Origin of the sequence: Mesorhizobium sp. B1-1-8, from assembly GCF_006442795.2 — a bacterium.
Lineage (GTDB): Bacteria > Pseudomonadota > Alphaproteobacteria > Rhizobiales > Rhizobiaceae > Mesorhizobium.
Genome location: NZ_CP083957.1, coordinates 230686 through 286422, shown reverse-complemented (window position 1 = coordinate 286422; position 55737 = coordinate 230686). Strand labels below are relative to the sequence as shown.

At 61.6% G+C, this 55737-nt stretch carries 57 protein-coding genes and 5 pseudogenes (2 of these 62 cut by a window edge); 46 read left to right on the top strand and 16 right to left on the bottom strand.

The window, feature by feature from the left end; genetic code table 11:
* The 7 genes in view from FJ974_RS29090 to atzF are tightly spaced (at most 14 nt apart) and all read left to right on the top strand, a layout consistent with a single transcriptional unit that may run on beyond the window.
* Window positions 1–746 carry the 3' portion of an ABC transporter permease gene (locus FJ974_RS29090; protein ID WP_140539264.1) on the top strand. Its footprint begins 379 nt before the window's first position, so the window shows 746 of its 1125 coding nt (coding positions 380–1125); its start codon lies off the left edge, out of view; the stop codon is at window positions 744–746.
* A complete protein-coding gene (locus FJ974_RS29085) occupies window positions 746–1672 on the top strand; it encodes an ABC transporter permease (protein WP_140539272.1) in 927 nt (308 codons plus the stop codon). The genes FJ974_RS29090 and FJ974_RS29085 overlap by 1 nt, the downstream gene beginning before the upstream one ends.
* A 14-nt stretch (window positions 1673–1686) precedes the next feature.
* Window positions 1687–2388, top strand: coding sequence for a cysteine hydrolase family protein (locus FJ974_RS29080; protein WP_140539263.1), 702 nt, complete (start codon window positions 1687–1689; stop codon window positions 2386–2388).
* A 10-nt stretch (window positions 2389–2398) separates the two neighbouring features.
* Window positions 2399–3931: an ABC transporter ATP-binding protein gene (locus FJ974_RS29075; protein ID WP_140539262.1), complete on the top strand. Its 1533-nt coding sequence runs from the start codon at window positions 2399–2401 to the stop codon at window positions 3929–3931.
* A complete protein-coding gene (locus FJ974_RS29070; protein ID WP_140539261.1) occupies window positions 3931–4599 on the top strand; it encodes a cysteine hydrolase family protein in 669 nt (222 codons plus the stop codon). The genes FJ974_RS29075 and FJ974_RS29070 overlap by 1 nt, the downstream gene beginning before the upstream one ends.
* Entirely contained in the window at window positions 4592–4945 is a 354-nt protein-coding gene (locus tag FJ974_RS29065; protein ID WP_140539260.1) for a cupin domain-containing protein, read from the top strand. Before FJ974_RS29070 ends, FJ974_RS29065 begins: the two co-directional genes overlap by 8 nt.
* The gene (gene atzF / locus FJ974_RS29060) at window positions 4938–6740 is read left to right on the top strand and encodes an allophanate hydrolase (RefSeq protein ID WP_140539259.1); all 1803 of its coding nucleotides are present in this window, start codon (window positions 4938–4940) and stop codon (window positions 6738–6740) included. The genes FJ974_RS29065 and atzF overlap by 8 nt, the downstream gene beginning before the upstream one ends.
* Window positions 6741–7049: 309 nt before the next feature.
* On the opposite strand, the gene FJ974_RS29055 is transcribed toward atzF, so the two are convergent.
* From FJ974_RS29055 to FJ974_RS29040, 4 genes are all read right to left on the bottom strand, one after another.
* On the bottom strand, window positions 7050–7868 hold the full coding sequence (locus tag FJ974_RS29055; RefSeq protein ID WP_140539258.1) for a transglutaminase-like domain-containing protein: 819 nt from the start codon (window positions 7866–7868) through the stop codon (window positions 7050–7052).
* 386 nt (window positions 7869–8254) lie between these two features.
* Complete coding sequence (locus tag FJ974_RS29050; RefSeq protein WP_140539271.1) at window positions 8255–8497, bottom strand: hypothetical protein; 243 nt, start codon at window positions 8495–8497, stop codon at window positions 8255–8257.
* Window positions 8498–8586: 89 nt separating this feature from the next.
* The gene (locus FJ974_RS29045; RefSeq protein ID WP_413468370.1) at window positions 8587–8955 is read right to left on the bottom strand and encodes a hypothetical protein; all 369 of its coding nucleotides are present in this window, start codon (window positions 8953–8955) and stop codon (window positions 8587–8589) included.
* Window positions 8952–9212, bottom strand: a complete 261-nt coding sequence (locus FJ974_RS29040; protein WP_095769137.1) for a hypothetical protein — start codon at window positions 9210–9212, stop codon at window positions 8952–8954. The genes FJ974_RS29045 and FJ974_RS29040 overlap by 4 nt, the downstream gene beginning before the upstream one ends.
* A 495-nt stretch (window positions 9213–9707) precedes the next feature.
* Here FJ974_RS29040 and FJ974_RS29035 point away from each other — a divergent pair, with 495 nt between their 5' ends.
* The 6 genes and pseudogenes from FJ974_RS29035 to FJ974_RS29005 all read left to right on the top strand — a co-directional run bounded on the left by FJ974_RS29035 (window position 9708) and on the right by FJ974_RS29005 (window position 14005).
* Complete coding sequence (locus tag FJ974_RS29035) at window positions 9708–10046, top strand: co-chaperone GroES (protein WP_140539257.1); 339 nt, start codon at window positions 9708–9710, stop codon at window positions 10044–10046.
* Window positions 10047–10088: 42 nt separating this feature from the next.
* Entirely contained in the window at window positions 10089–11723 is a 1635-nt protein-coding gene (gene groL / locus FJ974_RS29030; protein ID WP_140539256.1) for a chaperonin GroEL, read from the top strand.
* Between the two features lie 23 nt (window positions 11724–11746).
* A complete protein-coding gene (locus FJ974_RS29025; RefSeq protein ID WP_140539255.1) occupies window positions 11747–11962 on the top strand; it encodes a hypothetical protein in 216 nt (71 codons plus the stop codon).
* A 37-nt stretch (window positions 11963–11999) separates the two neighbouring features.
* Window positions 12000–12185 carry a hypothetical protein gene (locus FJ974_RS29020; RefSeq protein WP_140539254.1) on the top strand — a complete coding sequence of 62 codons (186 nt, stop codon included), beginning with the start codon at window positions 12000–12002 and terminating at the stop codon, window positions 12183–12185.
* 87 nt (window positions 12186–12272) lie between these two features.
* A pseudogene (locus tag FJ974_RS29015) lies at window positions 12273–13463 on the top strand (IS3 family transposase).
* Window positions 13464–13747: 284 nt separating this feature from the next.
* Window positions 13748–14005: a hypothetical protein gene (locus FJ974_RS29005; protein WP_140539253.1), complete on the top strand. Its 258-nt coding sequence runs from the start codon at window positions 13748–13750 to the stop codon at window positions 14003–14005.
* Between the two features lie 398 nt (window positions 14006–14403).
* Here FJ974_RS29005 and FJ974_RS29000 read toward each other — a convergent pair whose 3' ends face one another.
* Complete coding sequence (locus FJ974_RS29000) at window positions 14404–14619, bottom strand: helix-turn-helix domain-containing protein (protein ID WP_181177349.1); 216 nt, start codon at window positions 14617–14619, stop codon at window positions 14404–14406.
* Window positions 14620–14783: 164 nt separating this feature from the next.
* On the opposite strand from FJ974_RS29000, the gene FJ974_RS28995 reads away from it, so the two are divergent.
* Window positions 14784–15419, top strand: a complete 636-nt coding sequence (locus FJ974_RS28995) for a hypothetical protein (protein WP_140539329.1) — start codon at window positions 14784–14786, stop codon at window positions 15417–15419.
* A 929-nt stretch (window positions 15420–16348) separates the two neighbouring features.
* Here the strand turns inward: FJ974_RS28995 and FJ974_RS28990 are convergent.
* Window positions 16349–18118, bottom strand: a complete 1770-nt coding sequence (locus FJ974_RS28990) for an adenylate/guanylate cyclase domain-containing protein (RefSeq protein WP_140532386.1) — start codon at window positions 18116–18118, stop codon at window positions 16349–16351.
* 360 nt (window positions 18119–18478) lie between these two features.
* Between FJ974_RS28990 and FJ974_RS28985 the strand changes: the two genes are divergently transcribed.
* Together FJ974_RS28985 and FJ974_RS28975 are read left to right on the top strand one after the other, a co-directional pair.
* On the top strand, window positions 18479–18988 hold the full coding sequence (locus FJ974_RS28985; protein WP_140532384.1) for an EF-hand domain-containing protein: 510 nt from the start codon (window positions 18479–18481) through the stop codon (window positions 18986–18988).
* 618 nt (window positions 18989–19606) lie between these two features.
* Window positions 19607–20248 carry a hypothetical protein gene (locus FJ974_RS28975; protein ID WP_140532412.1) on the top strand — a complete coding sequence of 214 codons (642 nt, stop codon included), beginning with the start codon at window positions 19607–19609 and terminating at the stop codon, window positions 20246–20248.
* A 238-nt stretch (window positions 20249–20486) separates the two neighbouring features.
* Here FJ974_RS28975 and FJ974_RS30490 read toward each other — a convergent pair.
* Both FJ974_RS30490 and FJ974_RS30260 read right to left on the bottom strand, forming a co-directional pair.
* A pseudogene (locus FJ974_RS30490) lies at window positions 20487–20595 on the bottom strand (ectoine/hydroxyectoine ABC transporter ATP-binding protein EhuA); the annotation flags it as partial.
* A gap of 768 nt (window positions 20596–21363) precedes the next feature.
* Window positions 21364–21489, bottom strand: coding sequence for a hypothetical protein (locus FJ974_RS30260; RefSeq protein WP_264296832.1), 126 nt, complete (start codon window positions 21487–21489; stop codon window positions 21364–21366).
* A gap of 542 nt (window positions 21490–22031) precedes the next feature.
* Between FJ974_RS30260 and FJ974_RS30485 the strand changes: the two genes are divergently transcribed.
* The 17 genes from FJ974_RS30485 (at window position 22032) to FJ974_RS28890 (ending at window position 36069) form a co-directional block, all read left to right on the top strand.
* Complete coding sequence (locus tag FJ974_RS30485; RefSeq protein ID WP_413468369.1) at window positions 22032–22544, top strand: hypothetical protein; 513 nt, start codon at window positions 22032–22034, stop codon at window positions 22542–22544.
* 180 nt (window positions 22545–22724) lie between these two features.
* On the top strand, window positions 22725–23381 hold the full coding sequence (locus tag FJ974_RS30345; protein WP_319023063.1) for a hypothetical protein: 657 nt from the start codon (window positions 22725–22727) through the stop codon (window positions 23379–23381).
* A gap of 43 nt (window positions 23382–23424) precedes the next feature.
* Window positions 23425–23676: a DUF982 domain-containing protein gene (locus FJ974_RS28955; RefSeq protein ID WP_140532379.1), complete on the top strand. Its 252-nt coding sequence runs from the start codon at window positions 23425–23427 to the stop codon at window positions 23674–23676.
* Window positions 23677–23798: 122 nt separating this feature from the next.
* Window positions 23799–23933, top strand: coding sequence for a hypothetical protein (locus tag FJ974_RS30255; RefSeq protein ID WP_264296831.1), 135 nt, complete (start codon window positions 23799–23801; stop codon window positions 23931–23933).
* A 196-nt stretch (window positions 23934–24129) separates the two neighbouring features.
* Window positions 24130–24882, top strand: coding sequence for an NYN domain-containing protein (locus FJ974_RS28950; RefSeq protein WP_140532410.1), 753 nt, complete (start codon window positions 24130–24132; stop codon window positions 24880–24882).
* A 299-nt stretch (window positions 24883–25181) separates the two neighbouring features.
* Entirely contained in the window at window positions 25182–25514 is a 333-nt protein-coding gene (locus FJ974_RS28945) for a GYD domain-containing protein (protein ID WP_140532377.1), read from the top strand.
* Window positions 25515–25757 (top strand): RNA-binding protein, encoded by a 243-nt coding sequence (locus tag FJ974_RS28940; protein ID WP_226891672.1) that lies wholly within the window; start codon window positions 25515–25517, stop codon window positions 25755–25757. It begins immediately after the preceding gene.
* A 501-nt stretch (window positions 25758–26258) separates the two neighbouring features.
* Window positions 26259–27281, top strand: coding sequence for a LacI family DNA-binding transcriptional regulator (locus FJ974_RS28935; protein ID WP_140532375.1), 1023 nt, complete (start codon window positions 26259–26261; stop codon window positions 27279–27281).
* Window positions 27282–27471: 190 nt separating this feature from the next.
* On the top strand, window positions 27472–28485 hold the full coding sequence (locus tag FJ974_RS28930; RefSeq protein ID WP_140532373.1) for an SIS domain-containing protein: 1014 nt from the start codon (window positions 27472–27474) through the stop codon (window positions 28483–28485).
* A gap of 28 nt (window positions 28486–28513) precedes the next feature.
* The gene (locus FJ974_RS28925; protein WP_140532371.1) at window positions 28514–29836 is read left to right on the top strand and encodes an ABC transporter substrate-binding protein; all 1323 of its coding nucleotides are present in this window, start codon (window positions 28514–28516) and stop codon (window positions 29834–29836) included.
* Between the two features lie 62 nt (window positions 29837–29898).
* Complete coding sequence (locus FJ974_RS28920) at window positions 29899–30807, top strand: carbohydrate ABC transporter permease (protein ID WP_226891708.1); 909 nt, start codon at window positions 29899–29901, stop codon at window positions 30805–30807.
* Entirely contained in the window at window positions 30804–31664 is an 861-nt protein-coding gene (locus FJ974_RS28915) for a carbohydrate ABC transporter permease (RefSeq protein WP_140532367.1), read from the top strand. The genes FJ974_RS28920 and FJ974_RS28915 overlap by 4 nt, the downstream gene beginning before the upstream one ends.
* Before the next feature lie 22 nt (window positions 31665–31686).
* Window positions 31687–32541, top strand: coding sequence for a sugar phosphate isomerase/epimerase family protein (locus FJ974_RS28910; protein ID WP_140532365.1), 855 nt, complete (start codon window positions 31687–31689; stop codon window positions 32539–32541).
* Window positions 32538–33404, top strand: a complete 867-nt coding sequence (locus tag FJ974_RS28905) for a PfkB family carbohydrate kinase (protein WP_140532363.1) — start codon at window positions 32538–32540, stop codon at window positions 33402–33404. Before FJ974_RS28910 ends, FJ974_RS28905 begins: the two co-directional genes overlap by 4 nt.
* Window positions 33401–34819, top strand: a complete 1419-nt coding sequence (locus FJ974_RS28900; RefSeq protein ID WP_140532361.1) for an NAD(P)/FAD-dependent oxidoreductase — start codon at window positions 33401–33403, stop codon at window positions 34817–34819. Before FJ974_RS28905 ends, FJ974_RS28900 begins: the two co-directional genes overlap by 4 nt.
* Window positions 34820–35154: 335 nt before the next feature.
* The gene (locus tag FJ974_RS28895) at window positions 35155–35598 is read left to right on the top strand and encodes a hypothetical protein (protein ID WP_140532359.1); all 444 of its coding nucleotides are present in this window, start codon (window positions 35155–35157) and stop codon (window positions 35596–35598) included.
* Window positions 35599–35760: 162 nt separating this feature from the next.
* Complete coding sequence (locus FJ974_RS28890) at window positions 35761–36069, top strand: DUF2934 domain-containing protein (protein ID WP_140532357.1); 309 nt, start codon at window positions 35761–35763, stop codon at window positions 36067–36069.
* A 108-nt stretch (window positions 36070–36177) separates the two neighbouring features.
* Here the strand turns inward: FJ974_RS28890 and FJ974_RS28885 are convergent.
* A pseudogene (locus FJ974_RS28885) lies at window positions 36178–36683 on the bottom strand (efflux RND transporter permease subunit); the annotation flags it as partial.
* A gap of 250 nt (window positions 36684–36933) precedes the next feature.
* Here FJ974_RS28885 and FJ974_RS28880 point away from each other — a divergent pair.
* The 11 genes and pseudogenes from FJ974_RS28880 to FJ974_RS30480 form a co-directional block, all read left to right on the top strand.
* Window positions 36934–38040: a Fic family protein gene (locus FJ974_RS28880; protein ID WP_140532355.1), complete on the top strand. Its 1107-nt coding sequence runs from the start codon at window positions 36934–36936 to the stop codon at window positions 38038–38040.
* A 375-nt stretch (window positions 38041–38415) separates the two neighbouring features.
* Window positions 38416–39141: a GntR family transcriptional regulator gene (locus FJ974_RS28875; protein ID WP_140532353.1), complete on the top strand. Its 726-nt coding sequence runs from the start codon at window positions 38416–38418 to the stop codon at window positions 39139–39141.
* Window positions 39142–39144: 3 nt separating this feature from the next.
* Entirely contained in the window at window positions 39145–40185 is a 1041-nt protein-coding gene (locus FJ974_RS28870; RefSeq protein ID WP_140532351.1) for an ADP-ribosylglycohydrolase family protein, read from the top strand.
* Entirely contained in the window at window positions 40182–41165 is a 984-nt protein-coding gene (locus tag FJ974_RS28865; RefSeq protein ID WP_140532349.1) for a PfkB family carbohydrate kinase, read from the top strand. Before FJ974_RS28870 ends, FJ974_RS28865 begins: the two co-directional genes overlap by 4 nt.
* A gap of 40 nt (window positions 41166–41205) precedes the next feature.
* Window positions 41206–42267 (top strand): ABC transporter substrate-binding protein, encoded by a 1062-nt coding sequence (locus tag FJ974_RS28860; protein WP_140532347.1) that lies wholly within the window; start codon window positions 41206–41208, stop codon window positions 42265–42267.
* Window positions 42268–42332: 65 nt separating this feature from the next.
* On the top strand, window positions 42333–43202 hold the full coding sequence (locus tag FJ974_RS28855) for an ABC transporter permease (protein WP_140532345.1): 870 nt from the start codon (window positions 42333–42335) through the stop codon (window positions 43200–43202).
* Window positions 43202–43990, top strand: a complete 789-nt coding sequence (locus FJ974_RS28850; protein ID WP_140532343.1) for an ABC transporter permease — start codon at window positions 43202–43204, stop codon at window positions 43988–43990. The genes FJ974_RS28855 and FJ974_RS28850 overlap by 1 nt, the downstream gene beginning before the upstream one ends.
* Entirely contained in the window at window positions 43990–45054 is a 1065-nt protein-coding gene (locus FJ974_RS28845) for an ABC transporter ATP-binding protein (RefSeq protein ID WP_140532341.1), read from the top strand. Before FJ974_RS28850 ends, FJ974_RS28845 begins: the two co-directional genes overlap by 1 nt.
* 372 nt (window positions 45055–45426) lie before the next feature.
* On the top strand, window positions 45427–45657 hold the full coding sequence (locus tag FJ974_RS28840; protein WP_140532337.1) for an RNA-binding protein: 231 nt from the start codon (window positions 45427–45429) through the stop codon (window positions 45655–45657).
* A 510-nt stretch (window positions 45658–46167) separates the two neighbouring features.
* A pseudogene (locus FJ974_RS28835) lies at window positions 46168–48861 on the top strand (EAL domain-containing protein).
* A 597-nt stretch (window positions 48862–49458) separates the two neighbouring features.
* Window positions 49459–49593, top strand: a pseudogene (locus FJ974_RS30480) (ATP-dependent DNA ligase); the annotation flags it as partial.
* Between the two features lie 464 nt (window positions 49594–50057).
* Here FJ974_RS30480 and FJ974_RS28830 read toward each other — a convergent pair.
* From FJ974_RS28830 to FJ974_RS28815, 4 genes are all read right to left on the bottom strand, one after another.
* Window positions 50058–50363: a hypothetical protein gene (locus FJ974_RS28830; protein ID WP_140532335.1), complete on the bottom strand. Its 306-nt coding sequence runs from the start codon at window positions 50361–50363 to the stop codon at window positions 50058–50060.
* Window positions 50364–50688: 325 nt separating this feature from the next.
* Window positions 50689–50934, bottom strand: a complete 246-nt coding sequence (locus FJ974_RS28825; protein ID WP_140532333.1) for a hypothetical protein — start codon at window positions 50932–50934, stop codon at window positions 50689–50691.
* 166 nt (window positions 50935–51100) lie between these two features.
* Entirely contained in the window at window positions 51101–51793 is a 693-nt protein-coding gene (locus FJ974_RS28820) for an SOS response-associated peptidase (RefSeq protein ID WP_140532332.1), read from the bottom strand.
* An 8-nt stretch (window positions 51794–51801) separates the two neighbouring features.
* Window positions 51802–52392 carry a hypothetical protein gene (locus FJ974_RS28815; protein WP_140532330.1) on the bottom strand — a complete coding sequence of 197 codons (591 nt, stop codon included), beginning with the start codon at window positions 52390–52392 and terminating at the stop codon, window positions 51802–51804.
* Between the two features lie 451 nt (window positions 52393–52843).
* Here FJ974_RS28815 and FJ974_RS28810 point away from each other — a divergent pair, with 451 nt between their 5' ends.
* A complete protein-coding gene (locus FJ974_RS28810) occupies window positions 52844–53734 on the top strand; it encodes an adenylate/guanylate cyclase domain-containing protein (RefSeq protein ID WP_140532328.1) in 891 nt (296 codons plus the stop codon).
* Between the two features lie 261 nt (window positions 53735–53995).
* Here FJ974_RS28810 and FJ974_RS28800 read toward each other — a convergent pair whose 3' ends face one another.
* The 3 genes from FJ974_RS28800 to FJ974_RS28790 all read right to left on the bottom strand — a co-directional run bounded on the left by FJ974_RS28800 (window position 53996) and on the right by FJ974_RS28790 (window position 55260).
* Window positions 53996–54223 carry a hypothetical protein gene (locus FJ974_RS28800; RefSeq protein ID WP_140532326.1) on the bottom strand — a complete coding sequence of 76 codons (228 nt, stop codon included), beginning with the start codon at window positions 54221–54223 and terminating at the stop codon, window positions 53996–53998.
* 9 nt (window positions 54224–54232) lie between these two features.
* A complete protein-coding gene (locus tag FJ974_RS28795) occupies window positions 54233–54478 on the bottom strand; it encodes a hypothetical protein (protein WP_140532324.1) in 246 nt (81 codons plus the stop codon).
* An 83-nt stretch (window positions 54479–54561) separates the two neighbouring features.
* Window positions 54562–55260 (bottom strand): Crp/Fnr family transcriptional regulator, encoded by a 699-nt coding sequence (locus tag FJ974_RS28790; RefSeq protein ID WP_140532322.1) that lies wholly within the window; start codon window positions 55258–55260, stop codon window positions 54562–54564.
* A gap of 332 nt (window positions 55261–55592) precedes the next feature.
* On the opposite strand from FJ974_RS28790, the gene FJ974_RS28785 reads away from it, so the two are divergent.
* Window positions 55593–55737 carry the 5' portion of a hypothetical protein gene (locus tag FJ974_RS28785; protein ID WP_181177063.1) on the top strand. 26 nt of this gene lie beyond the right edge of the window, so the window shows 145 of its 171 coding nt (coding positions 1–145); its start codon is at window positions 55593–55595; its stop codon lies off the right edge, out of view.

Below are 55737 nucleotides of genomic sequence, written 5' to 3'. Positions count from 1 at the left end.
CGCCTTCCTTCATTGTCATTCTTGCCATGGGCGTGGCGGGCCTGGCCGCCGGCGGCATCTGGATCGGTGCCGTCGGCGCGCTCCGCCACTACCGGGCCGTCAACGAGACCATTTCCAGCCTGCTGATGGCCTACATCGCCATCGCCCTGATGAACCAGCTGGTGGAGGGGCCGCTGCGCGACCCGGCCTCGCTCAACAAGCCCTCGACCGAGCCGCTCGCCGACATCTACCGTATCGGCGACATTCCGGGCATGGAGGTGCATTGGGGGCTTGCCGTCGGCGTCGTCGCCTGCGTGCTCTCCTGGGTGCTGATCGAAAAAACCCGCTGGGGGTTTGCCGCCCGCATCGCCGGCGGCAATGTCAGGGCAGCGCAGGTGCAGGGGCTGGCCGTCGGACCGCTCATCGTCGGCTTTACCGCGCTCGCGGGCGGCCTTGCCGGTCTTGCCGGCATGCTGGAAGTCGCTGCCGTGCAAGGCAGCGCCAACGGCTCGCTCGCCGCCGGATATGGCTACACCGGCATCCTCGTCGCCTTCCTCGCCCGCCACAACCCGCTGGCCATCATCCCGGTCGCCATCCTGCTTGGCGGCATTGACGCGTCCGGCGGGCTGATCCAGCGCCGCATGGACCTGCCCGACGCCACCGTGCTGGTGCTGCAAGGCATGCTGTTCATCGTCATCCTGCTCAGCGAAACCTTGTACGGCCGCTTCAAGATCTTCAATCCCGATTTGTGGCAGAGGGCCTCGTGATGGATGCGACCGGGATCGGCCTCTGGGGTGTGCCGCTCGCCATCCTCGGCGGTGCCATCCGGGTGTCGACGCCCTTCATCTTCGTTTCGCTGGGCGAGGCTATCACCGAGCGCTCCGGCCGCATCAATCTGGGGCTGGAAGGCACGCTCGTCTTCAGCGCCATGACCGCATATGCAGTCGCGGTCATGACCAACTCGCCATGGCTCGGCCTGCTGGCCGCCGGGGCCGCTGGCCTTTGCTTCGGCCTGTTCCATGGCTGGATCTGCAAATTCCCGAAAGTCAACGACATCGCCATCGGCATTGCGCTGATGCTGTTCGGCTCGGGGCTCGCCTTCTTCTTCGGCAAGCCGTTCATCAAGCCGAAAGCGCCGAACCTTCCGGCCATTCCCTTCGGCGCCTGGTCCGACATTCCGCAGGTGCAGGCGGCACTCGACGTCAACGTCCTGTTCCTGATCGGGGCGGCACTTTCGCTGGTCCTGTGGTGGGCCTTCCGCAACACCCGTATCGGCCTCATCGTGCGCGTCGTCGGCGACAGTTCCGAGGCCGCGCGCGCCATGGGCCTCAACCCGAACACAGTGCGCCTCATCGCCACCGGCGTCGGCGGCGCTCTGGCCGGCATCGGCGGCGCCTATCTGTCGCTCTACTATCCCGGCAGCTGGACCGAGCGCATCTCGTCCGGTCAGGGGCTGATGGCGGTGGCGCTGGTCATCTTCGCGCGCTGGAATCCGCTCGGCTGCTTTGCGTCAGCGCTTCTGTTCGGCGGCGCCGGAGCGCTCGGACCGGCGCTGCAGTCGGTCGGCGTCACGCAAGGCTACTATTTATTCTACGCCGCCCCCTACATCCTCACCCTCATCATCATGATCGCCACCTCGTCGCCGACACGCTCGCTAGCGGGTGCGCCGGGCGAATTGTCGATCACCAAATAGCTGGAGTTTTTGCCATGGACGCCAGAGCCGAAATCACCCGGCGCTACATCGACGCCGACCCGTATCCATGGCCCTACAATGGCGAACTTCGCCCCGACAACACGGCGTTGATCGTCATCGATATGCAGAGCGATTTCTGCGGACCGGGCGGCTACGTCGATCATATGGGATACGACCTGTCGCTGGTGCGCGCGCCGATAGAGCCGATCAAGTCCGTGCTGTCGGCCATGCGCGCGAAAGGCTACGCCATCATCCACACCCGCGAGGGCCACCGGCCCGACCTCGCCGACCTGCCCGCCAACAAGCGTTGGCGCTCGCGCCGCATCAATGCCGGCATTGGCGACCCCGGCCCTTGCGGGCGCATCCTGGTGCGCGGCGAGCCGGGCTGGGACATCATTCCCGACCTTTACCCGGCCGAGGGCGAGCCGATCATCGACAAGCCCGGCAAGGGCTCGTTCTGCGCCACCGACCTGGAGCTGATCCTTAACCAGCGCGGCATCGAAAACATCGTGCTCACCGGCATCACCACCGATGTCTGCGTGCACACCACCATGCGCGAGGCCAACGACCGCGGCTTCGAATGCGTGATGCTGGAGGATTGCTGCGGGGCGACCGACCACGGCAATCATCTCGCCGCGATCAAGATGATCAAGATGCAGGGCGGCGTCTTCGGCGCGGTGTCGAGCTCGGCGTCCTTCGTCGCCCAGCTGCCGTGAGGAAACCAGGATGAACGCCATCATCGGCAACAAGGCCGTCGGCGTCGAGACCGTCGGCATGACCATGCGTTTCGGCGCCTTCACGGCGTTGGGCGACGTCTCCATCAAGGTGCCGGCCGGATCGTTCCATGCACTGCTTGGCGAAAACGGCGCCGGCAAGTCGACGCTGGTCAAATGCATGATGGGTTTTTATCACCCGACCGCCGGCGACATCCTCGTCGACGGCCGCGAGGTGGCGATCGCCAGCCCCAGGGACGCCTCGGCACTCGGCCTCGGCATGGTCTACCAGCATTTCACGCTTGTCCCGTCGCTCACCGGTGCGGAGAATCTGGTCATTTCGCGTGAGAAGGTTCCCGGCGTGATCGACTGGCGCAAGGAGCGCGGCAAGCTTGCAATGTTCATGGATCGAATGCCGTTCAAACTGCCGCTCGATGTCAAAGTGGCCGATCTCGCTGCCGGCGAGAAGCAGAAGCTGGAGATCATCAAGCAGCTTTATCTCGGCCGCTCCTTCCTGGTGCTGGACGAGCCGACCTCCGTGCTCAGCCCCGGCGAGGCGCAGGAAGTGCTTGGCCTGGTGCGCGGCATGACCAGGGCTCGCGACCTGACCGTGCTGATGATCTCGCACAAATTCCATGAGGTGACGGCATTCGCCGACGACGTCAGCGTGCTGCGCAAGGGCAGGCTGACCGGCACTGGCCGCGTCGTCGACCTCGACCGCAAAACCATGGCTGCGATGATGATCGGAGACCAGCCGATCGCGGCCCTCGACAGCCGCGCCGAGCCCAGGCCGGACGCCGAGATCGTGCTCAAGGTTAAGGCGCTGAAGGCGCCGAACCGCACCGGGCTGAAGTCGATCCGGATCGAGGATCTCGGCGTGCGCTCCGGCGAGATCGTCGGCATCGCCGGCGTTTCCGGCAACGGCCAGAAGGAATTGCTCGAAGTGCTGGCCGGGCAGCGCCCCCGCGAGGCCGGCGAAGTCATGGTGCGCGGCAGCGCCTATGCGGCTACGCGGGCCAAGGCGCGCGCTCTCAATGTGCGGCTCATTCCCGAGGAGCCGCTGAAGAATGCCTGCGCGCCGAAAATGACGGTGGCCGAAAACATTTCTTTCCGCACCTTCGACCTCGACGCCAACGGCAAACCGGTGAGCTGGATCAGTGCCGGCGCCATCAGGGCATTCAGCGCCAGGCTGGTCGAGCAGTTCAAGGTCAAGACCGCATCGCTTGCCTCCCCGATCGCCTCGCTGTCGGGCGGCAATGTGCAGCGCGCCGTGCTTGCCCGCGAGCTCACCGGCAGGGTCGACCTTCTGATCGTCTCCAATCCGTGCTTCGGCCTCGACTTCTCGGCCGTGGCCGAAATCCGCGCTCGCATCATGAAGGCGCGCAATGCCGGTGCCGCAGTGCTTCTGATGTCGGAGGATCTCGACGAACTGCTCGCGCTCTCGGACCGCATCTTCGTCATGTCGGACGGTGCGCTGGTTTACGAGACGCCGATCGCGCAGGCCAGTGTCCAGACCATCGGCGAGCACATGGCGGGACATCACTGATGGCGGAAATCGCAGCGCAGCCATTTCCGTTCGCCTTCAAGCCGCGGAGCATGGCGCTTGTCGTCATCGACATGCAACGTGACTTCGCGGAGCCCGGCGGCTTCGGCGCCAGCCTCGGCAACGACGTCAGCCGGGTGGCCGCGATCGTGCCGACGGTGAAGAGACTGATCGAGGGCTTTCGCGCCGCCGGCCTTCCGGTGATCCACACGATGGAGTGCCACCGGCCCGACCTTTCCGACCTGCCGCCGGCCAAGCGCAATCGCGGCAATCCGTCGGTCCGTATCGGCGATGCCGGGCCGATGGGCCGCGTGCTGATCGCCGGCGAGCCGGGCACCGCGATCCTCGAGGGGCTTGCGCCGCTGCCAGGCGAGATCGTCATCGAGAAGCCGGGCAAGGGCGCCTTCTATGCGACCTCCTTCGGCGATGACCTGAAAAGGCTTGGCGCCGAGCAACTCGTCTTTGCCGGCGTCACCACCGAAGTCTGCGTGCAGACGACGATGCGCGAGGCCAACGATCGCGGCTATGAGTGCCTGCTCGCCGAGGACGCCACGGAAAGTTATTTTCCCGAGTTCAAGGCGGCGGCGATCGCCATGATCAGGGCGCAGGGCGCCATCGTCGGCTGGACGGCGACGACCGACCAGGTGCTCGAGGGAATTGCCAATGCCTAATCTTGCCTTTGCCGGCCTGCTCGACGGCGGCTGGCGCGACCTGGCGTTCGAGCCTTTCCGCGACGGCATCGGCGTGCACTGGCTGCTGAAAGGCGGGCCGGTCGAGCCATCGGTCGCGATCTTGAAATACCGGCCCGGCGCTGGCGTGCCGCGCCACCGCCATGTCGGACTGGAGACTATTGTCGTGCTGGAAGGCACCCAGAGCGACGAGAACGGTGACTATCCAGCCGGCAGCGTGATCCTCAATCCGGTCGGAACCGAGCATTCGGTGTGGACCAAGGACGGCTGTGTCGTGCTGATCCAGTGGGACCTGCCGGTGATCATCCTAGAGAGACGAAATGAGTGATGTCCACTTCGACATAGCGAGCCTGCACGCGGCCTATCGTGGTGGCGTCGCCGTTGGCGATGTGATCGCGGCGATTTATGCCCGCATCGAGGCAGCTGACGATCCGGGCATCTTCATCCATCTCGCCGCCAGGGCGGATCTGCTTGCCGCGGTCGAAGCGCTCGGCCCGTTCGACCCGGTGGCAAAACCGCTGTGGGGCATTCCCTTCGCCGTCAAGGACAACATCGACGTCGCCGGCATGCCGACGACGGCGGCCTGCGCGGAATACACCTACTGGCCCGACAAGGACGCCACCGTGGTGGCGCGGCTCAGGGCCGCCGGCGCGCTGGTCGTCGGCAAGACCAATCTCGACCAGTTCGCCACCGGCCTCGTTGGTGTGCGCACACCCTGGCCGATCCCGCGCAACGCCATCGATGCGGAGTTGGTGCCGGGCGGCTCCTCCTCGGGATCGGCGGTGGCGACGGCGCGTGGCATCGTCTCCTTCGCGCTTGGCACCGACACCGCCGGCTCCGGCCGCATCCCCGCCGGCCTCAACATCATCGTCGGGCTGAAGCCGACCGTCGGTGCGTTGTCGACGGGCGGCGTCGTTCCGGCTTGCCGCACGCTCGACTGCGTGTCGGTGTTCGCGCTGACCGTCGACGACGCCTATGGAGTGTTCTGCGTCGCGGCAGCGCGCGATGCGGCCGATCCCTATTCGCGCGACATCGCCGTCCGGCCGCTCGCCGCGCGCCCGCCTGTGCTGAGCGTCGGCATTCCGGCAAAAGCCGACCGGAAATTCTTCGGCGACGCGGCGATGCAGGCCGGCTTCGAGGCCTCGCTCGCCATGCTGTCGCGGCTCGGCTGCCGGCTGGTCGAAATCCCGTTCGGCGATTTCTACGCCACCGCCAACCTCCTCTATGAGGGCGCCTGGGTGGCCGAACGCTACGCCGCGATCCGCGATTTCATGGACGTCAACGAAGCCGCCATGCATCCGGTGACGAGCAAGATCATCGGCGGCGCCAGGAAGCTGTCGGCGGCGGACGCCTTCCGCGGCCTCTACGCCTTGCAGACCTACAAGGTGAAGCTCGCTCCGGTCATTGCTTCGGTAGACCTGTTCTGCGTGCCGACCGCGCCCACCCACTACACGGTCGACACCGTACTTGCCGATCCGGTCGTCACCAACAGCCGGCTCGGCACCTACACCAATTTCGTCAATCTGCTCGACATGTGCGGCATGGCCGTGCCGACCGGCACGCGCGATGACGGCCTGCCGATGAGCGTGACGCTGCTTGCGGCCGCCGGACTGGACGGCCTTGTGGCGTCCGTCGCGCGCGATCTCCATGCCGCGAGCGGTCTTACGCTCGGCGCGACCGGCTGGCGGCAGCCGAGCGCGCAGCCTGTCGGCGCATCGGCCGAAGACGGCACGATCGAATTGGTGGTGGTCGGCGCTCACCTCTCGGGAATGCCGCTCAATGGCCAGCTCAAGCAGGCCGGTGCCCGGTTCTGCCGGGCGACGAGGACGGCCTCTTCATACAAGCTTTATCAGCTCGCCGGCCAGGCCACGCCCAAGCCGGGACTGGTTCGTGTGGAGAGCGGCGGCACTGAGATCGAGGTAGAGGTCTGGCGGCTACCTGCCGACGCTTTCGGCCACTTTGTGGCCGCCATCCCGCCGCCGCTGGGCATTGGCAATATAGAGCTCGGCGACGGCAGCACCGCCAAAGGCTTTCTGGTGGAATCCGTGGGCTTGCTGGGCGCTTCTGACATCTCGTCATTTGGCGGCTGGCGCCGCTTTCTGTCAGATCGCATTCCCGTTTGAACATCGTCAACGGACTTTGCGGAAGAAAGGACAACTGGCGAGCCCGACCGAGCCACGGTTGAACTTCTGATATTTTCATCGCGAGGCCAGAACACGCTGCCCCTCAGCTTTAGGCTAGCCAAAGCCGCCGGTCGGCAATGCGCCCGATTTCGGTCATCAAAGTTAGCTGTGCCCCTGCCTAAAAGCGGACGTCGCAGGCGGCCGCGCTGAAGTCATGGTAGCGCCACTAGCAGACGATCCGCTTGGCGCCAGCAACGGCCTCTAATTCAACAGGTCGAGAGGCCGCGCCCCGCCCCGCCCGCAAATCATTCATGTGAGATGAAGGTTCTGCACTTCGTAGGTCCAGACCCGAAACCCTTTGAGAACATGCGGGCCGAAGGAGTTGATGAGCGGAATGTCGGCCGCATCGCGGCCGCGGGCGACGACGATCCTGCCAATCCTGGGCGTGTTGTTTCGGGGATCAAAAGTATGCCAAGCACCGTCCAGGAAGACCTCGATCCAGGCGCTGAAGTCCATGGGGTCGACGACCGGGACCCCGATGTCGCCGAGATGTCCGTTGACATAACGTGCAGGAATATTGAGGCAGCGGCACAAAGTCAGCGCGAGATGGGCGAAGTCGCGGCAGACGCCTATGCGTTCCTGGTACGCCTCGAAGGCCGTTCGCGTCGATCTGGCCTGCATGTAGTCGAATTGAATATGACCGTGGACGAAGTCGCAGATTGCTTGCACGCGGCCCCAACCTGGGGCAGTGGCGCCAAACTTGTCCCACGCCGCCTGGCTGAGACGATCGGTTTCGCAATAGCGGCTGCCCATCAGGTAGACAAGGCAGCCGTCCGGCAAATCCCACAGGGCTACTTCGCGGGCAGTTGGCAGCAGCCTGTCTATCTTGCCGTCGTCCTCGATCGTTGCATCGCCCCACATCGTCAGGTCGCCCGCGGGCGCAACAAGCCGGCGGCATCGGTTGCCAAAGGGATCATGGTAGGTCGATGTCGGAACATCGGGCGTGGTGAAGACCGTTTCGGGGATCCTTATGTCGGCCGCGCGGTCGTCGTGGACCGATAGCAGGCATACCAATGCGGTCGGTTGCTGGAAGGTCAGCGTGATCTCATAGCCGTAGCGGATCAGCATGTGGATCTTGCCTGCCGGAAATCAGCGGGGTCAGAGTGCAGGAATCGCGACGGTTGCGGGAGTAGGCTTTGCAAGCAACATCATGGATGGACATCAGGAAGGCGTCGAATGCTGAAAGGCATCTTGTTTCAGCAGCCCCGGTCTCGGCCAAGGCGATATCCGATTTCGCGAGCGCCTCGACATCGACCAAGAAGCAAGCCGTCATGATCGGTGAGGCGGACGGCGTTGCGCGCTGAAAACGTGGAAGTCGGTCCAGGGAGCGATCAACTTCGACTCGACGGCCATTTGATGGTCCACAGAAATCGCGCCCGGACGCGCCGCCCTCATTTCCCAGACCGCAAGCGCGGCGACGTTGCGGGTCCGACAGCTTTCGTTGTTATGGCCACTCATGATGTTAGCCGTTCCTCATTAATCGCCTTCCCGACGAGAACGCCCGAATAGAGCGTTGCGCCATTCGCATCGGCGATCGTCATGGCGTCCGGCCGCTGCGGCATGTTCAGGGTCCCAGCCAAAAGCCTGGCGATTTCGATCGCATCGTCGAGGTCGGCGGCTTCCGCCGTCTCGCGGCCAAGCACGGCATGCGCATCGTCCGCTTCTCGGGTGCGATAGAATTCGATCATGATCTTCATCGTCATCCGTCTCGCCGTGTCAGTTCTCGCCTTTGCCGCGCGGGGTACTGATGTTAGCGGCAAGTCTGGTCTGGGCGCCGAACACGCTTTTAGGCTTGGGCAGGACCTTTTCCTGCTTCGGCTTCCTGATTTCCCGGCTCGAGCGTTTCTGTCCCTTTGACATGTGCGAACGTCCTTTCGATGAGCGTTATGGTGTCACCCGGCGATGTGGCGACCGGTTCGAGACTGTCTTGCGTCGCCACCCGTTCATGAAGTTCGCCGTCGTTGCGGATGCGGTATTGCGCCGAATCTTCCCTCGGCGGGAGTCTGGCTGTGATCCGGTAGATTTCCGAAGTCTTTGGAAACATGCCGAAGCCGCCCTTCAGCCGGACAGCCTGTCCGACGGCAAATAGATGCGTTGCGGCTTCGCGGCGGACCGGGCGTGCGTTGCGTTGCATCATCGTCGTGGTTCTCATCATTGTCTCTGGTCCTGCTCCAGTGCGGCTTTGAGCGATGCCGGTTCGATCGGCACCATCTGCCGCGTAGCACCGCTTGCGGAGATCGCCGGCAGGTGAATGAAGGTGGCGACGCGGCGCCACGCGATCAGGGAAGCTCCTTCTAGGGCTTCCTCGTCATGATCGACGCGGTAATCCCCGGGTGGTTGCGGTGCATCAAAGCCGGGCAGCGAAAACGCCGACTTGAAGCGAACGACAGTTGGTGTGGTGCGGCTGGTCATTTGTTGCGGCTTTCAGCGGAAAACGCGCGCCTTGCGCGTTTCCGTATCATTCCCACTCGAACCACCGGAATGATGCCCGACGCTGCCAGTACATCCGTGGTCAGCGTCGATGTCATTCCAGGGGTTCGAACGGAACGAAATGTGCGCCGGACCGGCGCATGCACTCGTTTTCGAGAATTCAGTGGTGAATGGCGGGGCTCTGACACAAAGCCAACTCGACCAAATTAACGAATTTCACCTACGCGCCTCATTTGAGTTCCAAACAAGGTCGCGACGCCTTTTATTTTTTCCCTTGCAATAACAGATGCGCGCCTGCGAAATTCAAACCGGCAGAAAGTTTTCCACCAGTGCGGATGAATTTCGTGCGGCTCGAATTATTTCACTCGAATTCTTGGCCCTTGGCGAGAAATAATTCTGGCACTCCTATCTATCGAGTGCCAACCCGCCTATACACAGGCAGCGGCCGTCCATGCCGGCCACAGAAAGAAGTTCCCCATGAAATTCCGGCCACTCCACGACCGCGTCGTCATCCGGCGCGCCGAAAGCGACACCAAATCCAAGGGCGGCATCATCATTCCCGACAATGCCAGGGAAAACCCGCAGGAAGGCGAGGTCATCGCTGTCGGCCCGGGCGCTCGCGACGAAAACGGTGCGCTTGTTCCGCTCGACGTCAAGGCCGGCGACTTCATCCTGTTCGGCAAATGGTCGGGAACCGAGGTGAAGATCGACGGCGAAGACCTTCTGATCATGAAGGAAGCCGACATCATGGGCGTCATCGACAAGAGCGAGATGGCCGGCGCCAACAAGACCGGGGCGGTCAAGAAGGCCGCCTGATCTGAGCGCCGCGCATTTCCCCAAACCGAATCGGATAAAAAAATGTCTGCCAAGGAAATCAAATTCTCCACCGATGCGCGCGACCGGATGCTGCGCGGCGTCGAGATCCTCAACAACGCTGTCAAGGTGACGCTTGGCCCCAAGGGCCGCAATGTCGTCATCGACAAGGCCTATGGCGCGCCGCGCATCACCAAGGACGGCGTCGCCGTCGCCAAGGAGATCGAGCTTGCCGACAAGTTCGAGAACATGGGCGCGCAGATGGTGCGCGAAGTGGCCTCGAAGACCAACGACCTTGCCGGTGACGGCACAACCACCGCCACGGTGCTGGCGGCCTCCATCCTGCGCGAAGGCGCCAAGCTGGTCGCTGCCGGCATGAACCCGATGGACCTCAAGCGCGGCATCGACCAGGCGGTCACCGCCGTCGTTGGGGAAATCAAGGCGCGGGCCAAGAAGGTCAAGTCGTCGGCCGAGATCGCGCAGGTCGGCACCATTGCCGCCAATGGCGATGCCAGCGTCGGTGAGATGATCGCCAAGGCCATGGACAAGGTCGGCAATGACGGCGTCATCACCGTCGAGGAAGCCAAGACCGCCGACACCGAACTCGACGTCGTCGAGGGCATGCAGTTCGACCGCGGCTATCTCAGCCCGTATTTCGTCACCAATGCCGACAAGATGCGGGTCGAAATGGAAGAGCCCTACGTGCTTATCCACGAGAAGAAGCTCGGCAATCTGCAGGCGATGCTGCCGATCCTCGAAGCGGTGGTGCAGGGCGGTAGGCCGCTGCTGATCATCTCCGAGGACGTCGAAGGCGAGGCGCTGGCGACGCTGGTCGTCAACAAGCTGCGCGGCGGCCTCAAGGTCGCGGCCGTCAAGGCGCCGGGCTTCGGCGACCGCCGCAAGGCGATGCTGGAAGACATCGCCGTGCTCACCGCCGGCCAGATGATCTCGGAGGATCTCGGCATCAAGCTCGAAAACGTGACCATCGACATGCTCGGTCGCGCCAAGCGCGTGCTGATCGAGAAGGACACCACCACGATCATCGACGGCGCCGGCCCCAAGGCGACCATCGAGGCGCGGGTTTCGCAGATCAGGGCGCAGATCGAGGAGACCACTTCCGACTACGACAAGGAGAAGCTGCAGGAGCGGCTGGCGAAGCTCGCCGGCGGCGTTGCAGTCATTCGCGTCGGCGGCGCTACCGAGTCGGAAGTCAAGGAAAAGAAGGACCGCATCGACGATGCGCTGAACGCCACCCGCGCTGCGGTGGAAGAAGGCATCGTTCCGGGCGGCGGCGTGGCGCTGCTGCGCGCCAGGTCCGCGCTCAACGGCCTGACGGGCGCCAATGCCGATGTGACGGCTGGTATTTCGATCGTGCTCAGGGCACTGGAGGCGCCGATCCGTCAGATCGCCGAGAATTCCGGCGTCGAAGGTTCGATCGTGGTTGGCAAGCTCTCCGACAGCAAGGATCGCAATCAGGGTTTCGATGCCCAGAAGGAGGTCTATCTCGACATGATCAAGGCCGGCATTGTCGACCCGGCTAAGGTGGTACGCACGGCACTGCAGGATGCCGGCTCGATCGCCGCACTTTTGATCACCGCCGAAGCCATGATCACGGACATTCCGGCCAAGGATGCCGCGCCTTCGTCCGGCGGCGGGGGTATGGGCGGAATGGGATACTAAGACCTTGGCGCCAGGAGAAGGCCGTGCGTGAACCGACGCTGCTCCCGGTGTTCGGCAGGCTTGGGGTCAAGTCGCCGGTCGCCATTGTGGCGGCTCCGGCCAGATCCAGCAATATGACGAATCTGGCGGCCCGTATGCGAGAGGGTCTCTCGTTGCACGGGGGCCTGGCTTTGAAGCTCGGCGTGGTGCTGTGGACAGTCCTTGTCCTGGCGACGGTATTTTTCATTCTGCAGACCTGAACAGATCGGCGGCGGGCGAAAACGAAAGGACGCGGAATTGGCAAACCGCTACGCGCTTCGTATGGACCATCCGGACAGTTGGACCCTTTTCGACGTCTTCACCGGCCAGCCCGCCGAGTCCGATCACAAGATCATGGTCGGCATCAATGCCGGCCAAGCGTACGAGATGGTCAGCGGGCTGAACGATCAAGACGCCAAGCGGCGGGAAGAGGCCGGCCGCTGACTTGTACCGATGTACCAACGAATTGACCTTGCCCCTCTGATCTAATCCGGTTTGAAGTTCGTTCTGGCCTATCGAGAGGACCAGGACATGAAGCGCAGCCGTTTCTCTGAAGAGCAGATCATCGGAATTTTGAAGGAGCATGAGGCCGGGGTTTCGGTCGCCGATCTGTGTCGGAAGCACGGCGTCAGCGATGCTTCGATCTACAACTGGAAGGCCCGCTTCGGCGGGATGGATGTCTCCGAGGCTCGGCGACTGAAGGCGCTGGAGGACGAGAACACGCGGCTGAAGCGGCTTCTGGCCGATGCTATGCTCGACAATGCCGCGTTGAAGGATCTCGTGGGAAAGAAATGGTGACGCCCGCGGCCAAGCGGAAAGCTGTCGCTCGTCTGAAGGAAGGCTTCGGGATGAGCGAACGGCGGGCGTGTAAAGCCATCGGCTGTTGCCGTATGACGGTTCGCTACGAGACCAGCAGGCCGGACGGACCGCGAGGTTCGCGAGCGGATGAAGGCGATCGCGCAGGAGCGTCGCCGGTTCGGCTACCGGCGTCTTCTCGTGATGCTTAGGCGGGAGAGCCTGGTCGTGAACCACAAGAAGCTGTTCCGGCTCTATCGGGAGGAGAAGCTCGCCGTTCGCCGACGTGGCGGCCGCAAGCGGGCGATCGGGACCAGGGCGCCGATGCTGGTGCCGCTGAGGCCACACGAGCGCTGGTCGCTCGACTTCGTATCGGACCAACTCACCGACGGGCGCCGCTTCCGAATCCCGGCCATCGTCGACGACTGCACGAGAGAGTGCCTGGCACTCATCGTTGATACGTCTCTCTCGGGCATGCGGGTTGCCCGCGAACTGGACCGGCTCATCACCGAGCGCGGCCGGCCGAGGATGATCGCCAGCGACAATGGCAGCGAGTTCACCTCCAACGCCATCCTCGCCTGGGCGGAGCAGAACCGCGTCGAACGGCATTACATTGCGCCCGGCAAGCCGATGCAGAATGGCTTCATCGAGAGCTTCAAGGGCCGGCTGCGCGATGAACTGCTCAACGAGACGCTGTTTACCTCGCTGGCTCAGGCGCGCGTAGCCATCGCCCTGTGGCGCGCCGACTACAACACCGCGCGGCCGCACTCCCAAATCGCGTGGCAGACACCGGCCGAGTTCGCCACCACCTTCAATCCGCGACGGTCGCTCGCGCTGCGCTATGCCAAAAGCTCCGCGCCAGCGACCGTCGCTTCACCCGCCCAGCAGGGCACAACCCACGCCGGAAACGAAGCCAAAACTGGATAGAACCTGGGGGCAACGTCAGTCAGCGCACCGTTTTTGCGCCTGCTGGAACTGGCAGTTCTGGGCGGAGAAGGCGCGCACTCGCTCGTATTTCCGTGTGAGCGGACCGAATTTGGATGGAGGCATGCCGTCACCGAGGTGCCGGTCGATGTTCATCCTGCCCACTGGCGCGATTGGATTTCAGCGAAAACGGTCGGAAACGATTCATGAGCTTGGCGCTGGTGACGAGCAAGCTTCAAATTAGAGCCCGCCCAAGCCGTGACGACCGAGTATGTCAGGCTGGCCGAATGTCTGCCATATTTGGGGTAGAGGCTGAGGCATTCGGGAGAAATCCTCTGCCGGCACTCACCCTTGCAGTCGAGATTGCAGGCGCGGTAGCAGCAGCAAAGAAGCGGCCGCAACCTTCCTTTGATGTGAAATCCAAGGCAGAGGAACTGGCGAGGGCTCACCCCAACGCGGGGGCCAGCGTCGGTGATGTTATTGATATTCTCGAAGAGGAAAGCTTGGCCGCTGGCATTATACCGATATCTGAGCCGGGCCATTAGGCCGCGCTCAACTAGCAGCATTCCTCTTTCCCTAGCGGCAGGTCGAAAGCGGTGCGGTGCTTAACCCTACCATCCGATCAGACGGTGCACGCCTGGTAGGACGGGTAGAGCACAACACTAAGCAGGTTGGAATCACCGCCGCGGCGCGCAATGATTTGCGCTTAGGACCGGCTTGCCGCGGTCTCCAAATACGAAGATAGTTGGCCCGAACAGGCGCTGCGCAACCTCGGAGGTGACCTGCTCGTGACCTACTACTGATATCCGGTCAAACAGCGCACGCAGGATATGAACGGGTAGAGCACAACACCACGCGGCGTGAAATCGCTCTGTCGCCGCAGTTTGGCAAGGCTGAATCAAATCAACCGAGCCAGCGAGCAAACCAGACATTGGTCAGTCAGTCACGGTCGCCGCAATCTGACGCCCGGATGATTGCCGTTCGTGAATTCCACGCCATCAGCCTCAAGAACAGCGCGGATTTTGTCCTGGGTTCCAGCGGACACGGCGGGGGCCCGCTCACTGTCACTCTCACAGCGTTTTACCGTCGGAATAGAAACGCCAGCGCGGCGGGCAAGCTCCGCTTGTGAGAGACCTATCAACGCGCGGGCTGCTCGCATCTGTGCCGCTGTTATCAATTTCTATTGATCCCTTTAGATCATTGCGCTATGATCCAAAGGTATCAGTGGATACCCTTGGGCCTTTGGTCCGGGGGTGCGGCTAGACTCGGTGTTGACGCACCGTGCCTAGCCTGACCACGCCTAAGCTTCTGGGAGCTCGGATCATGGCTGATTCCGACAATACCACGACTTTGCCCCTCGTCACGGGCAGGACCGTAGCTGCCCGAACGGCAAATGCAATGGTGGGGTCGCAGCCAACCGAGGTTGCTCGCAAGATCCTGGATGAGGACCAATCCGCTGATGCCGCTGTAACGGTATGGCGCGAGTGGCAGGAGGCCTTCAAATTGACCGAGCGGCAGTGCCGCGACCAACAGCGGCTGGAGCGGAAGCTTGCCGAAACTGTCGGTTTTCCGCGCGCGACGATCCTGCAGTCCAATGGTGAGAGCCTGACACTGCATTGTCTGAAGGAAATCGGTGAATTGCCTGGCGCCGATTCCATCGACGCAACAATCCGCGCTAAGGCCGAAGCCGACTTGGCGGCCCACCAGATTCGCTGGGATGCCGCCGCTGAAGAAATTGGCTATTCCTCCGCATTGCGCGCTGAACGCGAAGCCGCCGATCGAGCAGAAGAATTGCTTGAGGTATTGTCAGAAACGCCAGCCACTACCCTTGCCGGTGTGGCCGCCAAACTAGATGCCGTGCTTAGGGTAGCTCAGCCGTCGGAAAGCGACGCCGAGTTTCCCTGGCCTCTACTCCGCGCGACCATCAGGGATATTGCCAGGATTAGCCGGCCGAGATAGCCGAGTGCAAGGCGCATCCGTTTCGCGATTTGCAACTCCCCAATACGGAAATCTGCTGAGTTTGTTTCCTTGCGGCGCACCGCGACAGACTCACATTCCGAGGAGTGATCGATGCAGTAGCGAGAGGCCAGCTCGGAATCGAAGCGGCTCCTGCTACTGCGGCGGGGACAAAGGCCAACCTCAACCGAGCCCTCATCCCGCTGATCGGCAGGTCGGCAGGCAGAGAGCCATCGTTCGCGTCCAGTCGGACGTATCGCAACCCCAGCTTGCCCGAACTATAGGCATCAGCTTTGTTCATGGCTCTGGCCTGTTGTAATGCGAAGAGGAGAGTTCACCACGTCCAGGATTGGTCGCCGCGCCTTACTCTGCGATTCCGGTTGCGCAGTCGCTGCTGCCACCGTTCCAGCAAACGCTCGCGGCACAGAACCGATGAGCCGTGATCGGCAACCATCCATCGACCTGCGAACTCCGATTGAGGCGCACACGGCAGCGCACGGTGCGTTTGGGAAGGCCGTCCACCAAAGAGGCAGTCGCGGCTGCGATCACATCAAGGCTGGCCGAGAGGAGGAGGGGCGCTACTAGCCATCTGCGCCTATCGTGCGGTCGGGGAAGGCGATCGCTTGGCCAAGGCCCGATATCTCTTTGCAGATCGAGGCGCGCGGCGAGCTCGACCTGCCAGAACACATCAAGGCTGTTGTGCGCTCTACGATGTGATGGGGTGTGATTCCTCAGCGCGTCGACTGTCAGACCCGGACTGTCTGCTTTGCGCCTCAATGTTGGCCATTGGGGTGACTTTTAGCCACTATCTGAAAGCAGACATTGTTGGCAACCATTCTCGAGGTCGCGGTTGCGTCAACAACGGCCACTGCTCCTCATTCGCGTGAGTGGCTGCCCAGGTGCCAAGACCAGACATTCGCCTGGTCTGGCAATTACACTAGGGCAGCCTTGCGAAGCCCGTCGACCTCCCGCTCAAAATCGGAGGGGTTCTTGTAAGGCAGCACTTTGCGACGGTGTTCCAAGGAATATTCCGGATTGGCACGGAAGACTTGCTGCCACTCCTCGCGTGCCTCTGCAAGGCGGTCCAAATGACCATAGCTCGCTGCCAGAAGCACACGTGAGACGTCGGTGCCAGGGTTACGAACAAGTCGCCGCTTAAGAGAAGCGACCGCATCCTCGTACCGGCCCAACTGGAACATCGCTTGCGCCTGGAAGTGCAGGAACATGTCGGGATAGTGCGGGTTCAGAGCCATTGCCTGATCGAAACACGCAAGCGCCTCCTCGGACCTCCCGGAATAGTGCAGCGCATTGCCGAGGCTTTCGTGCCCTTCAGCAAGATTTGGTGCGAGGGCGATCGAACGCTCAGCTTCGCGGATGGCCATGTCGTGCCGTCGCAAATGCAGATTGACTATGCCCAGCACCCAATGCGCGTAAGGATTCCGATCGTCGAGCGCCACCGCACGTGTCGCAAGCTCTTCCACGTGCTCCATTGACGTCGACGGGGGCGTGCTCCAGCGGTTTATGTAGTCCAGCCCGTGCGCCAAGGCGAGGAAAGCGTGAGCGGAAGCGAATTTCGGGTCCAGTTCGATGGCACGTTGCAACAATTCCCGAGCTTGGCTGTTTTGCTCTCTTGTCAACCGCCAGAGGTGCTCTCTGCCACGAAGAAAGCAGTCATATGCTTCCAGGTTGTCGGTTTGCTCGGTTACGAGCCGCTGTTGATCGACCTCCGTCAGGTTGAGCGCGAGCGCGCCGACAATGTGCTGTGTCACGTCGTCCTGCACGGCAAAGATGTCAGTCAGGTCCCGATCGAAACGCTCGGCCCACAGATGTCCGCCAGTCGTGGCGTCTATGAGCTGCGCGGTGATCCGTACCCTGTTGCCGGACTTGCGGACGCTCCCCTCGAGCACATAGCGCACGCCGAGACTCCGGCCCACCTCCTGAACGTTCACGTTCCTGCCCTTGAACGTGAAGGACGAATTGCGAGCGATTACGAACAGCTGCGACAGCTTTGAGAGAGCCGTGATGGTGTCTTCCGATATGCCGTCGGCAAAATACTCCTGCTCGCCATCGCCGCTCATGTTGGCGAATGGCAGGACCGCGATGGAGAGCTTCGTTGGAGGCGCTGTCGTAGCCAGAGCGGCCGGAAATTCAGAGGTCGCCGTTGCGTTTGCCCGGACGGGGCCGACCTGAAGCGAATAGACCCGGATAGGCTCGGGGATGTTCTTGAGTTGCGTGTTGCCGAGATCGCTGACCGAAAGGTCGAGCCTTGCCTTGACTTGGCGATAGGCATCCTCTGACAGGCAGATGGCGCCGGGTGCCGCGACTCCCTCCAGACGTGAGGCTATGTTGACGCCGTCGCCCATCAGGTCGCCGTCGCTTTCTTCGACTACGTCTCCCAGATGGATGCCGATGCGGAACTCGATGCGCCGGTCCTGCGGCACGCCGGCATTGCGCTCGACCATGCCGCTCTGCACCTCGATGGCGCAGCGTACGGCATCAACCACACTGCGGAACTCGACTAACGCCCCATCCCCTGTGCGCTTGATCACCCGCCCGTTGTGCACGGCAATGGTCGGATCGATGAGGTCGCTGCGCAATGCGCGCAACCTCGCCAAAGTACGATCTTCGTCAGCACTGGCAAGTCGGCTGTACCCGACTACGTCCGCGGCCAGGATCGCGGCTAGCTTGCGATTCTCGCTCATAGGCCCGTCTCCTGACCCCACGATAGCAGGAAGACGCGGTGAAAGAGGAAACTTTCGATTCCGCTCAGAGCGACTTGGTTGAAATCCAAACTGGCTGTTGTTTCGCGTCAAGCGCGGCCGACGTACATACCTGGGCGATGACTGCTCCATCGCGCTTTCGGCGACCACCCCCGGCGCGACCATCCGGGCCGATCCAATCTGGGTAGGCCCGCCGCTGACAGTGAACGGCGATCCCCTTACGGACGTTCATTGAGGCGGAAGATGCGCTACTGCCCAGGAACTCGGCGGGAACTATGAGGTGAGCAGCGGGTTTGGCTGGATCCCGATAGCTTCGGCCTACGCATTCAACGGAGAAACACGATGAGCACAACCACAGCAGTTGCCGCGGTGTTGGCGATGTTGGCTTCGCCAGCGCTCGCCCAGACCAACGGGACACCTGCCCCCTCAGCACCGGCACAGGAGGGAGCCCAACAGACACCCGCGCCAAACGGACAAAACCCCGAGTCTATGCGCGAAATGATGCGCCAGATGATGAGTGAGATGATGCAGGAAAGAATGCAAGAGGATCGGGGTGCCCGAGCTGAACGGCGTGACGGCGACCGCTGGCATCGGGATTACAGAATGGGCGCGCCTGAAGGACGGCGGGCGATGGGCGAGCGCAGCATGGGAGCCGGGATGATGCATGGCGCAGGTATGCGAATGTTATTCGCCATATTGGACGCCGACGGCGATGGTGCGCTTTCGCGGAACGAGGTTCAAGATTTCATCGGGCGGATATTCAATGCCGTCGATGAAAACGGCGATAACAGCATCGATATGGAGGAAATTCAATCCTTCTTCCATGGAGCCGGAGACAGGGCAGCAGAATAAATCGATCACCCGTTCCATGCAGGATTTCCCCGCTCCAGAAGCTGGGAAAACGCAACAATGCCTCCAGCCCGGAAAATCCGGTTTTCGGCTCATGGTTCGGTCCTCGTCAACTGCACATCGGGCGACGGCGGCAACTATTGTGGCTCCCGGCGGCTCCCAAAGAGGCTACCCGCGCCGCAACTTCGGCGTCGAGCCCAGTGACAGTGACGATGAATGATGGGGATTTTTAGCTTGGCGAGCGGGCAGATTGTCGGCCTCTCCTACGGCAGCAGGTTCCAAGCGCAGCACGATCTATGCGACGGTCTTCAAGGATCTCGACGACAGGGACAGTTTTCGGCGTTTTCGCAGGTGTTTCCATTCCATTCGGCGACAACATCACGGCTTCGACCGGAGTCGAGCAGGGTCCCGACGGACTGAACGCGCTTGGCACTTCGATAGTGAGCAGCCCCTCGTCCAACTCCTGCAGAGGGCCATGTGGCCCGACCCTCCATTCGCTGTTGAGTCTGGGCATGCGGCATCTCTACCCGGCTGGAGTCCTCAAGGGACGGATCTCGATGATGTTCCATCATCATGACCAGTTGAATGGCGCTTCCAGCGTTCAGCCTCTATCTAACAGTCATGCCTGGGCACCGAAAAATCGATGAAAGTGCAAAGCTGATAGGAGAATGGCCACTGTCGCCGGCCGCGACGCTTGGGTCGTCGGTCAGGGCGAGGGGCATTTTCCTCGAAGTCCGGGCTCGGCTCCCAACACCATCGAAAAAGCTGCTGCACATCGAGTCGCGGGTGCTGATCTTGCGCCTGCCGGAGGGCGCGGAAGCCGATGTGCAGGCGGCGTCTGCCATTGTGTCGAAAGCAATGGAAGGCATCGAAGATCTGGCTGTAATCCCGCGCGAGGTGGAGGACATCCTGACGATCAAGTCGTCCGAACGCCACCGCTGGCTTAGGGACGGTCGACTCCAGAGCGCCGGAACACGAACGGTGAAACTGCGTGGTCGAGCTAGAAAGATCACCTTTCACGTGTACGACCCACGATACATCGAGGATATGCTTGACCGCGACCTTGTGACCGTCTGGCGGGAGGAAGATGCATTGACTGCAGCTGAGAACCGGCGCCGAGCCGCCGGACGGGCGGCCATGAAGCGGGCTCAAAAAAAGGGCGGACAAAATGCTTCAGGATCGGCCAGCATTGGTCGGGTCGAAACATGTCACGCAAAATTGCGAGGATGGGAAGATTTTGAAACCGACGGCTTACTGCGCTGATTGCAGGCGCGATAGGCATGTTGGGCTGCATCTGCCGATCCAAAGCCATGCAGGGTACCGCCGTTCACACCATGGGGATGTGCGATCGGGAGGTGCGTCTTCGAAGGCCATCTCACCGGTTTCTAATCCAGCTTACCACGTGTTGCGGCACTACTTCACCGAGTTAGGTAAGCCTCTCTAGAATAAGGAATTTTGTCACTGCTGCAATTATCGCTTTTGGCGCGATTTCGATCGCACTGTTGTGTCACGACCACCATTGTCATTCCAGCGGCTAGCTGCTTCATGACTTCAAGAGCCTCGCCAACCAATTCCGGGTCAAGTGCACTGGTAGGTTCGTCGAAGAGCACAGTCGCCCACGAGTTCACATCCAGGAACCTGAAAAGCTGATCCTTATGGGAGAGAATGTCCGATTCTGGGAATGGCAAGATCGACTTCCACGGCCGAGATCAGGCGCATGCACGAACCCGCTTCGCGGGAGGTAGCCTTGTTCTGGCCGTAGTGACGGATGCGGTGGAACCCGCGCGGCAGCCGCGAGTACAGGCAGTTTGAGGATCGTCGTGTAGCGGGGCGCAACTCTGGGCGCCGACGATCGTTCAAATCAGGCGATTGCGTTCCACGAGTTCACGTGCCCGCCTAAGTGTGCCGTCGGTGTCGGCGACCCTGCGCCTTGCTGCCTCGTCGGTTCTAACCGTCAGCCGCGCTGACATAATCTTGGATGACTTGGCGACCGCGACGATCGCGATGGGCGGGGCATTCGGTGTCTTCATGGTTCTCACGGTATTATCCTTTTAAGTGAAATGACTGCCTAGGGCGGCAGTCACTCAGGGTTTCGCTTCTACATGACCGGCTAGTCTGAACCGCAGTAGCGGCCTTGCCGCGATCAGGAACTCCCGCTCGGCCTCAACCCGTCTTGGCGTCCGGAGCGTTCGGTTCGCCAACAATCTTTTGCGCCGGGCGCGTTTTGATCCCGATCATCACCTTCTTCTCAAACCCGACAGGTTGGCCGGTGAAGATGTTGAAAACGGCCCAACTGTCCGGCTCTCCATCCGCGGCGCGTAGCGGTTTGCCGTGCTCGCATCCTTCTCGTTTCGCCTCTCGACGAATGCCGACCGGGTTCAGGCTTTTATGATGACAAAAACCGAGGCCAGCAGAGCGACGATCCAGAGCGCGACAAACATCATCAATGCAGGTCGACCATATGAAGACAGCGCCGCCCCCATGCGCGCCGCCACATTTTCCATCCCACTCGCGCTAGCCCGTCCCGCCGTGACGGCGAGCGCCGCCTTGTGCCAAACTTGCCGAACGTGTGAGGTGCCTCGCGCAGGAGATAGCCCCGGTTGTGCTCAGGACGCCATGCTTCACGGGTTGGCCCAGATGTCGGGCGACTAAGCTTTGGGACCGACTTTCTTCTTGTGGCAGAATGGGTATGCATAAGCTCCTATAGACGACTTATCGCGCGATAGATAGGATAATCAAAATAATTATCGATGCCTGGAAAATTATCGGGCTCAAAATAATTACGAGGTCAGAAAAATATCATGCTCGATGAGCAGAATTTCTGCAATCTTTTACTCCCTGTTTAGGCCTTTTATTTAGCCAAGAAAGCGCAAATATATGAATTCGATGATGGTCGAGATGGCCCCCGTCATATCGAAGGCTCGCCTTCGACCTCTGAATTTTCGATGGCGAATGTATTCCGTCGCTCCGCACGGCATCTCGGTTGGTTCGAGCCCTGAAATGATGCTGGCGCTGACCACGGACGCGCTTCCGCAGAAAGCCGCAGGTGACCAGTCGCACCACGCCGACCGTCGTTCGCTTCAATGCGGCGTTTATGCTGCCTGGCTTCGATGCGCCGCACCCGGCCGGAGCGTATGGCGGCGATCTCGATGAGGAGTCTCTCGAAGCGGCTTCCCGCACCGAATGGCTATGTTCATTCACCTACCAGCGGGGTCCGCGAACGGGTCCACACAGCAAATGGTGCCCATCGAACCGGCCTCACTCGAAGCGGCGCTGGACAAGGACCGGAGACAACGATGACCACCCTCATGCAACGCAACGCACGCCGATCCAGCACGGAGCCCCGGCACGTCTTTTCGAAATCAGACAGGCGGTCCGGCTGGAGGGCGGTATTGGCGTCGGTCCGAAGACTGACGAGATCTACCGTGTCACCCTTACCCTGCAGTCGAAGCGAAACTCGCCGCAATACCGCGTTCGCAGCGAAAGCGAACCGCATGACCGGGTGGTGACGGAGGAGGGGCTGGATTTGGTCGATACGTGTTACCCGGCGACAACGTAGCGCTCATCGAAAGGACGTTCGGAAGCGCTCGAAGCGCGGGATGAGAAAGCCGAAGCAGGAAAAGATACCGGCCAAGCATGAGAGAGCGTTCTTCAATCCAATAGGCTGGCGGCATCCACGCCAAGCAAGAGCAAAGACTGACGGCACAATGCTTGTTCGCGACAGGCTCGGATGAAAGTGGTGATCGAATTCTATCGCACGCGCGTTGCCGACGATGCGCACGCCGTCGTTGGCCGTGAGACTGTGGAAGCGGTCGATCGTGAAGCAGCGATCGAGATAGCCCGCATTCTGGCAAATACGCTGAACATGCCGCAGTGGCCAGATGCCGTTGCCATCGCCGACGACGAGGGCGCGACCATCTATTGCGGCGTCATTGCCCGCGCAGGCGGACATAGACAAAGGGCCGACATCATGAATGCCGGCAACCATGCCACCGATGCCGCTCGCTGCATGGGCTCATCCGGACGAGGAAAATCGCGGCGATGCGCGGGTAGGCGATTGCCGCAGCGTGGAGGCCGATCGTTCTTGGACCGTCTATCACGTCTTCACGGGCATGAACGGCGCTTTCATGATCCGGCTCAACCGTGCGGAAGCGACCCGAAGCATGCTGTCCCTCAAATCCGTTTCTTCATCGAAGCAGAGGCGCTGGCCAGATCGGTGTTGCCCTGGGCGGAAAGGAAGCGCCGAGACGGCCTGTCTTTCGGCATTCGACGCCTTACGGACCTCCATCCAGGACCGTGGCCGGAAAAGTGTATGCCCGCAATCGCCGCGACTCCTGTTACTTTGACCGCCGCCGATTTCCGGAAGCCGTATCCGGAAGCGATCAAAGCGGGCTGAATTCCGCGCTCGTCTTTCCGCGCAGTCGGGCTTAGGGTGCACGATGGCTGGCAAAAGATTCCGGGTTCCTGTGGTTGTCTATGTCGCCGGGCCGAGCGGCTTCACTCTCATCGAGTCCGTCGCGCAGGCCTCGGATTTCCTGTTTGACCACTGGCCTGGAAATGACAGCCTGGCCTGGACGGAGGCCATGAATTGTTGCGCCGAAGATGGTGCTCCCGATGACGCGAGCGTAGCATTCCTTGCCGCGCTTAAGGGTGCGGGGATCAGCTACGACCGCACGGTTGAGATTTACTGAGCTTGGCGCCAGCGACTGCCCGGTTTGAACCGCGCGCGCTGGCCGGATTGCGATCCAGCATTCCGACCTCAGCGAGCATTTTTGACTGACGAAACTACCATACCTGAATAGGGAGAGTTCCAATGGCGATGACGCCGAACTATCGGTATGAGCCGAGGCAAGGCGGCAAAGAAAGGAGCCAAGCTTGCCGGGAAAGGCAGAAACCCTCGTCTGTAGAAAAGAAGGAAGATCAGCAGGCCACTGCTGATGAACGCTAAGGCATCGCGATGACAAGGCGGGAGACAGACACCTTCGAAATCGACGTGGAATGTCCCCGTTGCCATCATCAGGCGAAGACGCTCGTCGGCTGGATTCGTATTCACACTCAGATGGAATGCTCGAACTGCGGCGACATCATTGACATTGAGAGCAAGAACTTCAGGTGGCACGAACAGCGCTAAGGAAAGCTCTATGATATCGTCCGAACCGCGGTCGCCACGCCTTGCCGTTCTGATTGATGCCGACAATGCCTCGGCCAAGATTGCCGATGGTCTGTTCGAGGAGATTGCCAAAATCGGCGAGGCCAGCGTGCGTCGTATCTATGGCGATTTTTCCAGCTCGCGCTCGAAAGCTTGGGCCGACGTTCTTTCGAAGCACGCAATCATACCCCAGCAACAGTTCGCCTACACGACGGGCAAGAATGCGTCCGACATCACCCTCGTCATCGACGCGATGGATCTGCTCCATAGCGGTCGGTTCGACGGTTTCTGCCTAGTCTCCTCCGACAGCGATTTCACCCGGCTCGCGGCCCGGATACGCGAACAGGGAATCGACGTATTCGGCTTCGGCGAGCAGAAGACGCCCGAGAGCTTCCGCCAGGCATGCCGGCGATTTGTCTATACCGAGAACCTGCTGTCGTCCGCGCCTGAAAATGAACCTGAGGCCGTATCGAGCATGAAGCCATTGCAGCCGCCTTCAGCGGCCGTGCCGATCATTCGGAAGATCATCGCGCAGATGGAAAGCGAGGATGGCTGGGTTCCGCTCGGTGCGGTCGGCACGCAGCTTGCCAATCTCGCTTCCGACTTCGATCCCCGCACATTCGGCTTTCGCAAGCTGAGCGATCTCGTCCGCAGGACCAACGCATTTGAGCTTGACCGTCCAGAGGGCGGAACGTTGCGCATCAGGATCAAACCGCAAGCGGCGCGCAAGGGAGGGCGGAAGACGTGACGGAGCGGCGAGGGATACCGACGCCAGCAGATCGATCAAGCCTTTGCCTTCGGGTGAGCCAGGCCCGCGGGCCATGAACGTCTCCGTGTCAACTTCGGAGGGTTGACCGCCCGAGGCTTGGTTTGGCTCATACCTCACCAAAATCTCGTCGCGCTCGCCGACCTGACGACCAGCCAGCGGTCGGCCTTCGAGGTAGTGTCTCAGTTTGAAATTTGCCACTCCGTCAATCGGGGTCAAGCGACTGTCGCACGATAGGCCGAACTCCTATATGCTTGCCGGAAAGCACGGAGGATAAGACCATGCCATTATACCTAACCCGGTTCAGCTACACGCCGGCCACATGGGCTAAGCTCATCAAGAACCCGGAGGACCGCCGAGAAGCGGCGAAGCAGTACATAGAAGCGGTTGGCGGAAAGTTGCACGGCTTCTGGTACGCCTTTGGTGAGCACGATGGCTACAACTTGTGGGAGGCTCCGCACAACGTCTCGATGGCGGCCACGGCGCTCGCGATCGGCTCAGGCGGAGCGCTGAGTTCCATTCAGACGACTGTCCTTCTGACCGTGGAGGACACGCTTGCGGCGCTGCAAAAGGCATCGTCGATTAAATATCGACCGCCTGGAGAACAAGCCTAGATGCGAACCGGACCTAAAGGCCAGAAGCGCCCCGCCGATGTGATCGGCAACGCCGTCCGCGTCATGCGCATAGCCACAGGCGAGGAACGCGACGACACGCCGGACGACGGCAAGAGCGCCGCCGCCAAAGAGCTTGGGGTCGAAGGGCGGAAAGAAGCGCGCCGCCAACATGACGCCGCCACGGGCGCAGCATCAGAGGCGTTGGAAAATCTGGAGGAGATCGGCGCTGGTCGAGCAGGCTGATCTTGATGAAGGCAAGTGGCAGTGGATTGGGGCGGCTCTTGCTCAAGGTTAGGACATTCCGGAACCGATGGAAACGGCGGCGGGTACAGTGGGAAGCTTGTGCACTGAGACAGCAGACGTTCGGATATTGAAGGTAATTGTTTTGTAATGTCGATGTCTCACACAGCCAGCTCAGGCGCGTGATGCTGGGCTGGAAGGATGAAATATCCGGCTTGCAGAACTGTACGCAATTTTCACCTTATCTAAAAATCGCTGGCCCCCAGGAGCGACCTCGCTAGTACACCCATAGCGTATGGGCAGGTCCGGGAGTGTCGATCAGTGCTACGATCCAGGTGATGGTTCAGGCTTGCTAGGTTGAACTGTGCTCGTCCAGGCTCGGTGAAGAAGGCATCCGCGACCGCTCTTGGCACTTTGAGAATGCGCCAATATGCGGCACAACGGCGACTGCAGTGCCGAGCCGGAAGGCAATCTGACGCGCAACGACCCGGTCGCGGGAGACCAATGACGCAAAAAGGCATCACCCTGAAAGACGTTGCGGCAGCCGCCAAGGTGTCGCGCGCCACCGCTGCGCGGGCGCTCAACAGTTATGGCTATGTCGGCGACGAGACGGCGCTTCGCGTGTTGGAAGCCGCTGAAAAATTGGGTTATCGCGGAAACCTCGTCGCCCAGGCGCTGCGCAGCGGACAGTTGCCGATCGTCGGCTTCGTGCCGGGCGATATCCAAAATCCCTTCTTCGCTCGAATAGCCCACGACATTGAGGTGGAGTTGCGCAAGCATCGCCACAACCTGCTGATCGCCAGCAGCGAGGAGAATGTCGAGCAGGAAAAGGAATTGCTGGAAAGCCTGCGCGCGCTCAGCGTTCGCGGCTTCATCCTGGCCCCGACGTCGGCAACCGACAGCCAGCATATCCGGCAGTTGGCGCGTGACGGTTGGCCGATCGTGCTGATCGACCGCGTCGTCAAGGACATGCAATGCGACAGCGTGGTCGTCGACAATGAAGGGGGGGCGCGCGAGGCGGTCGACTATCTGGTCGCCAACGGCCACGAGCGCATCGGTCTGCTGCGGGACGAATCACGCATCTTCACCGCGCAGGAGCGTCTCGCAGGCTATTTAAATTCGCTGCACACGCATGGCGTTGCGCTCGATGAATCGCTGATCAGTGTGTCGCGTTCGACTGTCGAGCATGCCATCGAGGCCACCATCAGGCTGTTCAGCCGGCGCAATCGTCCGACAGCGTTGTTTACGGTCGATAGCCTGATGACCCAGGGCGCGCTTCTGGGCCTGCGCTCGATGGGGCTTTCCGTCCCCCATGATGTCTCGCTGGTCGGCTTCGACGATTTCAATCTCGCCACCTTCACCGATCCGCAGATCACGGTCATCGCCCAGCCCATTTCCGAGATCGGGCCGCTTGCCGCCAAGCTGCTGCTCGAACGATTGGCGGGCAAGAAGGTGGCGCCACGCGACATCCACTTCCCGACGCGGCTGATCGTGCGCGGCTCGGTGGCTCGACCCCGCAGGCGCTGACCGGCGCCTCAAGACGCCAGAGTTACAAATTTAGAATGAGGGGGCTTGCAAAGCGCAAACATGCGTGTCCATTATCCGATGTGAGATCGATCTCATATCCCAGGGAGACGGTCAAAGCTAATTAGACGGCGCATTGACGCTAGCGCCCAGGGCAGAGGCCCTGCCGGATCCGCATACAAGGAAGAACGACATGCTGAATTTCGATAGGGACCGCTTCATCAAGATCCAGGGCGGTGCCGTTTCCATTGCCGGGGAGGCGCGCTCGCTGATGCGCACACTGCTTTCGGATGGCGTCGAGCGGCTATTCTTCATGGGAACCGGTGGCGTCCAGCTTCTGACGCTGCCGGCGATCGAACTGGCCAAGCGCCATTCGACATTTCCGGTGAGCGCCGAATATCCGGCGCAGGTCGTTCTCGATCCACCGGCCGGTCTCGACAGCAAGGCCGCGGTCGTCATTCCGTCACTGTCGGGCACGACCAAGGAAAGTGTGGAGCTCATGACGTTCCTGAAAAAGCGAGGCGTGCGCACGATCTCGCTGACCGGTCATTCCGACACGCCGATCGCGCAGGAAGCCGACCACAATTTCACGAATTTCGCCGAGGACGACACCTCCTCGGAATCCTTCTACCTGCAGACGTTGCTGATCGTCCTGGCGCTGCTGGCCGAGCGCGGACAATATGATGGCTTCGACGCGGCCGTCGCCGAGCTGAAGCTTTTGCCGGGCCTGCTCGCCGATGCCAAGGCCGACTTCGAGGACGAGGCCGCCGAGCTGGCCAGGACCATCAAGGACGAGACCTATCACATCTTCACCGGCGCCGGGTCGGTCTGGCCGCAAGCCAACTATTACGGCATGTGCATCCTGGAAGAGATGCAGTGGATCCGGACCCGCCCGGTGCATGCCGCGGACTTCTTCCATGGCACGCTGGAACTGGTCGAGCCGGGGGTCAGCGTCTTTGTGTTCAAGGGTGAGGATGCCCTTCGGCCCCTGGCCGACCGGGTCGAGAATTTCGCCAGGCGCTATACGGATCGCGTGCGCGTACTCGATGCCGCGTCGGTCAAATTGCCGGGCATCTCAAAGCAGGTGCGCACCATGATCTCTCCGGTCCTGCTCGCCACCTTGCTCGAGCGGTTGAGCGCGCATCTTGAAGTGCTGCGCAACCACCCGCTGACGACACGCCGCTACTACAAACGCGTTGAATACTGATCCACTCTCACCTGGCAAGGAGCTGCTTATGAAACGTTCGCTGCAAGTCGTGGCGGTCACAGTGGCCGCGGCATCATCACTGGGCCTGTCGATGAGTGGCGGTTCCGCCGCTTCGCCGGCGGTGGCGGCCGACCCCAACGCCAAGGTCGAATATAGCGGCACGCTGTCGATCCTGACCAAGTTCGGGCTGCAGCAGCTGTCGCCTTATTTCGTCAACATGGCGCAGGCCTATGAGAAGCTCCATCCGGGCGTGAAGGTCGAGCTCATCCAGGAGAGCGATGACAGCGTGAAAGGCAAGACCAAGACGCTGGTCGCCTCCAACTCGCTTCCTGATATCTACTTCTCCTGGACGGGCAGCTGGGGCGGCAATTTCGTGCGCGGCAACCGCGCCGTCGACCTGAGCAAGGTCATCGGTCCGGACACCGACTGGGGCAAGACGCTCTCTCCGGCCGCCGTCAAGGCGTTCGAGTACAACGGCAAGCCCTATGGCATCCCGCTTTACCAGGATGCCAAGTTCATGGGCTACAACAAGCAGATGTTCGCCAAGCTCGGCCTGAAGGCGCCTGCCAATTTCGAAGAGCTGCTGGCCAGCTGCGACGCCATCCGCAAATCGGGCACGACGCCGATCTCGCTGGGCAACAAGGAAGCGTGGCCGGCGGTCCATTATGTCGGCCAGCTGCTCGCCTACAACGTGCCGCAGGCGACTTTGGAGCGCGACTTCGATCCGGCCAGCGCCGAATACACCGATCCAGGCTATGTCGCCTCGCTTAGAGAGTTCAGCCAGCTCGTCCAGCGCTGCACCGATGGCGCCGAGGTCAATGGCACGTCGTATGCCTCGGCCCTGCAGGCTTTCACCAATGCGCAGTCGGCCATGTACTATCAGGAAATCATCGAGTTCGATCAGGCCGCGACGCCGGACTCGGCGCTGAAGCCGGCTGATTTCGGCTTTTTCAGGCTGCCCGTGCCCGATGGCGCCAAGGGCGACCCGAAATCGATCGAGGGCGCTCCCGAAGGCTACATGATCAATGCGGCCTCCAAGAAAATCCCGCTAGCGATCGATTTCATGAAGTTCGTGACCTCGAAGGAAAACGCGCAGATCCTGTCGGCGCCACCTTACGGCCAGCCGAGCGCTACCATCGGCGGCGCCTCGGAATCGAACATGAGCGCTTCGGTGGTCGAGGGCCTCAAGGACATCAACGCGGCTTCCTACCTCATGCCCTGGCTGGACACCGCCAATCCGCCGCGCGTTGCGGCTGTATGGCTGTCCAGCCTGCAAGCGCTGGCGGGTGGCTCGATGACACCTGAGCAGGTCATGGACGAGGTGCGCAAGGCGGCCTCAGCCGCCAAATAAGGCAGACCATGGTCAGGGCATCGCAGACAATGGAAAGCGGCGCCGGGCTTCTCGGCGCCGCCATGCCGCGGAGGCGAAGAAGCCTGCGGGTCCGCTTCGGCAATCTGTTGTCGTTCCGATGGGCGGCGATGGCGCTGATCCTCATCGGCTGGTTCGTCTACTATCCGATCGTCGACAATTTCATCGTCAGCACCACCGACCAGGACATCTATACCGGCGAGGTCACCAATGTCGGCCTCGCCAACTACGACCGGCTCCTGCATGATCCGATCGTGCTGGTCGCACTGTGGAACAACTGCCTCTACGCCGTCATCTCCGTCGTCTTCCAGGTCTTCGGCGCGTTTCTGCTCGCCGCCATCATCGAGGATCTGAAGACCGAGCGCTGGCGTCGTCTATGGCGCGCCGTCTACTTCGTGCCCTCCGCCATCTCGATCACGGTCACCGGCTTGCTGTTCTATTTCATCTACCAGCCGCAGATCGGCTTGCTGGATGCCGCGCTCGGCCGCCTTGGTCTTGGCCAGTTGGTCCTGCCCTGGCTCGGCAACGAGCACACGGCCATCTACGCCATCATCGCCATGAGCCAATGGCAAGGCTTCGGCTATTCGACGTTATTGTTTGCCATCGCGATCCAGAAAATCCCACGCGACCTTTACGATGCCGCCACGATGGACGGGGCAGGCCCGCTGCGCCGCCTGTGGAGCATCACCTTCCCGCTGACCCGCGAAATGACCGGGCTGATGATCATCGTCACCATCACCGGGGCGTTCCAGGTGTTCAACGAGGTCATGGTCATGACCGCCGGCGGCCCCAACAACAGCAGCCAGGTGCTTGGCACATGGCTCTATCAGAAAGCGTTCATCGAGGACAATTTCGGCTATGGCGCAGCGATTGCCGCAGTCATCTTCGTGCTGACCATGCTCACCGGCGCGGCACAGCTCTGGTACACGAAGCGTCGCCGGGTGCAGCTATGAGCGCGACCCTTGCAGCCGGGCGGCGCCGGCACGTCAATGTGTGGCCCGTCATCGCCAGGACGTTCCTTCATTCGTTCCTCGTCTGCCTCGGCGTCGTCGTCATCTATCCACTGATCTGGATGGCTCTCAGCGGCTTCAAGGACAACGCGCAAATCTTCGGCGATCCCTTCGCCCTGCCGTTGCACTGGTCCTGGAACAACTATGTGCAGGCCTGGAACCAAGGCGTTCGCGGCTATGTGACCGTCTCCGTCCTGGTGACCATCGCCTCGGCTATTTGCACCGTGCTCATCAGCGCCTGGACGGCCTTCGGCCTGACCCGGACCAGGATGCGGGCAAAATCGCTTGTCGTCGCCATCGTGCTGGGCGGGCTGATGCTCAGCCCTACCGTGGCGATCATCCCGCTGGTGAAGATGTTGCAGGCGCTCGGCCTCTATAACACCTATTGGGCGCTGATCATTCTGTATACGGCGTTCCGGGTGCCGTTCACCACCTTCCTCATCCGCGCCTATATGCTGGACCTGCCCGGCGATCTCGACGAGGCAGCCACGATAGACGGCGCCAGCGAAGGCCAGATCTTCTGGCGCATCACTTTGCCGCTGTGCCGGCCAATCATCATCTCGTGCGTCATCCTGCACGTCCTGTTCGCCTGGAACGAGTACCTGTTTGCCATGGTGTTCACGAGCGGCAGCGATGTGCAGACGCTGCCGGTCGGCCTGACTTCGATCATGGCAACGCACGGGACGAACTATGCCGTGGTGTTCGCGGCCATGACCATCTCGGCGCTGCCCATCGTCGTCGTGTTCTTTGCCGCGCAGCGCTACTTCATCCGTGGCCTGTCCGAAGGCATCGGCAAGTAGCTTTCCCCTGAAAGGACACTTTATGCCGCAGCTTGCATTTCACCAGCTGATCGGAGCCAACTTCAGCTTTCAGCACTTTCCCTTCGACCAGGTCGCCAGGATCATCCGCGACTTCGGGATGCGCGAGATCGAATTGTGGGGGGTTGCCCAGCATCTCGACCTCTTCCACGCGACCGACGCGCGTGTCGATACGGTCGGCCGCGTGCTGGCCGACAACGGCCTGTCCACCTGGTGCTTCACCCCTGAGCAGGTGCTCTACCCGATCAACATCGCCTCGGGTGATGCGGAGCTGCGCCGCGCCAGCATCGATCGGTTCCGCCGCGCCGCCGACATCTGTGCGATGCTCGGCGCGCGCTATCTGTTCCTGACGCCGGGCCGCGGGTTCGAGAGCGAGACGCAGCAGTCGGCCTGGGGACGCGCGGTCGAGGCGCTCGGCCAGATCGCCGCCCATGCCCGCGGCAATGGCGTGCGCTGCCTGCTCGAACCGCTGCAGCGGTTCGAAACCAACGTTGTCAACGACGCGGCAGGCCTGCGGCGGATGCTGGACGAGCTGGGCTCCGACAATATCGACGTGGTGCTGGATTCCGTCGCCATGGCCACGGCCGGCGACACGGTGGCGGGTTATATGGAGTTGTTCGGTTCCCGCCTGGCGCATGTCCAGCTCGTCGACGGCTCACCTGGCGGGCATCTTGTATGGGGGGACGGGTCCCTGCCGCTCGGCCGCTACGTCAGTGAACTGGCCGACCTGGGATACGCGGGAAAGATCACTTTCGAGCCCTTCGGCAACGGCTCCTACGCGCTGGATCCGGTCAAGGCCTGGACAGGCTGCCTCGACGCCATCGAGCCTTACCTGAACCGCGCGGCGGTGCCGGCATGAGGCGGACACGGAATCTTGTCGCGGTTGGCGACAATTGCCTCGACGCCTATCTCAGCCACGGCCTGCTCACCGTTGGCGGCAACGCCTTGAATGTCGCCGCGCAGTGGCGGCGCAGCGGCGTGACTGCACGCTATTTCGGTGCGGTCGGCAATGACCCCGAAGGCGAGGTGGTGCTTGCCGGGCTGGCCGGCGTCGGCCTGACGCCGGACGATGTCGAATGCCTGCCCGGCGACACCGCCGTGACCTTGCTTCGCGACGAGGCCGGCGATCGGAAATTCCTACACGAATCCTTTGGCGTCGGCGAAAATTACATGCCTTCGCAGCAGCACTACGCGCTGATCGCCTCAGCCGACTGGGTGCATCTTGGCACCAATGCCAACAGGGAGCTTGTCCGCCGGCTAGTCGCCGATCATGTGCCGTTCAGTGTCGATGTCTCGACGGCGCATCTGGCGCTGCCACTCGAAGGGGTTCCGATGCTGTTTGCCTCCGGGCCCGACGCGGCCGATGCTCCGGTCGAGCCGTTGTTGGCCGCGCTGAGGGCGGCCGGTGCGAGACAGGTGGTTCTGACCTGCGGCAAACGCGGCGCCTACTTCGACGACGGCACCAGCGTCGTGCACGCGCCGGCGACGCCGGTCGATGTGGTGGACACATGCGGCGCCGGCGACAGCTTCATCGCCATGTTCCTCACCGGCTTCCATTTCGATGGCCTTGGCGCAGAGGACGCCTTGCGCAAGGCTTCGCTCGCGGCGGCGCAAACCTGCACGCATCTCGGCGGCTTTCCCCAGAAGCCGCATCCCTTGCCGGACTGGCTTCGAGCCAAATATGCCAGCTTCATCACCGCCCCCAGGGAGCCTGACCAATGACGTCGCTTCGACTGCGACAGCCGGCGGTAGCGCCTGCGCCCGACCGGTCGTTCTGGCTGCAGGACATCGGCGCCGGCGCCGCGACGGAGCCGTTGCAGGGCAGCGAACGCGCCGATGTGCTGATCGTCGGCGGCGGCTATACCGGCTTGTGGACGGCGCTGCGCATCCGCGAGCTCGCGCCGGATACGCGCGTCATCGTGCTCGAAGCCGATCTGTGCGGTTCAGGAGCGTCGGGCCGAAATGGCGGCCAGGTCCATTCCTGGTTCGCCGAGCTCGACCAGATCAGCGCCGTCGTCGGTCTCGAAGAGGCGCGGCAACTATGCGCCGACACGGTGACGGCGATCGCCGAGCTGAAGGCGTTGCACCGGGCCGGCACGATCGACATGGATCTGCGGCTCGACGGATGGCTGTGGACGGCGAGTTCAAAAGCCCAGGAGGGCGCATGGGATCGCGCGGTTGCCATGACGGCGGCGGCGGGCGAGCACCGCTTCAAACCGCTGACGGCCGACGATATCAAACGCCGCACCGGGTCGTCGGCATCCTATGCCGGCGTCGTCGAGACCAATGCCGGCACGCTCCATCCGGCCAAGCTGGCCGTAGGATTGCGCAAACTGGCCTTGGCGCGCGGTGTCATCATTCATGAACGCAGCCCTGTCCTCGACATCGAAGCGGGCAAGATGTGCACAGCGCGCACGGCGCAGGGCACGGTGCAGGCCGACAAGGTGGTGGTGGCCGCCAATGCCTGGCTGTCGGCGCTGCCGGAACTGCGCCGCCATCTCTATGTCGTCGCCAGCCAGGTGATCGCCACCGCGGCCGTGCCCGAACTGCTCGACAGCATCGGCTGGCGCGACGGCGCCTCGATCTGCGATTCCCAGGCCCAGGTGCTTTACTACCAGCGCACCCCTCAAGGGCGGGTGGTCTTTGGCCGCGGCAGCGGCGAGGTGGCCTTGGCCGGCAATTTCGGCGCCGGCTTCAACCGCAGCCCCCAGCACGGCCGCGATAATCTGCGTGAACTCACCCGGGTCTATCCGCAATTGCGCGGTGTGCGGGTTGACTATGACTGGGCCGGTCCGATCGACTGCGTGCCCGAGCACGTTCCCGTCTTCGATCACCTGCGCGATCACCCCAACATCTTCTACGGCATGGGTTTCAAGGGGACTGGCATCGCGCAGACACCGATCGGCGGGCGCATCCTGGCCAGTCTCGTCCTGGAGCGGAAGGACCGCTGGAGCGCCAGCGGCCTGGTCGGCATCGGGCGTCGAACCTCGCTGCCGCCGGAGCCGTTTCGCTATTTCGGTGCCCAACTTGTCCGCAGTGCTGTGCGCCGCAAGAACGAGGCCGAGATCCGCGACCGGAAGGCGGACAGGATCACCAATCTGCTGGCTGGCCTGAAGCCGGGTTCTCGCAACAGATAGTCATTGTGCCAAGACTCCTGCCCGGAGCCGTCCGGGCCCACAAGCGTGCGTGCAAGCGTCGCTGGGCGGCCGTACCCAATGTGATTGCTCCAAGCACCGGACTGTCGCATCACCTTGAGTTAAAGATGAGCGGCGAAACCCACCATCAGCGGAGCGCCTCGGCCTTCTCAAGATGGCCGGGTGTGTGAATCCCACATCTCGTGAAGAAAAGATCGAAAGGCGTCTGACGTGCGGCTTCAAGCTACGCAACGTACGCCGATCGCGCGCGTTTTGTTTAGTGCGAGGGCCGTGCCCGATCTGAGGGCCAGCGTTATTTGCAACCGGAGGCGACTGGGATGTCTAAGTTCAAAGAAGCCCTTGAACGCGGTAAGCAAGCTCACCGTCGGCAGGAGGACCATGCCCCCGACGACGAGGCGGATGAGGATGCGCCGGTGCCGGACTTTGGTACGCAGGCCACTGCCTGGCTGAACGACGTCGTAGTTGCATCGTTGGAAGCGGCCAAGGCTGAGGTGGCGAGTGAGGTGACCATCAACATCGTCACTATGCCGCGCGGCGAATTCGAAGCGCTGACGCCCTCCCTGCGGTTCCAAATCTATAAGGACCGAGGATTGGAACAGGAAGCAGAACGGACATTCACGGTCAGCACTCAGGTGAGTGGAGAGGTGTCCGTTTCCGCACCCGGGATGGTGGCGGAGGAGGTTGGAAATATAGGGGATAAGTCTGACGAGAGATTCCGCAACTTAGTGGTCAGGCTGATCGAGGACGCCGCCAAAGCTTAGCCCATCTGCCCCTGTCTATGACAAAAACGGTGGGCAGAGGCGAGAGGCGGTGGTTGGCCCAGCCGCAGTCGGCAGTCACAACAAGGTATCCAGTCCTTCGGGGCACTGAGAGTGGATCAATCAAGCTTGGCGCGGTTTGGAACGGACACGGAGGAGCAAACAATGGCGCAAGACAAATACGAACGCATTCGTCGGCGCGCTTATGAAATCTGGCAGCGCAGCGGCGAGCTGCATGGCCACCATGAAGAACACTGGAATCAGGCAAGCACGGAAATCGATCGCGAAGACTATGGGCTTGGCGAACAACCCGGTGCAGCGATGCCCGGCGCAGCTACCATCCCATCGGGCCAACCGCACCCTCAGGTCGCCGAGGCGCTGGCGCGAAAAGCCAGGATGGCCGGCGATCAGTCGCGAGAGCCGGCTAAGGATGATTCGAAGCCGCAAAACCGCAATCGGCGGACAGGCATTTGAACTACGTCTATCATGGATCTGAATATCGATCAGGCGCTGCAGGACGTCAAACGGGCGCGCCGACTTTCTGCAGTGATAGGCCGCGCCCGACGCGGCGAATTCGCAATCCTACTCTGCGGCCGTCTCGGATGGCACCTCTGCCGGCCCCGAAGGCTCGGCCTCGGCACGGGGCATGCGCCGTGAAACCAGCGACCTGAGCGTGACGTAGAACACCGGCGTCAGGAACAGGCCGACGAAGGTGACGCCAAGCATGCCGGAGAACACCGCGGTGCCGAGCGACTGGCGCATTTCTGCGCCCGGGCCCGTTGCGATCATCAGCGGCACGACGCCGAGGATGAACGAGAAGGCGGTCATCAGGATCGGCCGCAGCCTGAGCCGGCAGGCTTCGACGGCAGCCTCGGCGGCCGACAGCCCGCGTTCCTGCGCTTGCCGCGCGAATTCGACGATCAGGATCGCGTTCTTGGCGGCAAGCCCGATCAGCACGATGAGGCCGATCTGCACGAGATGTTGTTGTCCAGCCCTCGGAAAGACACGCCGAGCAACGCCGCGAGCACGCCGAGCGGCACCACCAGCACAATGGCGAACGGCAGCACCCAGCTTTCATATTGCGCCGCCTTCCGCCGACGGATGCGAGCCGATTGCCCCGCTGCATCCAGGAAGACGGAAGGCTGAGGCCAAGTGCTCGATCTTATGTGATCGGCTCGACCCTAAATTAGCTATTTTGTATGTCCGGCGGACTTCAGTCGGGACGGCGTCGGGACGGCAAGCGGAGATTGCGGGCGTTAATCACCGCATTAGATGCGGAGATTAATCTTGCTTTTGCGGTGAATGTCGAGCAGAACATCCGCATGAGGTGCGGAGATTATGAGTTATATCCATGAACGGGACGACTGGCCGGAGTTTCGCTGGGATCACAAGGTTCTGGCGGAGCCGTTTGCATCCGTGCGCCACCGCCAGGGGCGGCTGATCGGGCGGATGGAAGGGCTCGGCTTTGGCCTGCGCAGCGAAGCCACGCTCCAGACCTTGACTGAGGACGTACTCAAATCCAGCGAGATCGAGGGCGAAATCCTCGATCGCGACCAGGTGCGCTCATCCATTGCCCGGCGTCTGGGCATGGATATAGGGGGGCTGGTCCCGGCGCATCGCGATGTCGAAGGCATCGTCGAGATGATGCTCGATGCGACGCAGAAATACGATCAGGCGCTCACCGACGAGCGGTTGTTCGGATGGCATGCGGCCCTGTTTCCGACGGGGCGCAGTGGCATGCAAAAGATCAGAGTTGGCGCATGGCGGGATGACAGTTCAGGGCCGATGCAGGTTATTTCGGGGCCGGTTGGGCGCGAGCGCGTTCATTACGAGGCGCCGAAGGCCGCGCGCGTTGCGGACGATATGAGCGCACTCCTTGCCTGGTTCAATGAGGAGCAGGGCTTCGATCCCGTGCTGAAGGCAGGCATCGCGCATCTGTGGTTCGTGACCGTTCACCCGTTCGAGGACGGCAACGGACGCATCGCGCGGGCGATCGCCGACATGCAGCTTGCGCGCTCGGAGGATAATCCGCAGCGCTTTTACAGCATGTCGGCGCAGATCAGGCAGGAGCGCAAATCGTATTACAATATCCTGGAATCGACGCAGAAAGGCGATCTCGACATCACCGAGTGGCTCATGTGGTTTGTTGCCTGTCTTTCGGGCGCGTTTGAGCGAGCCGAAACCATTCTGGGCGGCGTGCTCACGAAGGCGCGGTTCTGGGAGAAGCATGCGGCGGACCCTCTCAACGAGCGCCAGCGCGACATGCTGAACCGGTTGCTCGATGAGTTTGAAGGCAAGCTCACATCGTCCAAGTGGGCGATCATCGAGAAATGCTCCCCCGATACGGCGCTGCGCGACATCAGTGATTTGCTGGGCCGGGGTATGTTGATCAAGGATGAGGGCGGCGGGCGCAGCACCAGTTATTCGCTGGTGAAGCTGGACTGACGGCTGCGCATGCCGGGTTGGTGTAAGGAAGAAAGGGTGAGGTCAAGATGCCGCTGAAGGGGATACAGCCGCGGGATATCAATGAGCAGCATCTCCAGGGATTGATTTGCCGGGCAGGTGCCGGAAGGCAAAACACTCGATTACAACCAGGACTTGCCTGCGAGCAGTGACGGCGCCAAGAAGGACTTTCTTGCCGACCTGTGCTCATTTGCGAACGCCTGCGTTCGATCACCCTTCCTGAATCGGGCTGCTTGGGATCGTCTTCCTTGGCCGCGACGGTGGGTTGCGGCAGCCAATTTAAGAAAATCGAATTGACGAGGAGGCCAACTGGCGCTAGTGGACAGGGTTATACAGGTATATTGAACAGGTTTGCATATGGCTCGATCTGCATTTCCCCTATCGCCTGGCGTCGCCAAGCCGGAGCAGATCGCGACCGTTCTCGAAAAGGAAATCCGCTCCGGCGTTCTGGGCTTTGGCGAGCGTCTGCAGAGCGAGAACGAGCTGGTGCAGCGCTTCTCCGTCAGCCGCAACACGGTGCGCAAAGGATTGGAGGAGCTTTCCAATCGCGGCCTTATCACCACCCGCGTCGGCATCGGCTCATTCGTGACCTTCGACGGAAAGAGGGTTGACGATTCTATTGGCTGGTCGAGGGCGCTGGCCAATGCCGGGGCGAACGCCGAAACGCGCACGCTGCGACTGGAGGTCATCGAGGATGCTGAGTTGGCGGCGAGGCTTGGCATACAAAACCCAGCTTTCATCGCTGTCGATCGCGTGCGCAGCAATGCCGCCGACGGTCATGCAATCTCTATAGAACGCAGCCGCATGCCTTTGTCCCCGGAGTTGGAGGAAGTTCCGCTCAAGGGTCTGCGCGAGGGCTCTCTTCACCAGACACTGCGCAGCGCTGGTCTGGTGCCCGATCACGGCGAGGAGTGGGTCGATATCGAAATGTTGAGCGGCGAGGACGCCGCGGTCCTCAATTGTCCACCGGGCACGCCGTTCCTTCGCGGCCGGCGGCTAACGCGGGCCGCCGACGGTCGGCCGATCGAATATGTCGTCAGCCTGCTCAATCCCCAGCACTTCGCCCTGCATCTGGAGTTTTGAGCGATGAAGGGGAGGTACAGGGAGGCGGTGGTTGATCGGGCGATGGGTGCGCTGCTAGGCGGCGCGCTTGGCGATGCGCTGGGCATGCCGACGCAGCTTCTGTCGCCTGCCGAGATCAGGTCGGCCTATGGATTTGTCGACAGGTTGGTCGCGCCGGTGCCGGATCATCCAGTCTCGCGCGGCCTGCCGGCCGGCGCCATCACAGACGATACCGAACAGACCCTTTTGCTCGGCCGTATCCTATTGGAATCGGGGCCCGCCTTCGACCATCGTCGCTGGGTCAACGCGCTGCTCGACTGGGAGCGCGACGTCAAGGCTCGCGGCTCCTACGACCTGCTCGGGCCCTCAACCAAGCGCGCCATAGATGCCATCAATGACGGGATCGAGCCGGAGGAAGCCGGGCGCACCGGCGATACCAACGGAGCGGCGATGCGGATCGCCCCGGTCGGCATCCTAATGCCGCCGGAATCCCTGGATGCATTGGTCGCCAAGGTGGACGAGACATGCCGCGCGACCCACAACACCTCGATTGCCATCGCGTCTGCTGCGGCTGTTGCGGCCGCGGTCAGCTGCGGAATATCCGGCGCGAGCTGGCAGGAAGCGTCCAGCCATGCTGCCGAGGCGGCCAGGCGTGGCGCGGCTCTCGGGCGTTGGGTCACAGGCGGCGACGACATGGCAGCGCGCATCGACTGGGCGCGGGCCCTTGTGCGTGGCAAGCCCCGCGACGAAGCCATAGCGCTGATTGTCGATCTGGTCGGCACCGGCGTCATCAGTCAGGAGTCGATACCCGCTGCCTTCGCGGTTTTGGAAGTAGCCCGGGGCGATCCGTGGCAGGCGGCCGTCATTGCCGCCAACCTCGGCGGCGATACCGACACGATCGGAGCAATCGCTGCCGGCATGGCAGGCGCCTGCGCTGGACTGTCCGCGCTGCCGCGGGAGAGGATTGCCGAGTTGAAGGGTCTCGATCTGGACGAGGTACGCCGGCTCGCCGGCGATCTTGTTTCGGCACGTTTGGCACAAGGCGGTGGGGAGGCGGCAGCATGAGCGGGCGTCTCGTCCATATCGGCAGCGCGGTGGTCGATTACATCTACCGCATCGACGCCTTGCCGGCGTCCGGGACGGAGAAGACTGCTTCGAGCTATGCGCAGGTCGCCGGCGGCGGCTTCAACATGATGGTCGCTGCGAGCCGCACCGGCATGAAAGTGGTATTCGCGGGCCAGCTCGGCAGCGGACCCAATGGCGACTTCCTGCGCACCGCCTTCGCCGAGGCGGGCATCGAAACGCTGATGCCGCCATCGCCTGTCATGGACAGCGGCAATTGCGTCGCCATGATCTCGGACGATGCCGAACGCACCTTCGTGTCATGGCCGGGTGCCGAAAGCGTGCTGAGCCTCGACATGATGGCGCCGGTGGTGGTTGGGCCGGGGGATTGGGTGTTCACTTCCGGCTATACGCTGAGCTACCCTGGGAGTCGCGACGCGCTGACCGACTGGATCGAGGCGCTGCCGGCCGGATTGCCTTTCGTCTTCGACCCAACGCCGGTCATTTCGGACATTCCGCGCGCCGTCCTGTCGCCGGTGCTTGCCCGTGTCACCTGGTTGAGCTGCAACGCCACCGAAGCGGCCGAGATTGCCGGTCCGGGCGATGTGGGAGCACTCGCGGCACGGCTTCTGGCCGACCATTGCCCGCAGGCGGCCGGCGTCATCATCCGCTCTGGCGCGAAGGGCTGCCATGTGCTGCTGGCAGACGGGTCCGCCCGCACCATTCCCGGTTTCAAGGTCGCAGGCATCGACACCAACGGCGCCGGCGACACCCATATCGGCGCTTTCGTCAGCGCATTGGCCCGCGATATGCGTGCCTTCGAGGCGGCGCACTATGCCAACGCGGCCGCGGCCATTTCGGTTACCCGTCACGGCGGCTCATCGGCGCCGACCGACGAGGAAATCCAGACTTTCCTGAGCCATGCGGACGGTTCTTCGACCGGTGCGCCAGGCCAGACCCAGAAGGCCGACCAGACAGCCTGAAAAGCCCGGGAAGCGGGCATCACACAGAGAGGAGCGAACCATGCGCATGCCTGACTTGACTGCCCTGCTGACGGCGACCGCCGTCTTCACCTCCGCGCTCGCCTTTGCGGCCAAGGCCGACGAAGTGCATGTGCTCAACTGGAAGGGCTACGGAGCCGACGAATCCTGGGCCGTTGCAGCCTTCGAGAAGGCGACCGGCAATAAGGTCGTCAACGACTTCTTCAATTCCGAACAGGAAATGCTGACCAAGATCCGGACCAATCCCGGGCTCTACGACGTCGTCATGATCAACGCCGCCTTCAATGACCAGGCGATGGCGGAAAAGCTGATCCAGCCGATAGATACCTCCAAGATGCCGAACTATGCCGACATCGCCAAGGACAAGGCGAGCTCGCCGATGCTCGACCATGACGGCAAGGTGTATGGCGTGCCGTGGGTCTGGGGCCTGACGGCGCTCGCCATCAACGATAAATCCTTCGACAAACCGCCGACGTCGATCGCCGAGATGTGGAATCCCGCCCACAAGGGCCGCGTCATCATCCGCGACGACGCCGTCGAAGCGGTCCAGTTCGGCGCTATCGCCACCGGCCAGAATATCAACGACATCAAGGACATGGGTGCGGTCAAGGCGAAGCTCACCTCGCTAATGCCGCAGATCAAGACCTTCTGGAGCTCGGAGAACGACTGGAACCAGATGGTCGCCTCCAACCAGATCGACATCGGCACCTATTGGAGCGGCTCGGCCGACCGGGCCAAGACCCACTTCAAGCTTCCGGTCTCGCTGGTCATCCCTCAGGAAGGGGCGGTCGCCTGGCTCGACGCCTTTTCCATTCCGGCCGGTTCCAAGAACGTTGCCGGCGCCGAGGCCTTCATCAACTACATGATCGACCCGAAATTCTATGTCGAATGGGTCACCAAGGTCGGCGCGCCGGTTTCGGCTAACACAAAGGCAGTGGAAGCGTTGCCCGAGGATGCCTTCAACCGCAAGGTGATGGGCAGCCCCGAGGTAGCCAAACGCATCCAGTTCCAGGCACCGATCACCGATGCCCAGCGAAAAGCCTATCTGGAGCTCTGGCAGCAGCTGAAGGTCGACGTGAAGTAACAAGACGCCGAGATCAGCCGACCATCAGGCTGGCTGATCCTTCCTATCCTGGGGAGGAGGGTATCATGACAGCACAGGCTGCGACGGCGTCGCGCAGCGGGCTGAAATCGGCTCTGCCGCTGCTGGCGCCCGCCTATCTGTGGCTGACGGTGGCTATCTTCCTGCCGCTGTCGGCCATGGTGTTCTTCTCCTTCATGAGCGACCTGCCGTTGTCGGGAAAGCCGTGGGCGTTCACGCTCGGCAATTATGCCGCCTTCTTCTCGCAAAGCCTTTACCTGACGTTGCTGCTGGCCTCGCTGCGCCTCGGCCTCGAGGTGACGCTGTGGTGCATCGTCATTGGCTATCCCGCGGCCTACGTGCTGGCCAAGGTGCTGAAGGGCCGCAGCCGCGAGGCGATCTTCCTGCTCGTCATCCTGCCTTTCTGGTCGAACGGGCTGGTGCGCATCTTTTCCTGGGCGATGGTTTTGCGCGAAGGCGGCATTCTCGACACAACGCTCAACGCGGTGCTGCCGTTCAAGATCAACATCGACCTGATGTATTCCTATCCGGCCGTCATCATCGGGCTGGTGCACTCCTACGTGCCCTACATGGTGCTGACCTGTTATCTCACCCTGCAGGCGATCGACGACTCGCTGATCGAGGCCGGACGCTCGCTCGGCGCCTCGCGGCTGCAGGTGCTGAAGCGAGTGATCCTCCCGCTGTCGATGCCCGGGCTGGTGGCGGGCGCGGCGCTCATCTTCGTGCCAGTCGTCGGCTCCTTCATGGAACCGCGCATTCTTGGCGGGCGCACCGGCACGTTCTACGGCACGCTAATCGAGGACCAGTTCGTCGCCGTGTTCAACTGGCCGCTGGGAGCGGCACTCTCCTTCATACTGCTCGCCGTCGTCCTGGTCATCCTGGCGATCGCCTCACCGGTGCTGCGAAGGGCCGCGTGATGGCGACGACGCGTATCCTGGAATGGCTGGGCCGGATCTACATCTTAATGCTGCTCGCCTTCCTCTACCTGCCGATCATCATCATGGCGCTGATGTCGTTCAACGTCTCGCCCTTCTACCAGCTGCCGTTCGAATGGACGACGGAGTGGTACGCTTCGCTCTGGCAAAACGACCAGTTGATCGCGGCCACCCGGAACAGCATCGAGATCGCCGTCATCACGACCATCATCTCGACCGTGCTGGGTTCAGCGGCGTCGCTGGCGCTTTACCGCTATGAATTCCGCGGCAAGAGATTCCTGCAGGCGCTTCTCTTCCCGCCGATCGCCATTCCGTGGCTGATCACCGGCACGGCGATGCTGATCTTCTTCTTCGGCATCGGCATCGGGCGGGGCCTGTTCGCCATCCTGCTCGGCCATGTCGCACTGGCGCTGCCCTATGTCATTGTGGTCGTCTCGGCCCGGTTGCAAACCTTCGCGCCGGAGCTGGAAGAGGCGGCCCGCTCGCTCGGCGCCAACCAGTGGCAAGTGACGATGCGCGTCACGCTACCCTGGATCATGCCTGGCGTCATTGCCGGTGGGCTGTTTGCCTTTGCCGTGTCGTTCGACCAGTTCGTGGTGTCGTATTTCCTGGCGACACCCGGACAGACGACGCTGCCGGTCGAAATCTACGCCGCGATCCGCAAGGGGTTCACGCCCGAGATCAACGCGGTATCGACCATTATCATTGTCGTGTCGATGGCGCTGATGCTGCTTACGGCGCGCTTGTTTAGATTCGGCGGAGAAAAGTAATGGCCGAGGTGCAAGTCCGGAATGTCTCGCGCAGCTTCGGCGCTATGAAGGCACTGGACGACGTGTCGATCGACTTTCCCGACGGCGGCTTCTATGCGCTGCTCGGGCCATCGGGCAGCGGCAAGACCACGCTCCTGAGGCAGATCGCCGGTTTCGATTTCCCCGACAGTGGCCGTATTTCCATCGGCGGCGACAACGTCGAGCGGGTCCCGGTCGAGAAGCGGCGCATCGGGATGGTGTTCCAGAATTATGCGCTGTTTCCCAACATGAGCGTCGCCGACAACGTCGCTTTCGGCCTATCGGTGCGAGGCGAGGCGAGGGCCACCGTTCAGGCCGAGGTTCAGCGTGCGTTAGACTTGGTTCAATTAGCCAAGCTCGGCGGCCGGCGTCCGCATCAGCTTTCCGGGGGCCAGCGTCAGCGCGTTGCGTTGGCCCGCGCCATAGTGACGACGCCTCGCGTGCTCTTGCTCGACGAACCGCTCTCGGCGCTCGACAAGGCGCTGCGCGTCGACATGCAGGTGGAATTGAAACGTATCCAACGCGAGGTCGGCATCACCACCATTTTCGTCACCCACGACCAGGAAGAAGCGCTGACCATGGCCGACCGAATCGGCATCCTCCGCGATGGCCGTCTGGTGCAGGAAGGCCCGCCAGAAGACATTTACGACCAACCGAAGAGTGAGTTCGCGGCGATCTTCCTCGGCGATGCCAACATCCTGCGCGGCGAGGCAACCGGGAGCGGCATCAGGTTGGCCGACGGCACGGCAATCGCCACAGCGGCCGGTGTACACGCGGTCGCAGGCGGCAAGGTGAGTTGCGCGGTGCGGCCTGAGCGCATCCAGATTGTTCCCGTCTCTGCGGGCACGGGCTCGGCCGGCAACATGATGAGCGGCCGGGTCTCGAAGCGCATCTTCGCCGGCAATTCCAGCACCTACTTCGTCGAGCGCGCTGGCGACACGATCAAGGTGCTGGTCAAGAATGACGGTTCCCAGAAGCTTGTGGAAGGACAAGATGTGCTGTTGCGTTGGTCGGCTGAAAGCACGGTCCTGATCCAGAGAGGATAATTGCATACCGCAGGCAGTAATGAACCTCCTATCGCACGCGGGTAGTGTCTCAGTTTCAAATTTGACGGCTAGGCGAAAGCGCCTCGCCACGTTTGCTCCCATAGGCGAAAGCGCCTATATGCTTACCGGAAAGCATAGGAGCCGAGGCATTGGCAAACGCATCCCTGTTGATCTACGCCAGCGGCAACGGCGACCAGTGGCTTCTCACGCGAGACGCATCTGGTAAGGCTTTTGTTCGACACGTTCCGAACCCCGCATCGGGCGGCGAGTCCAATCACATCGAACTTGACGCATTTCTTAGTAGGGATCGAGGTGCGCCACAGCGTGAGAATTTGCTGCGCCTGATAGGCACTCTCGTTCCGGAGGACGACAATGCCGACCGGACCTAAAGGCCAGAAACGCCCCGCCGACGTGATCGGCAACGCCGTCCGCGTCATGTGCATTGCGGGGGAAGAAACCGACGGCACGCCGGACGACGGCAAGAGCGCCGCCGCCAAAGAGCTTGGCGCAAAGGGCGGAAAGAAGCGCGCCGCCAGCATGTCACCGGAGCGGCGCACCGAGATCGCCAGGAAGGCGGCGGAAAGCCGGTGGAACAAACGATAGAGAGTTTTAAGCGTCCCTGAGTGGCAAATTTGGCCAAACGTTCCCCGCCCTTACTGTAGCTACCGCCGCGCGACATGTTCAGCGCACTGATAAGCCCGGTCTGCTGGAGAACTCGGCGAGCATCTTCCAGAACGTAGCAGGGATTTCAAGGTCTCTTCCGAGCCATGCGTCGCCCGCTGGATATCGGCAGACCATCGGGCGGCGGCGCCCGGGCGCGTCATGGTCGGGGGGCGCAGTTTCGTAAGCCTTTGTCGCGGCGACGGACATGCGGTTCGACTTGACCATACCTTGCGGCGCTGGGCTCGTTTCCTTTGCAATAACCAGTAAACGGCTTCTGCCAAGTTATCTTCTACATGGATGCCGTTAGTTGTCCCAGAGGCCTCGGGATAGCGACCCGGTCACGCGAGAGCGTTCATACACAATTAGTAGGTATCAACTAACTTGTAAGCGATTTTTGCTCTGTCTCGGCCAATTTTATTTGCCTAGCAGGCCGAACCGGAGGAACTCTGTTTGGCCACGAAATCATTCAGGCGCACTGCCGAGCCGGCGGGCCAAGCCGGCCTGGCTGAGCTGTCGAAACTGGCGGTCGTCTCGTACGAGGATCTGAAGAACGAGCTTCGGGCCGCCAACGCAGCGCTTGAAGCGCAGTCGCGGCGCTTCGAGACGGCGATCGACAACATCTCCCAAGGCATCTGTTTTTTCGATGCCGATGAACGGCTGATCCTGTGCAACCGCCGCTACGCGGAAATCTATCGCATCGCGCCCGAGAAACTGCATGCGGGGGTGACGCTCGGCGATATCGTCGAGTTGAGGCTCGCCGCCGAAACATCGTCAATGACAGGCGAGGCCTATCTCGCGTTCGCCCGTTCGATCAATGCGGGCAAAAAGTCGAAAACCTGGACTGCCGAACTCAAAGACGGTCGCACGATCCGGGTCTGCCATCACCCGATGCCTGACGGCGGATGGGTGGCGACGCATGAGAATATCACGGAACTCGCCGCCAGCCGCCTGATCGCCGATGAGCGCGTTTCGCTGCAGACGTTGATCGACTGGGTTCCTGATTATCTATGGGTCAAGGACACCGAAAGCCGCTTCGTGGTGGTCAACCGGGCGCTTGCCGCGGATAGTGGCCGGCAGACGCGCGAAATGATGGGCCTGACCGATTTCGATCTGCATGCCCCGGAGCTCGCCAGGCAGTTTCACGCCTGCGAGCAGGACCTTTTGCGCCGCGGCCAGCCGATGGTCAATGAGGAAGAATTCGTTGTCGATGCCTTGGGCAACGGCAAGTGGCTGTCTTCGACCAAGGTGCCGTTGCGCAACGCCCAGAACGAGATCTTTGGACTGGTCGGCATCGCCCGCGACGTCACCCAGCGCAGGCGGGCGGACGATTTGCGTAACGGCCAGGCGCATATCCTGGAAATGATCGCTGCTAGCGCTCCGCTCGAGGATGTGCTCGACCGCCTTATGCACCTCGTCGAGTCGCAGTTGGATGGCATATTCGGCTCCGTGCTCTTGCTAGCCAAGGACGGCAGACATCTGCGGCACGGCGCGGCGCCAAGCCTGGCGAAAGACTATACAAGCGCCATCGAGGGCATCGAGATCGGTCCCAACGTCGGATCCTGCGGAACAGCCGCCTATCGCCGCGAGCCCGTCATCGTGGCCGATGTGATGAGTGATCCGCTCTAGGAGGATTATCGCGGCATCGCGGAGCCCTATGGCTACCGCTCGTGCTGGTCGACGCCGATCCTGTCGCATACCGGCGCGGTGCTGGGCGTCTTTGCGATGTATTCGACGACGGTGCGCGAGCCGATCGAGGCCGAGACCGGCCTCATTGATTTTACCACCCGCATCGCCGGCATCGCCATCGAGCGTAAGCTGGCCGAGGACCGCATCCATTTCATGGCCAACCATGACACGCTGACCGGGCTTCCCAATCGCGCCTTGCTTGGCGATCGGCTTTCGCAAGCGATCCTCTATGCGCAGCGCTATCACCGCTGGGTCAGTGTGGTGTTCATCGATCTCGATAATTTCAAGCTCGTCAATGACACGCTGGGCCACAATGCCGGAGACGCGCTGCTAAAAACCGTCGCCGGCCGGATGGTCGAATGCGTGCGGGCGACCGACACGGTCGTGCGGCTCGGCGGCGATGAATTCGTTGTCGTGCTTTTCGACCAAGACCCGAACACTGACCTCGTCGCCGCGGCCGTGCATAAGCTCCGTACGGCGATCGCGGAGCCGATTCAGCTGGGCGAACATCAGCTCAGGACGAGAGCCAGCATGGGCGTGGCGAACTACCCCACGGACGGGGAGAATGCCGATGCGCTGCTGGCCAACGCCGATATGGCCATGTACCGGGCCAAGGAGCTCGGCCGCGACAATTTCCAGTTCTATGCGCCCGAATTCAACGCCACCAGCCACGAAAAATTCCTGCTGCAGGAGGAATTGCGCAACGCGCTGTTGCGTTCCGAATTCACGCTTTTCTATCAGCCGCAGGTCGATCTGCGCTCCGGTCGGGTCTTCGCTGTCGAGGCGCTGATCCGCTGGAAACATCCGACGCTGGGCCTGATCTCGCCGATAAAGTTCATCCCGATCGCGGAGGAGACGGGCCTGATCGTGCCGATCGGCGACTGGGTGTTGCATGAGGCCTGCCGACAGAACAGGGCTTGGCAGGACGCGGGCATGCACCCAATGGTGATGTGCGTGAATGTGTCGGCGCGACAATTCAAGGAAAACAATCTGATCGATCGGGTCGTCGCAGCGCTGGAGGACAGCGCGCTGGAGCCGAGATTTCTCGAGCTTGAACTGACCGAGAGCCTGATCATGCAGGATGCCGAGCGGGCAGTCGCTACGATGAACGCTCTGCAAAGCCTGGGTGTCCAGATATCGATCGACGACTTCGGAACGGGATATTCGAGCCTCAGCGCGCTCAAGACCTTCCCTGTGGCGAGGCTGAAGATCGACAAGTCCTTCATCAAGGATCTCGCCACCGATCCGAACGACCAGGCAGTTGCCAGCGCCGTGATCTCGCTCGGCCAGAAGCTGCACCTCAGGGTCATTGCCGAAGGCGTCGAAACGGATGATCAGATAGCGTTCCTGCGCAAGAACAATTGCGATGAAATGCAGGGCTATCATTTCAGCAAGCCGGTCTCCGCAGTCGAGATTGTCCACCTGCTCAACGAAAACCACGCAAGTCGCGACCTTTGATCGATTGGATTGCGCTGCTGGGCGCTGAAGGTACGTTCTCCGCTCCTGGTCTCAATTCGATATCCAGGTCTCATTTGTCAGGGATTGCAGGCGCCGTGCTCTGAGTCGAAGCCCAGTTACGCCCGCGTGACGCTCACCAAGAACAAGCTGTTCGAACGCTCGTTTCGCTCCTGCGGAATGCGATGACCACCTGCTTGAAAGAAAACTCGCCGGGCCAAAACCCAAACCCAAAGCCCCAAGGCCCGGCGAGATTTAAACCTGATCCCCCGATCAGGACCGGTGGAGGAAGACCGGCATTCTCTTCAATGCAAAACCGATGCCGACTTTTTGTCTCGAAACGAGACACATCTGAGGCAAGTGTTGCCGCAGAACTACAGCGCAGCATCCGGGTTTAGTTCTACAAACGCGGTTGCGTAGGGGGTTCCTGGACTCGGCGGACCGTCTGGGGACTAGGGGCGCAGGTATGAGGGAGATGGCCCGCTGGCTTCGGTCGGCGGGTTTTTCTTTAGCTATCAATGTCTGTCGGCTCGTGCCCCGGCTGCTCGTGCCAGATGACTTACCGCAGATCGCGCTTATCGCTGCTGGCCGCAGGGCGCGCCGCCGCCGCCGAAGGGCCTGGCAAGGAAAAGGCCGAATGGCTGAAGCCTGGCCCTCGTCGGTCGGGTGAAGTTCCTGAAGGGCGAGGAGATGCTTCGCCACGCCTCGCTGTGGGATTTCCGGGAAGAGGACTGAAACGAGACGGAGCAGCCCGGTAACCAACCGTCAAACGGGGTGTGTTGGCGGTGGACGCATACCGGGCTGCACCGGCGTTGTGAGCCACCGGGTAGCATTAGTATTCTCTAATGCACGTCAGAGCACATCCCCAGTTTGAATGAGGTCACCGCATCACGATTTGAGAGAGCAAACAGGATTTTTGGCAAAGTAAGTGACCGGCGCCTGCTGCCTGAGGTTGCCTCCGACGCCGGCCCGACGAACCGAAGTCCGCCGCATATTCAAAATAGCTAATGCATATGGTTTCCGACATGGTGCGATCACGTAAGCCGTTGGCACTACGGTAGTGGAGCACTCGCGCCGCTGGTTAACAAATGTTGATGCCCGGACCCCGGCTGCTGTGCAAGATGCCTGTGCTTGGCCCGCCAAGCCGAGCATGGAGAGACCACCTCTTTTGCCCGCTGCCTCACGGTGGCGGGCTTTTCTCAGGTCGCTTTGTCGACCAAGGGCGTCTTTCGCTTCGGCAGCACGTAGGCGTTCACCAGCCGCACAGTGCTGATGTCGACTGTAACCGGCACGCCGAGATTGACCGTCACGGTGCGCTCATCGACCCGGGTGACGCTGCCGGTTAGCTCGATCGGCTGGCCCATTTTCACCTTCGATGTCCGGTCTACAATCGAGTGTGAATGATTGTACGACGGGATCGAGACGCTGGTGCGATCCTCTGTCACTCGCCCGCGCACGGTCGCGGTGATGGCGACCTCGTCGCCAATGTTGATGCCCCTGGCCATGGGAAAGAGTCTGGCGCGGCCGGCGGCTTCGTCAAGCTGACGCTACATTCGATGCAGGCTTGGCGGACCGGCGGCCGGCAAGCGGCGCCCAACTATTTGGACGCTCGCGGGAGTTGGAGGTTGTCAACGGCGCGGTCCCGCTGCCTTTCGAGCAAGATGCGGGACCGTTCAATAGCTAGGTGCGTCTGTTGAATCCGGTCATTTATGCGGTCCAACTCCGCCCAGCTCGCGCTGATTTGCTTTCGAATAGTTGTGATGACCAGTTGCGAAGTGAAATCTTTCCCCATAACCCGACCGTTGCCCCGTTTCCTCTGAAGCCTTTCCATTAAAACAACCGACCCGCCCGCACCATCGCCCGAACAATCGCAAGCTCCGCCTCGACCTTGGCGTTTTCCTTCTGCGTCATGTTGTCGGCCGCGATCAGCCGGCGCAGCGAACGAATGATCTCGCCGCGCGTCCAACCAGCCTCGAGCATGCAATCGACGATCGCCTGAAAGCCAGGCTCCATCGCCTCCTGGCAATCGAGCTCGCGGTCCGCGTAGGCTTCAGAATGCTTCGGCGGGCTGATCATAGAAACTGCTCTCCCTCGCCGCGGTGCTCCAGACAGAACCAGTGGGCGGGTCGTCGCGGCATGGCAAAACCAAACGCCGCATCCTTGCAGCATCCGGCATGCTCACAAACGTGGTTTTCGACCACACGCTGGGGCGCCGGTGGCGCGCCTTTCACAAGCTCGTCGCTCATAGCAGCTTGATCGGCTCGATCAGCCCGGCGTAGTCGTTGGGCTGCTTGTCTTTCACGCTGGCGTTGACCTCTCGGCCGACGCGATAGAACTGCAGCTGATCATCGATGTCATGGCTGAGAATATCCCTGAGGTCGCCGACAGGCGTCTTGGGGTCGAGCCAAGCGTCATAATAGGTCGGATCGAGGATGAGCGGCTGCCGATCGTGGATGTGGTTCACGGGCGCTGCAGAGGGTTCGGTGATGATGGTGCAGCTGGTGACATCAAGGTTCGAATTGTAGGCCCATAGACCAGCGAACGAGAACGGCGCATGGCCGGGCTGGAAGATGTGCCAAGGGTCTCGACCTTTGTCAGCCGGTGAGATCGTCCACTCGTAATAGCCGTCGGCGGGGATCAGGCAACGTTTCGATTTGAAGGCGTCCCGAAAGGCCGGCATGGTGTCCACCGTCTCGATGCGCGCATTGAAGGTGGCAGCCTTGGGCATTTCCTTCGCCCAGAATGGAACGAGCCACCATCGACCGTTGCGGAGCTTGTGATTGCCGTCGTCACCGGCCGTGATGAAAGGCACTTCTTCGGTCGGGGCGATGTTGTAGCGCGGCGCATCGTTTCGGCCGATCTCGGCCGGCGCGGTCAACCGATAGAGCCGGTGAATCTCAGACCAGGACAGATATCTGGTGTAGCGACCGCACATGCTCGACCTCAGTTGAGTGGCGCCGATCCTCGCTCCAGCGCATCGATCGCATCAAACACGGCCCGACGCTTGGGCTCAATAGGTTCGTCTGGCGTGAAACCGGCGTGCGCCAGAGGTGTGTATGCACAAGTCACCGCGCTGACGAGTTCTCGCGCCTTGATGCTGTCAGCCATTTCGGCCGTGGCGGCAAGCGCCAGCAGGAAGATGCGATCCTCATGGTATTCATTTCGGCCGTCTTCCTCCTCAATAATGGCGCGCATTCGCGCCAGCGCCGTGGCGCGATCTGCTAGCTCCGTCTCAGGATCGTGCAGCAATTGCAGGCCACCGACGTGATATCTCTTCTCGTCCGACCAGCCCGCGCAACAGGCTTCCTTTGCTGCGTTGCTTGCTGCCCACCAGGCTTCGGCAGCCACGTACACGGCTTCGGTCGGCTCTTGGTCCGGCGGGAAGCCCATATCGTCCCAGCCCTCAACTGCAAAAGCACCGTCGGCGGCTTCTTCGGCCGCGATTCCAGCCCGATCGAGCACCGCCCTTGCCGCCTCAAGCCCGCGCTGCTTTTCCTCAGGGGTGGCGCCCCTGGCATCCATAAACATGTCCATGACCGGCCTCCTGTGGCTGTCCTGCAAATAGTGAACAAAATGAGAACCTGGAGTCAAGGCCCTCTTGACCAGACAGGAATAATCCTCATTTTGAGGAATGCCTGATCAACCGGAAAAGTGGGCGCGAGGTGCCGCTAGACCCTGACGCATGCCCATGACACCGGGCAGGTGGCGGGCATCCGGTGCGGGCGCCAAAAGTTCGGCGGTCGCGAATGGATGGATGCCGAGCTATTCCACCCATCGGTAACAGGCGCACACCATCCGTTTCCGGCGCCTGGTTCAGATCCGATGGGAGAAGCGGGTCATTTGGCGATATGAGTGAAGGCAGACGCGTGTCTGTCGAAGACGATTACACCGAAGCAGCGCCTCCACCCCCGGCCGCGTGATCAAATAGATTATCGGCGTCCTTGTGTGATATACACGCTGCGCTCTCGGGGCGGATACGAGATCGATGGATCAGGAAAGACTCCTAGCCGCGGTCCTTTTAGCTGATGTCGTGGGCAGCACGCCCCTCTATGAGCACATCGGCGACGATGCCGCTCTGCAGCAGGTCTCGGATTGCCTGGACGCGATGCGCGAGATCGTCGCCCGGCACGGCGGTGATTTCATTCACTCGAAAGGCGATGACGTACTCAGTCTGTTCGAGAACCCGGAGGCGGCGCTGAGGGCCGTCTGCCAAATCAGCCGCCAACTGACGGAAGGGCCGTTGAGCGCCCGTATAGGATTGCATTTCGGGGGGGTCATTCGCGCACGGGGCGAGGTCTTCGGCGACGTTGTCAATGTCACCGCAAGGTTATCCACTACGGCCAACCCTGGGGAGGTGCTGATCAGCCAAAGCTTCTACGAAGCCCTTTCCGCCGGCAGCCGCAGCGGCTTGCGGCTCCTCGACAAAATGGACTTCAAGGGGAAGCACCAAGTCTTCGATGTCTATACGCTGTGGAGCGACAATGGGGCCCTCAGTACTCAGATCACAAGCCGGGGCACCATTACTGGTAAGCGCTCCGGCCCGCCGCGGCAGATCAATCTGTTCATCCGCTACGGAGATCAGTTGCGATCCTGTCGAAACAACGAAATGGTGACCATTGGCCGATCTCCTGAATGCAATATTGTCGTCGCGCGGCCTTGGGTTTCAAGGCACCACGCGACCTTCACCATTTCGAATGGCAGGGCCCGGCTTGTCGAGCGAAGCTCGTCGGGCACATATCTGTCGATGGGACCTGGTCATGAAGTATTCATACGCCGCGAAGATATTCTCCTCTTCGGCTCCGGCGTGATCTCGCCTGGATTAAGGTTGTCCCTCAGCGACGCGCAGGTTCTTCACTACGAAATTGTCTCAGACTGACCGGAAGACCGACGCGCAACCGGCTTCAGGCGGCCGCGACGATCTGCTCGGCAATTCTGCATGCGCGCAGCGTTGGTTCGCTGACGCCGTGATGTTCGCCTTGAACCTTTTCTCTGGCGTCTCGTCCGGCGGTTCGCACCGATCAAGCCCGGCGGCCCGGCTGCCTGACCGCCTTCTTCGCCGGCTTCGCCGTCGCTGTCTTCAGGCCAAGCCCGCTGGACTTCGTGAGAGCCGATCGCTGGGCAGCATAGTTCGGGGTGGTCAGGGGACCTCCGCATCGAATTCAACTACAAATCCCGCATCAATCGCGCTCCGCGCAATGTAATCGCCAAGTTCCCAATCGGTCAGCTCGCAAAGCGGAAACAACGCCCTCACGGTGCGAATGACCTCTGATATCGAAACGCTTGGATTGTCTACCTTGTTGATCAGGTAGCGGACTATCACTAGCCGATAGTCCGATAAAGCAGGCGTCTGTGCGAGCGAACGCATCGCGACTTCCTATGAATGAAGTCTCGTTGCCGTGCTGTGCGCCGGTGCAACGTCGAACGCGACGGGGACATGGTGAACGATGCATGCGGCCGCCAGCATCTCCTCCAACTCGTGGTCGGTGGCCTTGCACGCGGGCATGAGTGTTCGGATTGCGCGGATCGCCTGTGCGATGGAAAGGAAGCGCGCCTTGCCTCTGGAAAGGACATAGGCCTCGGCCGCTCCTTCAACCGTGACGGTATGAAAGGCGTTGGTCATCAAGAGCTCCTCCCTGAACCCAAACCAACGCGATTTACGGCCAATATTCTGCGACCTACAAGCGTCTGTCCGATTCCGGACAATCAGCTTGAGGCACTGCCGAAGTGACGTTGTTCCTCCTCGCCATAAGCGCCACGTGTCAGTTTTATCATTCCGGGCCGGTCAACAATTGTAATCTCACCGCGCTTGGCATGGATCAGCCCACGGTATTCAAGCATTTGGAGGGCGGAGGTAACGCCGGGACGCCGAGTGCCAAGCATTGTCGCCAGAAATTCATGCGTCAGGTAGATTTTTCCTTCCGTGCGGTCGTGGACCATCAGCAACCACCGGGCCAGCCGTTCCTCGATTTTCGAGTGACCGTTGACCAATGCCGTTCTGGATGACTGCACTAGGAATGCGTGAGCGTAGCGAAGCAGCGACCCGCGAAGCGTCTGGCTTTCGGCGATTGCAGTCCGAAGGTCTTCAGCCGACAGGCACCAGCCATTACCTGCGACTTGGATATAGGTTTCGTTGGGAGACCTGTCTTGGCCGAGAATGACCGCGGCTCCTGTCATACCGTCGTAGCCAATAATGCCGACTTCGCTCTGCCGTCCTCCGGTCATGGTGGCGACCACTGACGCGATACCCGTCTCGGGGAAATACACGTGCTGTATCGGTCGATAGGGTTCCTCCAGCCGGGCTTTGATGGCCAGTTCGACACGATGCATCGATGGCTGTAAAAGCGAAAAGTCCCTTGGGGCAAGGGTTTTCAAAACATAATTGCGAAAAATGGATCGAGGCATGGCTCTCCTCCCTGACGGGCAAGAGCGCGTATCTCTCACTGTCGGCGGCATCCGAAAACACTGGCGGCCGATTGAAACAGCATAGGCCTTCGACGTGCGGTTGGCAAATGTATGACGGCCGACGACGGAGCTCCAAGCCATGCCGAGTGGTGTCAGAAAGCATGTACGAGGCGTGGACGACCTGCGGCATGCATCATTGCAGGATTTTCGTGAGGAGAATTTATTAGCTGAACGCGGCACAGGGCGCATCGCTATGACAAGGTGGGTCGATGGATTAAAAAAACTATCGATCCAGGCCTTGGGTTTCCTTACACGAATATCGAGACTTGCTGGTGGCGAGCTACGCGCCGATCGGCCCGGATGATATTCCCGAAATGCGAACGCTCGCCCAAACCCACGATCCGGTAGAAATGGCGGCGGTAAAGGACATCGCATCGCTCGATGAGGTTATCACGGCGATGACCTGCGCTCGCGAGC

Bases quoted from the DNA above. Each gene is read 5' to 3' on its own strand.
- FJ974_RS28865 (WP_140532349.1), top strand. From the start codon at position 40,182: ATGAGCGGGCGTCTCGTCCATATCGGCAGCGCGGTGGTCGATTACATC.
- FJ974_RS29065 (WP_140539260.1), top strand. From the start codon at position 4,592: ATGCCTAATCTTGCCTTTGCCGGCCTGCTCGACGGCGGCTGGCGCGAC.
- FJ974_RS28880 (WP_140532355.1), top strand. From the start codon at position 36,934: ATGAGTTATATCCATGAACGGGACGACTGGCCGGAGTTTCGCTGGGAT.
- FJ974_RS28900 (WP_140532361.1), top strand. From the start codon at position 33,401: ATGACGTCGCTTCGACTGCGACAGCCGGCGGTAGCGCCTGCGCCCGAC.
- FJ974_RS28830 (WP_140532335.1), bottom strand. From the start codon at position 50,363: ATGGCCAGGGGCATCAACATTGGCGACGAGGTCGCCATCACCGCGACC.
- FJ974_RS28955 (WP_140532379.1), top strand. From the start codon at position 23,425: ATGGCTGGCAAAAGATTCCGGGTTCCTGTGGTTGTCTATGTCGCCGGG.
- FJ974_RS28875 (WP_140532353.1), top strand. From the start codon at position 38,416: ATGGCTCGATCTGCATTTCCCCTATCGCCTGGCGTCGCCAAGCCGGAG.
- FJ974_RS28845 (WP_140532341.1), top strand. From the start codon at position 43,990: ATGGCCGAGGTGCAAGTCCGGAATGTCTCGCGCAGCTTCGGCGCTATG.
- FJ974_RS28840 (WP_140532337.1), top strand. From the start codon at position 45,427: ATGCCGACCGGACCTAAAGGCCAGAAACGCCCCGCCGACGTGATCGGC.
- FJ974_RS28820 (WP_140532332.1), bottom strand. From the start codon at position 51,793: ATGTGCGGTCGCTACACCAGATATCTGTCCTGGTCTGAGATTCACCGG.
- FJ974_RS28925 (WP_140532371.1), top strand. From the start codon at position 28,514: ATGAAACGTTCGCTGCAAGTCGTGGCGGTCACAGTGGCCGCGGCATCA.
- FJ974_RS29000 (WP_181177349.1), bottom strand. From the start codon at position 14,619: ATGCGAGCAGCCCGCGCGTTGATAGGTCTCTCACAAGCGGAGCTTGCC.
- FJ974_RS28860 (WP_140532347.1), top strand. From the start codon at position 41,206: ATGCGCATGCCTGACTTGACTGCCCTGCTGACGGCGACCGCCGTCTTC.
- groL (WP_140539256.1), top strand. From the start codon at position 10,089: ATGTCTGCCAAGGAAATCAAATTCTCCACCGATGCGCGCGACCGGATG.
- FJ974_RS28800 (WP_140532326.1), bottom strand. From the start codon at position 54,223: ATGCGTTCGCTCGCACAGACGCCTGCTTTATCGGACTATCGGCTAGTG.
- FJ974_RS28890 (WP_140532357.1), top strand. From the start codon at position 35,761: ATGGCGCAAGACAAATACGAACGCATTCGTCGGCGCGCTTATGAAATC.
- FJ974_RS28985 (WP_140532384.1), top strand. From the start codon at position 18,479: ATGAGCACAACCACAGCAGTTGCCGCGGTGTTGGCGATGTTGGCTTCG.
- atzF (WP_140539259.1), top strand. From the start codon at position 4,938: ATGAGTGATGTCCACTTCGACATAGCGAGCCTGCACGCGGCCTATCGT.
- FJ974_RS28940 (WP_226891672.1), top strand. From the start codon at position 25,515: ATGCGAACCGGACCTAAAGGCCAGAAGCGCCCCGCCGATGTGATCGGC.
- FJ974_RS28945 (WP_140532377.1), top strand. From the start codon at position 25,182: ATGCCATTATACCTAACCCGGTTCAGCTACACGCCGGCCACATGGGCT.
- FJ974_RS28905 (WP_140532363.1), top strand. From the start codon at position 32,538: ATGAGGCGGACACGGAATCTTGTCGCGGTTGGCGACAATTGCCTCGAC.
- FJ974_RS30260 (WP_264296832.1), bottom strand. From the start codon at position 21,489: ATGGAAAATGTGGCGGCGCGCATGGGGGCGGCGCTGTCTTCATATGGT.
- FJ974_RS29075 (WP_140539262.1), top strand. From the start codon at position 2,399: ATGAACGCCATCATCGGCAACAAGGCCGTCGGCGTCGAGACCGTCGGC.
- FJ974_RS28990 (WP_140532386.1), bottom strand. From the start codon at position 18,118: ATGAGCGAGAATCGCAAGCTAGCCGCGATCCTGGCCGCGGACGTAGTC.
- FJ974_RS28910 (WP_140532365.1), top strand. From the start codon at position 31,687: ATGCCGCAGCTTGCATTTCACCAGCTGATCGGAGCCAACTTCAGCTTT.
- FJ974_RS28815 (WP_140532330.1), bottom strand. From the start codon at position 52,392: ATGGACATGTTTATGGATGCCAGGGGCGCCACCCCTGAGGAAAAGCAG.
- FJ974_RS29035 (WP_140539257.1), top strand. From the start codon at position 9,708: ATGAAATTCCGGCCACTCCACGACCGCGTCGTCATCCGGCGCGCCGAA.
- FJ974_RS28975 (WP_140532412.1), top strand. From the start codon at position 19,607: ATGCCTGGGCACCGAAAAATCGATGAAAGTGCAAAGCTGATAGGAGAA.
- FJ974_RS28930 (WP_140532373.1), top strand. From the start codon at position 27,472: ATGCTGAATTTCGATAGGGACCGCTTCATCAAGATCCAGGGCGGTGCC.
- FJ974_RS28920 (WP_226891708.1), top strand. From the start codon at position 29,899: ATGCCGCGGAGGCGAAGAAGCCTGCGGGTCCGCTTCGGCAATCTGTTG.
- FJ974_RS28810 (WP_140532328.1), top strand. From the start codon at position 52,844: ATGGATCAGGAAAGACTCCTAGCCGCGGTCCTTTTAGCTGATGTCGTG.
- FJ974_RS30255 (WP_264296831.1), top strand. From the start codon at position 23,799: ATGGCGATGACGCCGAACTATCGGTATGAGCCGAGGCAAGGCGGCAAA.
- FJ974_RS29070 (WP_140539261.1), top strand. From the start codon at position 3,931: ATGGCGGAAATCGCAGCGCAGCCATTTCCGTTCGCCTTCAAGCCGCGG.
- FJ974_RS29045 (WP_413468370.1), bottom strand. From the start codon at position 8,955: ATGATGAGAACCACGACGATGATGCAACGCAACGCACGCCCGGTCCGC.
- FJ974_RS28935 (WP_140532375.1), top strand. From the start codon at position 26,259: ATGACGCAAAAAGGCATCACCCTGAAAGACGTTGCGGCAGCCGCCAAG.
- FJ974_RS28870 (WP_140532351.1), top strand. From the start codon at position 39,145: ATGAAGGGGAGGTACAGGGAGGCGGTGGTTGATCGGGCGATGGGTGCG.
- FJ974_RS29050 (WP_140539271.1), bottom strand. From the start codon at position 8,497: ATGAAGATCATGATCGAATTCTATCGCACCCGAGAAGCGGACGATGCG.
- FJ974_RS28855 (WP_140532345.1), top strand. From the start codon at position 42,333: ATGACAGCACAGGCTGCGACGGCGTCGCGCAGCGGGCTGAAATCGGCT.
- FJ974_RS29080 (WP_140539263.1), top strand. From the start codon at position 1,687: ATGGACGCCAGAGCCGAAATCACCCGGCGCTACATCGACGCCGACCCG.
- FJ974_RS28795 (WP_140532324.1), bottom strand. From the start codon at position 54,478: ATGACCAACGCCTTTCATACCGTCACGGTTGAAGGAGCGGCCGAGGCC.
- FJ974_RS28825 (WP_140532333.1), bottom strand. From the start codon at position 50,934: ATGATCAGCCCGCCGAAGCATTCTGAAGCCTACGCGGACCGCGAGCTC.
- FJ974_RS29040 (WP_095769137.1), bottom strand. From the start codon at position 9,212: ATGACCAGCCGCACCACACCAACTGTCGTTCGCTTCAAGTCGGCGTTT.
- FJ974_RS28895 (WP_140532359.1), top strand. From the start codon at position 35,155: ATGTCTAAGTTCAAAGAAGCCCTTGAACGCGGTAAGCAAGCTCACCGT.
- FJ974_RS28915 (WP_140532367.1), top strand. From the start codon at position 30,804: ATGAGCGCGACCCTTGCAGCCGGGCGGCGCCGGCACGTCAATGTGTGG.
- FJ974_RS29085 (WP_140539272.1), top strand. From the start codon at position 746: ATGGATGCGACCGGGATCGGCCTCTGGGGTGTGCCGCTCGCCATCCTC.
- FJ974_RS29055 (WP_140539258.1), bottom strand. From the start codon at position 7,868: ATGCTGATCCGCTACGGCTATGAGATCACGCTGACCTTCCAGCAACCG.
- FJ974_RS28995 (WP_140539329.1), top strand. From the start codon at position 14,784: ATGGCTGATTCCGACAATACCACGACTTTGCCCCTCGTCACGGGCAGG.
- FJ974_RS28790 (WP_140532322.1), bottom strand. From the start codon at position 55,260: ATGCCTCGATCCATTTTTCGCAATTATGTTTTGAAAACCCTTGCCCCA.
- FJ974_RS28850 (WP_140532343.1), top strand. From the start codon at position 43,202: ATGGCGACGACGCGTATCCTGGAATGGCTGGGCCGGATCTACATCTTA.
- FJ974_RS29005 (WP_140539253.1), top strand. From the start codon at position 13,748: ATGTCTGCCATATTTGGGGTAGAGGCTGAGGCATTCGGGAGAAATCCT.